The following is a 56,931-nucleotide window of genomic DNA, read 5'->3' on the forward strand; positions in this document are numbered from 1 at the left end:
AGCCGGCTGCCGTCCACGCCACCGCCTCGAACACGACGATCCCTCCGCACACGACGACCTCGGCTGCCACGATCAGCCTCGGCGGCGGTCCGGTCCTCGGCGCGCCGGTAACCGACGGGCTGACGCTTGTCGCCGACGAGGACGCGCCTGCACCAGCGAGCGGCGGCGGCACGAGTGTGTCCAGACGCAACTTAGCGGCTGAGGGTGAGGACACGGTTGCCGCCGATCTCGACGGGTCGATCGCAGACGAAGCGGGCGTCGTGGATCCGGCTGGAACCGCAACAGCAGCGCTGGTCTCCGCGACGCATGCGGGCAAGGTGGTCGGCTCGATGCAGCCGGAGACGAGCGTCACGGCCGGCAAGCTGGTCTCCGCATCGCCGGTGGCAAGCGCGCCCGCCCGAGCCTGCGATCTGATCGAAGCGGCAGATGCGCTCCACGAGGAAGCAGGACAAGCGAGAGGCAAACTGGGTGACAGAACGCCATCGTTCGACGTCTCGGCCACCATGCCGGCGAGTGTGGGCGCGCACCGCTCCGCTTCTTCGTTTCCCTTCGACGCTCCTCCACCTGACATCACCCCAGCAGCGGTCGGCGCCACGCCTCTGTCCGCCGCCGTCGCCCGATCCGGCGTGGCGGCGGAGACGGATGCCGCCGCTCTACGCCACGTCGAGCGGCTGTACGCACCGCATGACGGCCGGTCACCGAGCGGAAACGCCGCTACGTTCGCTCGCCTCGGCACGATCGGGCAGGACACCGGCGTGGCGCTCGCGCGCGGAGTCGCGGACGGGCGTGACCATGTCGCGATCCGCCTAGACCCGCCCGACCTCGGCCGGATCGACGTGCAGTTGAGCTTCGGCCAGGACGGCGGGCTTCGCGCCGTCGTCGCGAGCGACAATCGCGCCGCTCTCGACCTGCTGCGTCATGACCTCGACCAATTGCAGCGCGCGCTCGCCGACGCGGGCGTGCGCGCCGACGCGCAGTCGTTCCATTTTTCCGAGCGGCAATCGGGGGGCAGTCAGCGGTGGGACGCGCCGGTCGCGCGCGACCAACGTTATGCCGCGCTCACCGATCCCGCCGCCGAGCGACCCAGCACCGCTCCCACCCCTCGCCGGCTGCGTTCGAGCGGCCTGATCGACGTCTTCGCCTGAGGAGTTGCCACCATGACCGCCCCGATCAGCACGTCCGACGCGAGCAGCGTCGCCGAGAAAGTCGCCGCTCAGAAAGCCGCCGCACAGAAGGCAGCGGCCGACCGCGCCGCGCTCGACAAGAACGACGACGCGACGGCCGCACCTGAGAGCAAGCCGGTGATCAGCGCCGACTTCAACATGTTTCTGAAGCTGCTGACGTCACAGATCCAGAACCAGAATCCGCTCAGCCCGATGGACACGGCGCAATTCACCAACCAGCTGGTTCAGTTCGCGCAGACCGAGCAGTCGATCCAGCAGAACAGCACGCTGAAGACGATCCTCGCCAAGCTGACCTCGCAGGAGCTGGCGCAGGCGTCTTCCTACATCGGGCGCGAGGCGCGGTTCGACACGCAGGTCGCGGGACTGACAGCGGACAAGCCGGCGAATTGGTCGTACCAATATAGCCAGATGCCGGCGACGCTGCTGGCGGAGATCAAGGACAGCAAAGGCTCGGTCATGAAGACGATCGCGCTGAGCCCCGCCACCAAGGGCAAGATCGTATGGGACGGCACGAGCGCGCTCGGCGGCAAGGCGCCCGAGGGCAATTACACGCTCTCGCTCGTCGCCAAGGACGTCAACGGCGCGACGATCAACGGCGCTGTCACCGCGGCCGGTACGATCACGTCGGCGATGATGCTCGACGGCCGAGCCATCGTCACGGTCAACGGCGCCAATTATCCGCTTGATGCGCTGCTCTCGATCGACACTGCCGGCGCCGCCACCATTACTGCATGAAGAGGATTTCTCTGCGAGACTTTCTCGTCATCCCGGACCGTTCGATACGCTCAGGAGAGCGATGTCAGCGGTCTACTGTGCCGCCGCACCTTCAAGGCGTAGGCTTCGCGGCAAGGTGTGTCCGGACCCAAAAGGCGGCTTTCACCTTCGGCCGTTTGATCTCCCGCCGCTTTTCACGGGTGATACGATGCGATGAGGGAGATTGCTTCTCGTCCCTCGCCGTCATCCCGGCCCCTGCGGCGTCGCTCGGGACAGGCTTGAGCCGAGATCCATCCCGTCGTGAGAGCAAGGCCGGGGACTCTCGGGGCACCATGGATCCGGGGTCGAGCCCGGGCTGACCGAGGTAGGCCGCTCCCGCGACGGTGAGCATCTTGAGTGCGGACTCGTGGATCGCGGAAAATATCCAGGATGGCGAAAGGTGGGAAATGTTTCGTGGGTGTCGCGGGAAGGTCCTGAACGACGAGCACCGTCTCGTTCACGGACGATCGACCATGGTCCGTACACGATCGTGTATCTGCGCCGCGCGCTTGAGAACGGCACAGCCCGGTTCGGCAGCGTAGCGACCTGCCGCGCCGCCGATCTGGATGGGTCAGCCTCGCTCGCTTACGTCCGCCCGCAGGACTCAATGCGCTCATCCGCGACCGCGACCCGCGTTGCCGAGCACGAGGGCGGCAAGCAGCCGGCCGATATAGCGCAGGCACAATTCCTGGTGGATCGCCGCGGCGGCGTCGCTGCTGGCGACGATGGCGCGAACCGCTTCAGCGCGGGCGCGCGCGGCGTGATAATCGGCGTCGTGGTCGTGGTACATGCGCGATCTCCTCGCGCTCTCCTTGGCCTCCCCGCCTCTCGCCGGCATGTCGACGATGTTGCGCCGGCGTCATCATTGTCGCGCGGCTGAGCATTTGTCGCGGCACGCGCGTGACGAAAGGTTGCGCGACGGAACCCATCGCCTCGCGCGTCATTGGAGCGGGCATCCCACAGCACAGGAAGTTGATCCATGCGTAAGATCCTCCTCTCCACCCTGCTCGTCGCCGGCGCGGTGAGCATGTCAGCCTGTTCGACGCTGCGCGGCGCGGCGATCGGCGGCGCGGGCGGCGCCGGTGTCGCGGCGGCGACGGGCAAGAGCGTCGAGAAGGGCGCGGCGGTTGGTGGCGTCGGCGGCGCGGTCGTCGGCACCGTGGTCGACTGAGACCGATCCATACGGTGAGAACGGGGAGATGTCAGCCGCGGGCATCGTGTTGATGTTCGAGCTGAACGTCTCCCCATCTCGCGATGATCAGGCGGACGATCGCGCGGCCAGGTCGCGAAGCAGGTCGGCCCGAACACGATCCTTCGGTCGACCGAACAGGTCGAACATCGATTCCAACTCCGATAGCTGGGGCACGTGAACGCTGCCGACCGACTGCCGCGTGACCGGTCGCACGGCTATCCATTCCCCCGCCGAGCAGACGCGGAGCCCCGCCATCAGCTCGATCGGCAGCGTGGCACCTTCCAGTCGAGCGAACGGGCACGAGCGGAAGCGTTCGCCGGGCGCACCGATCACCACGTTACCGCGCCACGCCGCGATCACGTCATGTGCGTCCCGCGGGCTGAGCAGCACGTCGATGTCGGCCACCGACGTCGCGGCCCTGTGCAACCATGCCGCCGCGCTGCCGATCACCCACCAGGGATCGCGCGCGCCGCGTAGCGTCGTCGCCACCTCGTCCAGCGCGGCGGCGAGCGGCGACATGCGCCTCAGTCGCCGGTCAAGATGCGATCGACCAGCTGCTGCACCGTCGGCACGAAGCCGTTCGAGTAGAAGGGATCACGCTTGAAATTATAAGCGGCGTGGCCGGCGAACATCAGGTTCTGGTCAGTGTCGCCGCCATGCGCGATGTCCTGCAGCGTCTTCTGGATGCAGAAGCTGCGCGGGTCGGCGAGGCGGCCGGTCGAGTTGGTCTCGGTGTCGGCCCAGCTCGAGAACAGGCACTGGCTGAGACAGCCCATGCAATCGGCCTGATCCTTGCGGATATCGGCCTTCTCCCCGGGTGAGACGAAGACGAGCGTGTTATCGGGGGTCTTGAGCGCGTCGGTGTAGCCTTCGCCGAACCACTGCCGCGCACGCAGCAGATCGTTCCGCGTCACCCAGAAGTTCTTGCCCTTCACGCCGACGTCGAGCTGGAAGACGTGGTCGCCCGCCTCCTGCGTCGAGAAGGCGATCTGGCGCTCCGACCGCGCCTCGAGCGAGCGCAGGAAGGGGTTGCGTACGGCCGACGAGTAGAAGCCGGTCGGTGAGAAGCGGTGTAGCAGCACCTCGCCCTCCTCGATCTCCAGCAGCTTGGCCTTCCAAGCCTCGGGGATCGGGCTCTCGCGCGTCAGCAGCGGGCGCGTGCCGTATTGAAAGGCGATCGCGCCGAGCTCGGGATTGTCGATCCAGTCGTTCCAGTCGCGCAGGTACCAGACGCCACCCGCCATGACGATCGGCGTGCTGTCGGGGATGCCGCCCTCGCGCATCGTCTCACGCAACGCCTTCACGCGCGGATACGGATCTTCCGGCTTGAGCGGGTCCTCGGCGTTGGACAGGCCATTGTGGCCACCGGCGAGCCAGGGATCCTCGTAGACCACCGCGGCGAGCCACTCGCTGGCCTTGGAATAGGCGCGCTTCCACAAAGCGCGGAAGGCACGGCCCGAGCTGACGATCGGCAGGTAGCTGACGTTGTAGGACGCGGCGATCTCGCTGAGCTTGTACGGCATGCCCGCGCCGCAGGTGACGCCTGCGACCAGCCCGCGGGTGCGCTCCAGCACCCCGTGGAGCACGCGCGGCGCGCCGCCCATCTCCCACAGCACGTTGATGTTGATCGCGCCCTTACCGCCCGCGATCTCCCAGGCGCGCTGCACCTGCTGCACCGCGCCCTCGATCGCATAGGCGATCAGTTCCTCGTGGCGTTCGCGCCGGGTGAGTGCGCGATAGACCTGCGGGATGATCTTGCCGTCGGGATCGTAGCTGTCAGCGTTGACCGCGGAGACGGTACCGATCCCGCCCGCCGCGGCCCAAGCCCCGGCCGAGGCGTGGTTGGTCGCGGCGACGCCCTTGCCACCTTCCACCAGCGGCCACACCTCGCGGCCTCCATAGACGATCGGCTTCAGCCCCTTGAACACGCTCTTCCCACTTCCATCACTGACGTAGCGCGCGTCCGTATAAAGCAATCGGGCGGGAGCGCGACAAAATTGCGACTCAACCGAGACAAGTGGGTCGCCCCGCGACCTCGGCGTAGAGCGCGGCGTAGCGGGCGATCATGTCGATTTCGTCGAACTCGGCGCGAGCCTTGGCACGGTTCGCGGCGCCGATGCGCTCGCGCAGCGCGGGATCGCCGGCGAGCGTCTGGATCGCGTCGCGCAGGCGCACCTCGCCGGGGTGCTCGGTGACGAAGGGCAGGTTCTCGGGCGCGACCATCTCGGCGACGTCGCCGACTGGCGGGCTCACCACCGGCAGCCCCGCCGCCATCGCCTCGACCACGCTGGTCGGCGACTGCTCGCTCGTCGACGACAAGGCGAGCAGGTCGAACAGCCCCATGTACGGGTACGGTCGCTCGACCGCGCCGGTGAGCACGACCCGATCGTCGATGCCCATCGCCAGCGCCGCGCGCTCGACCGCGGCGCGTTCGGGCCCGTCGCCGACGATGACGAGGCGAAAGCGGGCCGACAGACCGCCCACCGCGCGCACCAGCGCGGGCAGGTCCTTGTGCGGCAGCAGCGCGCCGACCGCGCCGATCGCGAGCTCGCGCTCGTGGCGGACGAAGCCGGGAAGCGCGCGCGGGTCGGGTCGCTCGGCATAGAGCGCAGTGGCGACGCCGTTGCCGATGCGATGGACTCGCGCGCGCGGCTGCTTCCACGTCTCAAGCGCGATGCGCTCCAGCGCGCGGCTCGGCACCACCAGCGCGTGCGCGGCGGACAGCGCGAGGCGGCGGTAGATCGTGCGGTCGCGGCGCAGCCCGCCGGCCTCGGCGCCGACGAAGCCGTCCTCATGGTGGATCACCGGCGGAAGCCCGCGCGCGAACACCCGCCGCGCCATCACCGCGTCGATCGCGGTCCAGTCGTAGGTGAGAACGAGATCGTGGCCGCGCATCAGCTTCGCCAGCGCCTCGTAGCGCCCGAGCGAGGGTTTGCCGGCGAGCGGCAGCACCTCCTGCGCGATCTCGTATCGAACACCTTTGCCGATACGATGCCGCGCCGTCAGCCGCGTGGCGTCAGCGACCATCAGTCGATGCCGCGCTCGATCGCCGAACGCGGTCATCAACCGCGCCACGCGCGCACCACGTGCGTCGAGATCGAAGCTCGGCAGGACATGCAGAAACGAGAGCGGCTGTGGCATGGTGGCCACATAGCGGCGCGAAAGCACGCGCGCATCATCTTGGCGGCGATTTTCACGCGATTCTCGTGCTTAAGGTAAATGGCGAGAGACCTGGCCCGTGCCGTCGCTCGCGGAACCAAGGGAGTTCTTTCTATGCTGAAGTCGATCATCGCCGCCGGCAGCGCGCTCGCGCTCACCGCGACCCCGGCGCTCGCCGCCGCCAACCCCGCCGCCTCGCTGTCGGTCGCCAAGTCGGCCCGCGCGTCGTCCGCTGGCAAGGGCAAGAGCGAGCTCGCCGGCCCCGGTGCGATCGTCGGCCTGGTGCTGGCCGCCGCGGTCGTGGTCGCCGGCGTGATCATCGCGGTCGATGACGGCGACGATTCGGACAGCAACTGAGCCGTCTGCCGGCACCGCCCCGCGCGGTGCCGGCCACGTCGGCGCGGTCAGCCGATCGCCCGCTTCGGCACGTGCGTGATCCGGCACGCCAGGTCCGCTTCCCCGCTCGCCACCACCCAGTGATCGCCGCCGTCGGCGATGCCCGTGGTGAAGACGACATTGTCCAGGTACATCTGCTCTTTCAGTGGCTCGGTCAGCGCCGGCGCCGGCTCCAGCAGCGCGTCATCGCTGGTGGCGAGCGTGCGCGACGGGTCGTCGCGATCCAGCAGCGTCCAATAGGTGCGGTAGATACCGACGACGCCCGAGGGCTCGACGCCGTGCCACAAGGTCAGCCAGCCCTCCTGACCGTTGACCGTCGTCAGCACCGGCGGCGCCCCTCCCCCCATGCGCGCGGTCGCCATCGTCTTGGCGTGCGGCCGGATACCGGGAGCGTCGAGCGGCTTCCAGTGGAGCGTGTCGGGCGACGTGGCGAGGTTGATCGACGGCCCCGCGCGCCACTCGCTGTCGGGCGGATAAGCGAAGTACAAATCGCCGAGTGGCCGCGTCTGCGCCCAGAACGCACCGCGCACCTTTCCCTCGAAGATCAGCATGTCCTTGTTCTGATGGTCGAGCACGATGCCCTCGAGCTTCCAGTCGAGCGCGTCGTCGCTGGTGTAGAGCGTGGTGCAGTGGCGCTCCGGACTGACCGAGCAGCTCGTCATGTAATAGCGCCCGTCGACGCGGCTGATCCGCGCGTCCTCGACGCCGTAGCATTGGTAGGCGGCGCGCGGCGCGATCGCCCGGTCGTAGTGGACCGTCTGCACGCGCGTGCCGTTCGCGTCGAGCTCGACCGGCAGCAGCCAGGAGAGCGAGGTCAGCGCCATCACCTTCCAGCCGCCGCCGCGCATCATGAACTTGCGCGGGTCGGAGGTGTCGACCAGCGACAGCGGCCAGGCGTCGAGCACGTAGCGGTCGCCGTCCCAGCGGATGGCGTGGATCTGCTGGTCGCGCACGGGATGACGCAGCGCCTCGGCGACTCGCACCATCAGCAGCAGATTGCCGTTGGCCAGCCGCGTCATGCCGGGGTTGAAGGCGCCGAGCACATAGGTCTCGGCGTCGAGATGCCCGGCCAGCGGGGAACGCGACAGGTCAACGTCGCCGGGGCCGAACACCAGGGAGTCGTGAGAGAAGTCGGTGGCCATGGCGGTCAGTCTCCATCCTGCACGCGCGGGCTGATCGTCAGCCGCTGGACCACCGCGCGGCGCGGCTGAGTGAGCAGGTAGTGCACGCCCACCGCGATGTCCTCGGCGCGCAGCATCTTCTCCTCGCCGATCATCTCCCGCTGCTTCTCAGGCGGGATGTCGGGCAGCTGCATGTCCGAGCCGGTGAGGCCCGGCTCGACCAGCGCGACGCGCACGCCCCTGGGTCCGAGCTCGCGCCGCAGCGCGATCGAGAAGCCTTGCAGCCCACTCTTGATCCCGGCGTAAACGGTGGAGTGCGGCCCGAGCACATAGGCGCTGGTCGAGCCGATCATCACCACGTCGCCCTCCGTCATGTCGCGCGCGGCGCGCTGGGTCAGCAGCAGATAGTGCGTGAAGTTGAGCGCGATCGCGTGTTGCAGCGCGGCCTCGTCCATCTCGGTCACGCCGCTCGCGGCCTCGGCGGCGTTGGCCACGACCAGGTCATAGCCGCCGAGCGCCAGACTCGCGGCGTCCACGGCGCCGCCGACCTGGTCGGGACGACTGAGATCGAACAGGCCGCCGTCGCCCGCACCGACCTCGCGCACGCGCGCCAGCGCGTCGTCGAGGTGCGCCTGATCGGTGCCGACGAGGTAAACGTGCGCGCCCTCCGCGGCGAGCAGCACGGCAATCGCTCGGCCGATCCCGGTGGTGCCGCCGGTGACGATCGCACGCCGCCCCTTGAGCGTCGTCTGCGCGCAATGCGCGTCACTGATCCCGGTCATGCTGGTCCTCTCGCTCACCCCGACCGAGCGAGACGAACCGCTAGCGCGCGGGTTCCGCGGTCGCGGCGAGCAGTCGATCGATCGCGGGCATGAGCCCCGGCTCGTCGAGCAGCGGGGCGTGTCCCACGCCCGGCACCGTCACCAGCTCGGCGCGCGGCAGCGCCGAGACCATGCGGCGCGCGGTGGCGTCGCTCAGGATGTCGCTGCGCTCCCCGCGCGCGACCACCACGGGTACGTCGCCCAGCGTCGCCCAGGCGCGCCACAGGTCGGGCCCAGCCTCGCCGCCGGGCAGCCGGAACGGCTCGGCGATCTTGAGGTCATAGTCGAGCACGATCCGCCCCGCGCTGTTGAGCCGATAGAGCCGCTTGGCCATTGCCAGCCACTGGTCGATGCGCCAGCCGGGATAGACATCGGCGTTCGCCTCCTGCAGCCCGCGCGCGGCGTGGAGCCAGGTGGGATAAACGCTGGGCCTGCCGACATAGCCGCGGATGCGCGCCAGCCCGCCGGGCTCGATCGCCGGCCCGATGTCGTTGAGCAGCGCGCCGGCGATGCGCCCCGGCAGCATGCCCGCGAGCAGCGTCGTCACGATGCCACCGAGCGACGTTCCCACGGCGACGACGCGCTCCAGCTGCTGGTCGGCGAGCAGCGCCACCACGTCCTGCGCGTAGGTCAGGGGCACATAGGTCATCGGGTCCTTGGCGTAGCCGCTCTCGCCGCGGCCGCGGAACTCGACCGCGAGCACGCGCCGCCGCCCGCCCAGCGCGGCGACCAGCGGCTCGAAGTCGCGGACGTTGCGGGTCAGGCCCGGCAGGCACAGCAGCGGCGGGGCGGCGTCGAACGCCGGGCCGGGATAGTCGCGCGCGTGCAGCCGCAGTCCGTCAGCGGACCACCAGTAGACGTCGCGAAATCCTGCCATGCTTGCTTCCCCGCTTCCGCGCCCCCCATATCCACGCATGCCCTTCGACCCGCAAGCATATCGCCCCGAGCGCCGGATCCTGTCGCTCGGCGAGCCCTTCTACGATCCCGTCCGAGCCGCGAATTTCCCGGAGACTCGGCTGCGCTTCCGCAACGATCGCGCCGCGGCCGAAGTCGGGCTGAACGGCCTCGACGACGATGAGTGGATCGCGCATCTCAGCCGCTTCGCGCCGCTGCCGGACAACCTGGAGCAGCCGCTGGCGCTACGCTACCACGGGCACCAGTTCCGCGCGTACAACCCCGATCTCGGCGACGGTCGCGGCTTCACCTTCGCCCAACTGCGCGACCGCGACGGGCGGCTGCTCGATCTCGGCACCAAGGGATCGGGGCAGACGCCGTGGAGCCGTTTCGGCGACGGCCGGCTGACGCTCAAGGGCGGGGTGCGCGAGGTGCTCGCGAGCGAGATGCTCGAGGCGCTCGGCGTGCCGACGTCGCGCAGCTTCTCGCTGATCGAGACGGGCGAGGCGCTGGAGCGCAACGACGAACCTTCGCCGACGCGCGCGGCGGTGCTGGTGCGGTTGAGCCATGGACATATCCGCATCGGTACCTTCCAGCGGCTCGCCTACCACCACGAGGAGGACGCCATGCGGCGGCTCGTGCGGTACATGCTGACCGAGCTGTACGATGAACCCGGCGATGACCCTGTGCGGCTGCTCGAACTGGTGGTGGCACGCACCGCGGTGCTGGCGGCGCGCTACATGGCGGCGGGGTTCGTCCACGGCGTGCTCAATTCGGACAACATCAACGTCACCGGCGAGAGCTTCGATTATGGCCCGTGGCGCTTCGCGCCGACGTGGGACCCGGGCTTCACCGCGGCCTATTTCGACTATGGCGGTCTATACGCCTTCGGTCGTCAGCCCGAGGCGATCCTGTGGGACGTGATGCAGCTTGCCTCCTCACTGCGGCTGATCGCGGAGAGCGATCCGCTGGTGGCGGCGCTCGACCGGTTCGCGGAGGCGTATCAGCCCGCGGTGGCGGAGGCGCTGCTGTGGCGGATGGGGCGCGCGCCGCTCGGTCCGGCGAGCGACCGCGCGCTGGTGCAGGCGGTCGAGCGCGCGCTGCGCGCGAGCGGCGTCGGGCTCGACCGCTTCTTCTTCGACGTGTTCGCGCAGGAGCTGCCGGAAAGCTACGGCGCCGAGTGGGACGCGGTGCGCGCGGCGCTGGCGGACCACGCGCCACGCACGTCGCGCGACCATGCGTACTGGCGTGGGGAGCCGTGCGCGGTGCTGATCGACGAGGTCGAGGCGATCTGGGCACCGATCGCCGAGCGCGACGACTGGGGCGCGTTCGCGGCCAAGCTGGCGGCGATACGGCAGATGGCCGAGGCGCTGGGGTGAGACTCGGCGTGGGCGTCGCTTAGTGCTCCCGCATGCGCAGAAACATCGGCCGTACAAGCCCGCCCCGTCCTCGAGCGTCGTCCTGAACTCGTCTCGGAATCCACCAAGCCGCGAACACCGCGTCGTCCGTCCCGGCCGCTCGTGGATTCGGAGACGAGCTCGGGATGACGGCGGCAGAGCAGGGCGTGCGCCTTCCCCGCACCCGATTGGCAAGATACGCAAAGTGCGCGAAGAGAGCGGCATGGCAGAACTGATCTCGTACGAGCCCGCCACCGGCGCCGAGCTCTGGCGCGGCCCGACGAGCGACGTCGATCAGGAGGTCGCCGCGGCGCGCGACGGCTTCGTGCCCTGGGCGGCGCGCTCGCTCTCCTTCCGCATCGAGACGCTCCGCCGCTTCGCCAACGTGGTGCGCCAGCGCGCCGACACCTTCACCGAGGTGATCGCGCGCGAGACCGGCAAGCCTTTGTGGGAGGCGCGCACCGAGGTCGACAGCGTCGTCGCCAAGGTCGACATCTCGGTCACCGCCTACGCCGAGCGCACCGCGCAGCGCCGCATGGACGCGCCGATGAACAGCCGCATGGCGCTGCGCCACAAGCCGCACGGCGTGCTCGCGGTGCTGGGCCCGTACAATTTCCCGGCGCACCTGCCGAACGGCCACATCGTCCCGGCACTGATCGCGGGCAATGCGGTCGTGTTCAAACCGTCCGAGAAGACCCCGGCGACGGGCCTGTTCCTGATCGAGTGCCTGCACGCCGCGGGCGTGCCGACGGAGACGATGCGCCTGGTGATCGGCGGGCCGGCCGAGGGGCGCGCACTCGCGGCGCATCCCGACATCGACGGGCTGCTGTTCACCGGCTCGGCGCGCACCGGCATCGCGCTTAACCGCGCCTTCGCCGAGAAGCCCGAGAAGATCCTCGCGCTCGAGATGGGCGGCAACAACCCGATCTTGGTGTGGGACACCCCCGACCTGCACACCGCCGCGGTGTTGGTCGCGCAGTCGGCCTTCACCACCGCGGGACAGCGCTGTACCGCGGCACGGCGGCTGATCGTGCAGGACACTCTGTACGACGGCCTGCTCGCGGAGCTGACCAAACTGACCAACCGACTGATCGTCGGCGCGCCGCACGACGAGCCGCAGCCCTTCATGGGCCCCGTGATCGACAATGACACCGCCGATGGGCTGAGCGAGAGTTTCCTCGCGCTGATGATGAAGGGCGGTCGCCCGGTCCGCCATATGGCACGCCCCGATCCCGAGCGACCGTTCCTCACCCCCGGCATCATCGACGTCACCGACGTGGCCGAGCGGCCCGACATGGAGCTGTTCGGCCCGCTGCTCCAGGTCGTCCGCGTCGACGATTTTGACGCCGCGATCGCCGAGGCCAATGCCACGCGTTACGGCCTGTCCGCCTCGCTGATCAGCCAGACGCCTGCACTGTTCGACCGCTTCTGGGCCGGCGCGCGCGCCGGCATCGTCAACTGGAACAAGCCCACCAACGGCGCCTCCTCCTCGGCGCCGTTCGGCGGCATCGGCTGGTCGGGCAACCATCGACCGAGCGCCTATTACGCAGCGGATTACTGCGCCTATCCGGTGGTCTCGAACGAGGCCGAGGCGGCGCGCGCCTCGATCGGCATCGGCCTCGCCGACGGCTGAGCACCCGCCGGCCCTCGACAGTCCCGGGCGCGCCGGGCATCAGCGCGCGCGAACAGGGAGATAGATGATGCCCAGCGGATTGGTCGCGTTGCTCGACGACGTGGCGGGCCTGACCCGGCTCGCCGCCGCCTCGCTCGATGACGTCGGCGCCGCCGCCGCCAAGGCCGGCACCAAGGCGGCGGGCGTGGTCGTCGACGATACCGCGGTGACGCCGCGTTACGTCACCGGCCTGTCCCCGCAGCGCGAGCTGCCGATCATCGGCAAGATCGCGCTGGGGTCCTTGCGCAACAAGATCGTCTTCCTGCTGCCGATCGCGATCGGGCTGAGCGCCTGGGCGCCCTGGGCAATCACGCCGCTGCTGATGCTGGGCGGCGGCTACCTGTGCTTCGAGGGCGCCGAGAAAGTCATCGAGGCGCTCTCGGGCCAGCACCATGACGACACCGCCGACGCCGCGACGGACCCGGCGGAACTCGAGCGTCAGAAGGTCTCGGGCGCGATCCGCACCGACTTCATCCTCTCCGCCGAGATCATGGCGATCGCACTCGGCGAAGTCTCCGACACGCCCCTGCTGACGCAGGCGATCACGCTGGCGGTGGTGGCGGTGGCAATCACCGCCGGCGTCTACGGCGTGGTGGCGCTGATCGTGAAGGCGGACGACGTAGGGTTGCACCTCGCTAAGAGCGCGTCCTCGCCGCTGCGCGCGATCGGGCGCGGGCTGGTCAAGGGCGTGCCGGTGCTGATGCGCTGGCTCGCGGTGATCGGCACCGCGGCGATGTTGTGGGTCGGCGGCGGCATCCTGCTCCATGGCGCGGAGACGCTCGGGTGGCGCGCGCCGCAGCACCTCGTCCACCTTCTCGCCGAGCGGGTCGAGCACGGCGCGCCGGCGCTGGGGGCGGTGCTCGGCTGGCTGCTCACCGCGACGCTGTCGGGCGTGGTCGGGCTCGCGGTCGGCGGCGCGATCGCGGGACTGCTCCATCTCTTCCATCGCGGCGACCCGGCGGCGCACTGAGCCGCGCGCGCCGACGCCGACGCCGGCGCTTCACCGTTTCGCCCGGTCGCGCTAAGGCGACCGGCATGACCGACCCCAGCACCCTCCCCTATCGGCCCTGCGCGGGCGTGATGCTGCTTAACCGCGACGGCAACGTGTTCGTCGGGCAGCGGCTCGATAACGTGCTGGAGGCCTGGCAGATGCCGCAAGGCGGGATCGATCCGGGCGAGGACGCGCAGGCCGCGGCGACGCGCGAACTGTGGGAGGAGACCGGCGTCACCGCGGACAAGGTGACGCTGATCGCCGAGGCGCCGCAGGAATTCTATTACGACCTGCCGCCGGAGATGATCGGGAAGGTGTGGAAGGGAAAGTATCGCGGCCAGCGCCAGCGCTGGTTCCTGTTCCGCTTCGACGGCACCGACTCCGACATCCGCATCGACACGCCGCATCCCGAGTTCCGCGCCTGGCGCTGGGCCGAGCCGGCGGACCTGCCGTCGCTCATCGTGCCGTTCAAGCAGCAGCTGTACCGCGACGTGCTGCACGCCTTCGCGGCCCACCTCAATCTGCCGGGCTGACGCCCGGCTGGCCTCGCGCCGCCGACCCCGCTAGGCTGCCCGCCATGGGGGAACTCACGAGAGGGGAGAGCGGCGCGGTCGAGCGGCTCGACGCGGCGCGGATGCTGGCACGGGTCGAGCGCTGGTGCGCGATCAACAGCGGCACGCGCAACCTGGCGGGGTGCTCCGCGATGGCCGAGGCGCTCGCCGACGCCTTCGCCGCGCTGCCGGGCGAGGTGACGCTGGTCGAGCCCGGCGCGGCGGAGAGCGTCGGCGCCGACGGCAGCGTCGCTGCGCTGGCGCACGGCCACCACCTGCGCGCGACGGTGCGACCCGAGGCACCGGTGCGGCTGCTCCTCACCGGCCATCTCGACACCGTCTATCCGGTGGATCATCCGTTTCAGACACTGACCTGGCGCGAGCCGGGCGTGCTCAACGGCCCCGGCGTGGCCGACATGAAGGGCGGCCTCGCGCTGATGCTCGAGGCGCTGCTCGCGGTGGAGGCGGAAGGAGCGCGCTTCGGCTATGATGTGGTGATCAACTCTGACGAGGAGACCGGCTCCTTCTCCTCGGCGGCGCTGCTCGCCGAGGCGGCGCGCGGCAAGGTCGCCGCGCTCACCTACGAGCCGGCGCTGCCCGACGGCACGCTGGCGGGCGCGCGCGGCGGCACCGGCAATTTCTCGATCGTGGTGCGCGGTCGCGCGGCGCACGCCGGACGCAACCCGACCGACGGGCGCAACGCCGTGGTGGCGGCGAGTGCGCTGGCGCTGCGGCTCCATGCCGAGCGCTCGCCGCGGCTGGCGGTCAACCCGGCGCGGATCGACGGCGGTGGGCCGAACAACGTCGTGCCCGATCTCGCCGTGCTGCGCGTCAACTTCCGCCCCGCCGACGCGGGCGAGATCGCGCGCGCGCAGGCGCTGGTCGAGCGGGCCGCGGCGGAGGTGGCGGCGGTGCACGAGGTGTCGGTGGAGGTGCACGGCGGCTTCAACCGTCCGCCCAAGCCGATCGACGCGGGTGCGGCCCGGCTGTTCGAGCTGGTGCGCGCGAGCGGCGCCGACCTCGGCCAGGCGATCGCCTGGCGCGATACCGGCGGCGTGTGCGACGGCAACAACATCGCCGCCTGCGGCGTCCCCGTGGTCGACACGATGGGCGCGCGCGGCGGCGCGATCCACTCGGCGGAGGAATATCTGATCGTCGACAGCCTGAGCGAGCGCGCCGCGCTGTCCGCGGTGACGATGCTGCGGATCGCCGAGGGAGCGCTGGCATGACCTTCGTGATCCGCGCCGCGCAGCCGGGCGACCTACCCCACCTGTACGAGATGGCGAAGCTGACCGGCGGCGGCTTCACCAACCTGCCCCCCGACCGCACCGCGCTGGGCGCCAAGCTGACGCGCTGCGCCGAGGCGTTCGGGCGCGACGATGCGACGCTGCGCGACGAACTGTTCGTCCTGATGCTGGAGAACACCGCCACCGGCGACGTGCGCGGGACGTGCCAGCTGATCACGCACGTCGGGCAGAAGCATCCCTTCTACAGCTATCGCATCGGCACGCTGACGCAGCACAGCCGCGAGCTGGAGCGTACCTTCCGCGCCGAGATGCTGACGCTCACCACCGACCTGGAGGGGGCGAGCGAAGTCGGCGGCCTGTTCCTCCATCCCGGCGAGCGCGCCGGCGGGCTCGGGCTGCTGCTCGCGCGCAGCCGCTACCTCTTCATTCGCGCGCACCGGCAGCGCTTCGCCGAGCGGACGTTGGCCGAGCTGCGCGGCGTGATCGACGAGGCGGGCGGATCGCCGTTCTGGGACGGGCTGGCCGGGCGCTTCTTCGGCATGAGCTTCCAGCAGGCCGACGAGTTCAACGCGATCAACGGCCACCAGTTCATCGCCGACCTGATGCCCAAGCACCCGATCTACACCGCGATGCTGACCGACGGCGCGCGTGCCGCCATCGGCCTGCCCCACCCGTCCGGTCGCGCCGCGATGCGGATGCTCGAGCACGAGGGGTTCGCCTTCGAGAATTACGTCGACATCTTCGACGGCGGGCCGACCATGACGGCGCGTACCGACCAGATCCGCACCGTCCGTGATGCGCGCGACGCCGAACTGGTGACGATCGACGGAGCTGGCGACTCGGCCGCGAGCGGGACGGAGGCGCTGGTCGCGACCGGGCGGCTCGGAGCGTTCCGCTGCGCCTACGGCGCGGTCCGGGAGGTCGAGGGCGGGGTCGCGCTCGATCGCGCATGTGCCGCCGCGCTGGCGATCGAGCCGGGCGCGACGGTGAGCTGGATCGGACGGATATGACGGTGCTGCGCGAGATCAACTTCGACGGCATCGTCGGGCCGAGCCACAATTACGCCGGGCTCAGCCCCGGCAACCTCGCCGCCACCGCCAATGCGGGCGCGGTGGCGCACCCGCGCGCCGCGGCGCTGCAGGGCGTGGCGAAGATGCGCGCCAATCTCGCGCTCGGGCTCATACAGGGCGTGCTGCTGCCGCACCCCCGCCCCGATCACGACTGGCTCGCCGCGCTCCACACCGATTACGCCGCGGCGGCGCCGTTCCTGCGCGCGCGCGCGCTGTCCGCCTCGGCGATGTGGGCCGCCAATGCCGCGACCGTCTCGCCGGCGGCCGACACCGGCGACGGTCGCTGCCATCTCACCGTCGCCAACCTGGTGACGATGCCGCATCGCAGCCACGAGTGGCCCGCGACGCTGGCACAGCTGCGGCTCGCCTTCGCGCACCCGGCCTTCGCGGTGCACGCGCCGATCCCGGCGCCCTTCGGGGACGAGGGCGCCGCCAATCACATGCGGCTGTGCGCCCACCATGGGGCGCCCGGCGTCGAGCTGTTCGTCTACGGCGCCACGGGCGGCCCCTTCCCCGCGCGCCAACACCTGGAGGCGAGCCGCGCGGTGGCGCGCGCGCACCGGCTCGACCCCGCGCGCACCCTGTTCGTCGAGCAGGCCGAGGCGGCGATCGCGGCCGGCGCCTTCCACAACGACGTCGTCGCGGTGGCGAACGAGCGCGTGCTACTGGCGCACGAGCAGGCCTTCGCCGATCGCGCCGGTGTGCAGCGGGCGCTCACCGCGCTGCTGCCCGAGGCGGAGATCGTCGAGGTGCCCGCCGCCGAGGTGACGCTGGAGGACGCGATCGGCTCCTACCTGTTCAACGCGCAGCTGGTGACGCCTCCCGACGGCGCGACGACGCTGGTCGTGCCCGAGGAAGCGCGCGCCAACCCGCGCGTCTGGGGCTGGGTGCAGCGCCATCTCGCCGGCAATGGCGCGATCCGCCGCGTCGAGGTGGTCGACGTCCGCGAGTCGATGGCGAACGGCGGCGGGCCGGCGTGCCTGCGGCTGCGCGTCGCGTGCGATCCAGCGACGGTCGACCCGCGCTTCCTCGTCGACTCGGACCGGCTCGACACGGTCGCGGCGGTGATCGAGCGTTGCTGGCCCGAGTCGATCGCGCCCGACTCGATCGGGGACCCGCGGCTGATCGCGCAGGTCGAGACGGCGCGGCGCGCGTTGCTGGAGGTGCTGGGGCTGGAGGAGCTGGAGTGAGGTGGCCGCCACTCGGCATGCTGCTTGCGCCGTGCCCGGCGACGGCCGGGGCCGAGTCGGGTGGCACCCGTGAGCTTCACCGCCGCCTTGCTAGCTGGGCCCCGACCTTCGCCGGCGCACGATCAGCATATAGGCTATGCACCTTGTCGCCTCATCTTTGCGCTTGATTGACCTTCGACCTTTATGAGCCACGCGTGACCCGCCGCACACCGCCACGATCCCGAAGCGCACCCGCCCGCCCCTCCCTGTGGCGCCGCTTCAAGCGCCTGTTCGCGGTCAAGACCAAGTTCGAAGCCTTTCTCGTGATCTACGCGCTCGCCACCGGGGCGGTAGAGCGCGGCTTCGGCTATGTTCATCGCCTGCCTGGCGCGCGCGGCTGGCTGATGTTTGCCGCTTGCACCGGGGTGGTCTTCATCGCCGGCGGCAAGATACTCGATGCGGTGGAACGCGACGAGCACGACCGCGAAGCCGGTCTTGATATGTTGTAACATTGCGCTAGAGGGGTGGTTATAGTCGGAGTCGTTCATGAAGAAGATCCTCCTCGCCGCGGTCGCGCTTTCGCCGCTCGCCTCTCCCGCCGCGCTCAGACCAACCCCTTGCCTGCCGCCCCGAGCGAGGCCGATGCGAGCGGCGGTGCCGGTACCACCCGCCAGCGCGATCCGCACCGCTCCGACGACGTGATCGTCACCGCGCCGATCCGCCAGAGCGAGTCGGACGTGCTGCAAGGCACCTCGGTCTTGACCGGCAGGGAGCTGACCCGCGAGCTTCGCCCGACGATCGGCGAGACACTCGCGCGCCTTCCCGGCGTCTCCGCCACCTCCTTCGGCCCGAGCGCCTCGCGCCCGATCCTTCGCGGCTTCCAGGGTGACCGCATCCGCGTGCTGACCGACGGCATCGGCTCGATCGACGTCTCGAACACTTCGGTCGACCATGCCGTTGTGATCGATCCGCTGCTGGCCGAGCGGGTCGAGGTGCTGCGTGGCCCCTCGGCCTTGCTGTACGGCTCGTCGGCGATCGGCGGCGTAGTCAACGTCGTGGACCGTCGCATCCCGCGCGCCATCCCCGAGAACGGCTATCGCGCCGACGCGATTGGCAGCTACGGCAGCGCCGCCGACGAGCGCTCGGTCGGCGCCGCGGCGGACGCGCAGGTCGCCGGGCCGCTCGTGCTCCACGTCGACGGCTCCTACCTGAAGAGCGACGACCTGCGTACCGGGCGCGGCTATCTGCTGTCGCCCCAGGCGCGCGCCGCTGCGCTGAGCCAGGTCGGTCTGCCGCAGGACAGCGACGAGCCGATCGACTTCGCCGCCTCGGCCGGGCTGCGTGACCGGCTCCCCAACTCGGCCGCGGAGACCTGGACCACAGGGGTCGGCGCCTCGATCATCACCGACACGGGCAACTTGGGCGTGTCCTACAGCCACTATGACAGCCTGTACGGCGTGCCGATCCGCTATGCCACCGAGGTCGGCCAGGAGCAGGAGGCGCCGCGGCTCAGCGTCGTCCAGAACCGGGTCGACCTGCGCGGCGAGGTGCAGACCGGCGGCGGCTTCCTCGATCGCATCCGCGTCCGCGTCGGCCACGCCACCTATCGCCACTTCGAGCTGGAGGAGGACGGCAGCGTCGGCACCGCCTTCTACAACAACGGCCTCGAGGGCCGGCTCGAGCTGGTGCAGGCCAATCGCGGCGGTTTGCAAGGCGCCAGCGGCGTGCAGTTTTTCAACCGCCAGTTCAACGTGGCGGGTGATGAGGCCTTCCTGCCGCGCAACGAGACCAACCAGGTCGGCCTCTTCACGCTGCAGCAGGTGTCGCTCGGCGGCTTCCGCGCCGAGGGCGGCCTGCGTTACGAGGCCACCGACCTTGCCGCGCGCGCGCCCGGCGTGGACACGCGCTTCTTCAACGGCACCCGCTCGTTCGACGCGCTGTCCGGGTCGCTCGGCGCCTCCTACGAGGTCGCGCCCGACGTGCGCATCGGGCTCAACGGCTCGCACACCGAGCGCGCCCCCTCCGCCGAGGAGCTGTTCGCCAACGGGCCGCACGCCGGCACCCAGGCCTATGAGCTCGGCAGTCCCGACTTCAGGCTGGAGAAATCCTGGGGCCTGGAGGCGACGCTGCACGCGCACGGCGACGGCTTCAGCCTCGACGCCTCGGCCTATTACAACTGGTTCAGCAACTATATCTCGGAGAACCAGGTCGACCAGTCGGTCTGTCTGGCCCGCTCGGACGATGTCGACCTGCCCTGCTTCCAATATCAGCAGCAGGACGCGCGCTATTACGGCTTCGAGGCGGATGCCTCGCTGCGGCTGGCGCAGGTGGGCGGCTATACAATCAACGCCGACCTGCTCGGCGACTATGTCCGCGCCAATATCGTCGACCAGGGGCCGGTGCCGCGCATCCCGCCCGCGCGCGTGCTCGGCGGCGTCGAGGCGCAGGGCGAGCGGCTCGGCGGACGGGTCGAGGTGGAGCATGTCTTCCCGCAGAACCGCACCGCCGCGTTCGAGACGCGCACCGACGATTACACGATGACGAACGCGTCGCTGTCCTTCCATCCCTTCGGCAGCGCCAGCGACCGCACCAGCATCCTGCTGTCGGCGAACAACATCTTCGACGTACTCGCGCGGCGCCACTCGAGCTTCCTCAAGGACTTCGCCCCGCTCGCCGGACGCGACGTGCGGGTGACGCTCAAGGTCGGGATCTGAGTCGGCGGGCGCGCCGGCGTGCCCCTGCGAAGCCGGGAGCCCAGCGCCACGAGCAACCCGCTTGTGGCCCTGGGCCCCGGCCCGCGTCGATCAACGGGGAAGATCGTCGCGCGGTCGCTCGTTGAGCGCGACCAGTGTCGCGCCGCCGCGCTCGTCGAGTGCCAGCGTCGTCACCGAGCCCGGATCGCAGCCGAGCTGGAACATTCGCTCGAACCCTAGCCCGAGCCAGTGCGCCACCACGCCGCGAATGATGTCGCAGTGGGTGACGCACAGCGTCGTCCCCTCGCCGACAGCGGCGAGGAAACCGGTCGCGCGCGCCACTGCCTCGCCCATCGTCTCGCCGCCGGGGCAACGCGCGCTGCCGCGCTCCGCGTTCCACTGCTGCCAGTCGGGATCGTCTGCCAGCGAGGCGAAGTCACGGCCGGTGAAAGCACCGAAGTCGATCTCGTCGAGCGCCGGAGCATGGACCACGTCGATCCCGTGAGACTGCGCCACCGCCGCCGCGGTCTCGACCGTACGTCGGCGCGGGCTGGCGCGGATCGCGCTCACGTCGACGCCAGCGAGGTGACGCGCGAGCGCGGCCGCTTCATCATGTCCGCGCGTGCTCAGCGCGATCTCCGATCGGCCGCTGAGCACATGGCCGACCTCGGCATGGCTACCGTGGCGGGCGAGCAGCAGAAGGCGTGTCATGCCGCACGTTTACCACGACTCGCGCAAACCATAGGAAAATTTCGGTTGCGCAATAAGTTAGGGAACCAAGCTAAGTAGAAGATGTTCCTCTCCCTGTAACCAAGCGGCAACGTGGCCGCTTGTCGTTGATCTCGATCAGTCGGTCCGGGGCGGCCCCAATGATCGAGCGAGTGGGAGGGTGGAAATGGAGACGGTTCTCATCACCGGCGGCGCCGGGTTCATCGGTCGCTTCGTCGCCGACGAACTGCTCGCTCGCGGCAACAAGGTGCGCGTGCTCGACAGCCTGATCGAGCAGGTGCACGGCGATGTCGAACGCCCCCCGCTCCTCAACGACGAGGTCGAGCTGATCCGCGGCGACGTGCGCAACGGCGACGTCGTGACCAAGGCGCTCGACGGGGTCGACAGCGTCATCCATCTCGCCGCCGAGGTGGGCGTCGGCCAGTCGATGTACGAGGTCGAGCGCTACACCTCGACCAACGACGTCGGCACCGCGGTGCTGTTCGAGAAGCTGATCGACCGGCCGGTACGCCGCGTCGTCACGGCGTCGTCGATGTCGATCTACGGCGAGGGGCTGTACCGCGACGCCGACGGTGCGCTGGTGCAGGACGCCGAGCGCAAGGGATTGCGCGACGGGCTCAGCAACTGGGAGCCGGTCGACGCGCAGGGGCGCCCGCTCGCCCCCGTCGCGACCCCTGAGTGGAAGCAGCCGAATCTCGCCTCGATTTACGCGCTCAACAAATACGTCCAGGAGCGCACCACGCACATCATGGCAGCGCCCTACGGCATCGAGGGCGTCTGCCTGCGGCTGTTCAACGTCTACGGCCCCGGTCAGGCGCTCTCCAATCCCTATACCGGCGTGCTCGCGATCTTCGCCTCGCGCCTGCTCAACGGTCAGAAGCCGATGATCTTCGAGGACGGCGAGCAGCGCCGCGACTTCGTCCATGTTTCCGACGTGGCGCGCGCCTTCGCCGACGCGCTGGTGCTGCCGCAGGCGGTGGGCGGCACGTTCAACATCGGCTCCGGCCACGACCGCTCGGTCACCGAGGTCGCCACCGAACTGGCACGCGCGATGGGCAAGAACGATCTCACCCCCGAGATCGTCGGCAAGGCGCGCATCGGCGACATTCGACATTGCTTCTGCGACACGTCGCTGGCGCAGGACAAGCTGGGCTTCGCGGCGACGCAGGACTTCACCCAGGGTCTCGCCGAGCTGGCCGAATGGGTCGCGCAACAGACCGCGGTCGACAAGGTCGCGACGATGCGCGCCGAGCTCGAGAAGCGCGGGCTGGTGGCATGACGACGCCGATCCTCGTCACCGGCGGGGCCGGCTTCATCGGCTCCAACCTCGTCGACCGGCTCGCCGACGACGGGCATGACGTCACCGTCTATGACGCACTCGCTCGCGCTGGGGTCGAGCGCAATCTGGCCTGGCTCCAAGAGCGCCACGGCCAGCGCGTCCGCTTCGTCCACGCCGACGTGCGCGACACCGCGCGCCTCGCCGACGAGGTGGCGCGGTCGCGCGCCGTCTTCCATTTCGCGGCGCAGGTGGCGGTGACGACCAGCCTCCACGACCCGGCGGACGATTTCTCGACCAACATTACCGCCACCTTCCAGCTGCTCGAGGCGCTGCGCACGCGAGCGCCGCACGTGCCGCTGATCTTCGCCTCGACCAACAAGGTGTACGGCGATCTCGCCGACCTCGACTTCGCACTCGAGGACCGCGCCTATGTCCCGACCGACGCCGACGTGCGCGCGCACGGCATCGGCGAGGCGCGCGCGCTCGACTTCCACACGCCCTACGGCGTGTCTAAGGGCGCGGCGGACCAATATGTGCTCGATTACGCCCGCAGCTTCGGGCTGAAGACCTGTGTCTTCCGGATGAGCTGCATCTACGGCCAGCGCCAGATGGGCACCGAGGACCAGGGCTGGGTCGCGCACTTCCTGATTCGCGCGCTCAATGGACAATCGATCACGCTCTATGGCGACGGCCATCAGGTGCGCGATATCCTCGACGTGCGCGACGCGGTGAACGCCTATGTCGCGGCGTGGCAGCGGATCGATCAGGTCGCGGGGCGCGCGTTCAACCTCGGCGGTGGGCCCGCCAACGCGGTCAGTCTGCGTCGGCTGCTCGACCATATCGCCGCGCTGATCGGCCGCCCCGTCGACCTGCGCCTGTCCGACTGGCGGGCGGGCGACCAGCGCTATTTCGTCGCCGACGCGCGCGCCGCGATCGGCGCGCTCGATCTGCCGGCACGGCGCGACTGGCGCGACGGCGTGGCGGCGCTGGCCGACTGGCTCCAGGCGCAGCGCGACGAGAGCGGCGCCAGCGCACCGCGGATCGAGGTCGCGGCGTGACACGACGATTGCTGATGACCGCGGACGTGGTCGGCGGCGTGTGGCAATATGCGATCGAGCTGGCGCGCGGGCTGGTGCGCGACGGCTGGGCGGTCAACCTTGCCTCGCTCGGCCCGGCCGCGTCGCGCGCGCAGCGGCTCGAGGCCGATCAGGCGGGCGTCACCCTGCTCGACACCGGCCTGCCGCTCGACTGGCTCGCGACCGACGCGCGCGAGGTGATCGCCGCCGCCGACGCGATGGCGCGGCTGGCGCGCGAGCGCGGCGCGGATCTGGTCCAGCTCAACCAGCCGGCGCTGGGCGTGGCGAGCTTCGCCATGCCGGTCATCGCGGTGGTGCACAGCTGCGTCGCGAGCTGGTGGGAGGCGGCGGGCAACGGGCCGCTGCCGCCGAGCCTCCGCTGGCAGACCGATCTGGTCGCACGCGGGCTGGCACGCGCCGACGCCGTCGTGGCGCCGAGCACCGCGCTCGCCGCGACCGTCTACCGCCTCTATCCCAAGGTGCCGATCCCGCTGGCCATCCACAACGGCCGCTCGCTGCCGCCTGCGAGCGGGCCGATGCACGACTTCGCCTTCACCGCCGGCCGTCTGTGGGACCGCGGCAAGAACGTCGCCACGCTCGATCGCGCCGCGGCGCGGCTGGGCATCCCGTTCAAGGCTGCGGGCGCGACCACCGGACCGCACGGCGAGCACGCCCGCGTCGAGCATCTCCACCTGCTCGGCCATGTCGGCGATGAGGTGATCGCGGGGTGCCTCTCGGCGCGCCCGGTGTTCGCATCGGCCGCGGTGTACGAGCCGTTCGGGCTGGCGGTGCTCGAGGCGGCGCTGGCGGGCTGCCCGCTGGTGCTCTCCGACATCCCGACCTTCCGCGAGCTGTGGGAGGGTGTCGCCACCTTCGTGCCGGCGGACGACGCGCTCGGCTTCGCCGCGGCGATCGAGGAGCTGGCCGGCGACGTGCCGCTGCGGGTCGCGCGCGGGGCGCTGGCGCGCCGCCGCGCGCTGACCTACACGCCCGAGCGCAATCGCCGCGCCATGGCGACGCTGTACGACCGGCTGATCGACGGCGGCTCCAAGGTCGCGGCATGAGAATCGTCTACCTCACGCACAGCCTCGACTCCTGCTGGAACCACGGCAACGCGCACTTCCTGCGCGGGGTGCTCTCCGAGCTGATCGCGCGCGGGCACGACGTCCGCGTTCACGAGCCCGCCGACAGCTGGAGTCGCGCCAACCTGGTCGGCGACCATGGCGAGGAGGCGCTCGCCGCCTATCGCACCGCTTATCCGGAACTCTCGTCGTCGCGCTACGCGGCGGAGGTCGACCCCGCCGCGCTGGTCGACGGCGCCGACGTGGTGATCGTCCACGAGTGGAACGACCATGGCTTGGTCGCGGCGCTCGGCAACCTCCGCAAGGCCGGAGCGAGGTACACGCTGCTGTTCCACGACACGCACCACCGCGCGGTCAGCGCGCCCGAGGAGATGCGCGCCTACGACCTGTCCGGCTACGACGGGGTGCTCGCCTTCGGCGAGGCGCTGTCGCGCGTCTATCGCGACTGGGGCTGGGGCGAGCGCGTCTGGACCTGGCACGAGGCCGCCGACACCCGCCGCTTCTTCCCGGTCGAGGGCGAGCGGTCCGGCCTGGTGTGGATCGGCAACTGGGGCGACGGCGAGCGCACCGCCGAGATCGAGCAGTTCCTGCTCGCTCCGGCGCGCGACGCCGCGCTGCCGCTCGATATCTACGGCGTGCGCTACCCCGACGAGGGCAAGGCGATGCTGGCGCGCTACGGCGCGCGCTATCACGGCTGGGCGCCCAACGCCGCCGCGCCCGCCATCTTCGCGCGCGCGCTGGCAACGGTGCATGTGCCGCGGCGCTATTACACCACGATCCTGCCAGGCATCCCGACGATCCGCGTGTTCGAGGCGCTCGCCTGCGGCATCCCGCTCGTCTCCGCGCCGTGGGACGACGCCGAGCATCTGTTCCGCCCCGGCGAGGACTTCCTGTTCGCCGCCGATGGCGCCGCGATGACACGCATGCTGACCGTCCTGCGCGACGATCCCGACCTGCGGGCCGCGCTGGCGCGTTCGGGGCTCGAGACCATCCTCGCCCGCCACACCTGCGCGCACCGCGTCGACGAGCTGCTCGCCATCCTCGATCGCCTCGATGCCCCCTCCCTTTCCGCTGCCCGGAGCACCGCCGCGTGAAGATCGCTTTCTACGGTTCCAGCCTCGTGTCGTCCTATTGGAACGGCGCCGCGACCTATTATCGCGGCATCCTGCGCGCGCTCGCCGAACGCGGCTATGACATCACCTTCTACGAACCCGACGCGTTCGAGCGCCAGCAGCACCGCGACATCGATCCACCGCCCTACGCCAAGTCGGTCGTCTATCCCGCGACGGTCGAGGCGATGCGCGCGGTGGTCGCCGAGGCGGCGGAGGCGGACATCGTCGTGAAGGCGAATGGCGTCGGCGTGTTCGACCGCGAGCTGCTCGAGGGCGTCACCGCCGCGGCGCGGCCGGGCGCGCTGAAGATCTTCTGGGACGTCGACGCCGCCGCGACGCTCGACGAGATGCGCGCCGACGCCGACCATCCGGTGCGCGCCGCGCTGCCGTCGATCGACATGGTGCTCACCTATGGCGGCGGTGCGCCGGTGGTCGACGCCTATCGCGGCTTCGGCGCGGCCGAGTGCGTGCCGGTCTACAACGCGCTCGATCCCACCACGCACCACCCGGTCCCGCGGGACGAACGCTTCGCCTGCGACCTCGCTTTCCTCGGCAACCGCCTGCCAGATCGCGAGGCGCGCGTGGAAGAATTCTTCCTGCGCCCCGCGGCGGCACTGCCCGATCAAAGCTTCCTGATCGGCGGCAACGGCTGGGACAGCAAGGCAATGCCCGCCAACGTGCGTCACCGCGGCCATGTCTTTACCGCGGAGCACAACGCCTTCAATTGCACGCCGCGGGCGGTGCTTAACGTCGCGCGCGACTCGATGGCGCATGTCGGCTTCTCCCCTGCGACGCGGGTGTTCGAGGCGGCGGGGGCGGCAGCGTGCCTGATCACCGACGCGTGGGAGGGGATCGAGCTGTTCCTCGCACCCGACCGCGAGGTGCTGGTGGCGCGGGACGGGCAGGACGTCGCCGACCATCTCGCCGCGCTCACGCCCGATCGCGCCCGCGCGATCGGCAATGCCGCGCTGGAGCGCGTGCTCGCCGAGCACACCTATGACCTGCGCGGCGCCCAGGTCGACGCGCTCTTCCAGGCGCATGCCGCGCGCGAGCGGGTGGCGGCATGAGGCTCGTCGTCCTCGGCCTGTCGCTCAGCTCCTCCTGGGGCAACGGCCACGCCACCACCTTCCGCGCGCTGCTCCAGGCCTATGCCGCGCGCGGCCACCAGATTTTGTTTCTCGAGCGCGACATGCCCTGGTACGCGTCGCACCGGGACGAGCCCGCGCCCGATTACTGCCGGTTGGAGCTGTACGACTCGCTCGAGGCGCTCGCCGACTGGCGCGACGTCATCGCCGAGGCGGACGCGGTGATGGTCGGTTCTTACGTGCCCGACGGCATCGCGGTCGCGCGGCTGGTGCAGGATTGGGCGACCGGTGTCACCGCCTTCTACGACATCGATACGCCGGTGACGCTCGCCAAGGTCGAGGCTGGCACGTGCGACTATGTCTCGCCCGAAGTGATCCCGGGCTATGACGTCTATTGCTCCTTCACCGGCGGTCCGACGCTGCGGCTGATCGAGCACCGCTACGGCAGCCCGGCGGCGCGCGCGCTCTACTGCTCGGTCGACGCCGAGCGCTACCGCCCGACCGGCGCGGCGACGCGGTGGGACCTCTCCTATCTCGGCACCTACAGCATCGATCGCCAGCCGACGCTCGACCGGCTGCTGCTGGAGCCGGCGCGGCGCCACCCGGACATGCGCTTCGTCGTCGCGGGGCCGCAATATCCCGACGACATCGACTGGCCCGCCAACGTCGAGCGGATCGAGCATCTGCCCCCCGCCGACCACCCCGACTTCTACTCGGCGAGCCGCGCCACGCTCAACGTGACCCGCGCCGACATGATCGCGGCGGGCTGGTCGCCCTCGGTGCGGCTGTTCGAGGCGACCGCCTGCGGCACGCCGATCGTCTCGGACCGATGGAAGGGGATCGAGGAGCTGCTGACGCCCGGGCGCGAGATCGTGCTGGCGGACACGCCCGAGGACGTCGAGGCGATGCTGGCACGCGACGATCTCGCCGCAATGGGCGCCGCCGGGCGCGAGCGCGTGCTTGCGGAGCATACCGCGGTCCACCGCGCGGCCGAGCTGGAGGCGCATCTGGAAGAGGCGATGGCGGCGAAGCGGGAGGCGGTCGCGGCGTGATCCCGTGCACTCCTGCGGACGCAGGAGCACGGCCGCGCTCAAGGACGAGGGAGAACCAGCGTCATCCGGCTCGAGGCGACCTTCGGAATGTCGCGGATCGTTCCTCCCCCTCTACCGTCATCCCGAGCTTGTTCCGAGATCCACCGTCCCGCGAACTCATCGGCCGTCATGTGCGCGGAAAACTGGATCCCGGAACAAGTCCGGAATGACGGGCGGTCGGAAAGGTCCCGCTCAGGGCGGGAATGACCGAGAAATCCGCTCCTACGCCACCCACTCCGCCTTTGGCACGCCCTGCGCCCAGAGCAGCGCGGCGAGGTCGCCATGCTCCACCCGCGCCGCCGCGGCCGCGGCGACGATCGGCTTGGCGCGATAGGCGACGCCCAGCCCCGCCACCTCGATCATCGCGAGATCGTTGGCGCCGTCGCCCACCGCCAGCGTCGCGCTATCCGCCAGCCCCAGTGCGGCGCGAGTCTCCAGCAGCGTCGTCCGCTTGGTCGCCGCGCCCACGATCGGGCGGGCCACCGTCCCGGTCAGCACGCCATCCTCCAGCTCGAGCACGTTGGCGATCGCGCGGTGGAAGCCGATCGCGTTCGCCACCGGCTCGGCGAAGCGCGTGAACCCGCCCGACACCAGGACCGCCGTCGCCCCCCACGCGCGCATCGTCCGCACCAGCGTGGTCGCGCCGGGCATCAGCCGCACGCGCTCGTCGAGGCATTCCTGGATCACGCTGCCGCGCAGTCCCTTGAGCAGCCCGACGCGCGCGTCGAGCGCCGCCTCGAAGTCCAGCTCGCCGCGCATCGCGCGCTCGGTGATCGCGGCGATCTGCGGTTTGAGCCCGGCATAATCGGCGAGCTCGTCGATGCACTCGACCGTGATCATGGTCGAGTCCATGTCCGCGACGAGCAGCATCTTGCGCCGGGTCTCGCGCGGCTGGACCACCACGTCGACCGCCTCGAAAAGCCCCTCCAGCCCCGCGCGCGCGTCGGCGGGGGCGAGCTCGAAGTGAAGGTCCGCGGCGTCGCCCTCGTCGATCCAGCCGAGCGTCGTCGGCGCGCAGCCCGCCGCGGCGAGCCGCTCCTGCGCCGCGGCGACGATATTGGGCGTCAGCCGCCCGGCTGCTATCAGCGTCGCCGTGAACATGGGTTCTTCCCCTGAGATTTGTCGGAAACCGCGGGTCGCGCTCATCGCAGGGCCGACCGCGAGCGGCAAGAGCGCGCTGGCGATCGAGCTCGCGGAGCGCGTCGGCGGCGTGGTGATCAACGCCGACGCCAGCCAGGTCTATCGCGACCTGCGGCTGCTCTCCGCCCGGCCGTCCGAGGCGGACGAGGCGCGCGTGCCGCATCGGCTGTTCGGCTATGTCGACGGGGCGGAGGCCTGCTCGGCCGCGCGCTGGGCGGAAGACGCCCGAGCCGCGATCGCCGCTGCGCACGCGGAAGGCCGGCTCCCGGTGCTGGTCGGTGGTACCGGCCTCTACCTGCGCACGCTGCTCGACGGGATCGCACCGGTGCCCGAGATCGACCCGGTCGTTCGCGGCGCGGTTCGCTCGCTGCCGGTGACCGAGGCCCACGCCGCGCTCGGGCGAGAGGACGCGCCCGCCGCTGCTCGGCTCGCGCCGGGCGATGCCGCACGGGTGGCGCGCGCGCTCGAGGTGGTGCGCTCGACCGGCCGCCCGCTCGCCGACTGGCAGCGCGAGCGGACCGGCGGTATCGCCGCCACGATCGATCTCAGCGCGCTGGTGCTGCTGCCGGAGCGCGAGCGACTGGTCGCGCGCTGCGACGCCCGTCTGGAGACGATGTTCGCCGCGGGCGCGATCGACGAGGTGGCCGCGCTGCTTGGGCGCGCCGACGTGCCCGAGGACGCGCCCGTACGGCGCGCGATCGGCGCGCCGGAGATCGCGGCTTACCTGGCCGGGGCAATCACCCGCGATGAGGCGCTCGCCCGTGCGCAGCTCGCAACCAGGCGCTACGCCAAGCGTCAATACACCTGGTTCCGCCATCAGCCACCCGCCCACTGGAACCGAAGCGGAAGCGCTACTTTGGAATTTTATTTCTCGAAAGCGTGTTGACGGGCAACTTTCGATGCCGTAGCGCGCCCCGACTTCAACTGAGGAGACGTGACGTGACCACCGAGAAGAGCGGAGCCGATATCCTCGTCGAGGCGCTGTGCGATCTCGGCGTGGAGGTCGTGTTCGGCTATCCGGGCGGCGCCGTCCTGCCGATCTACGACGCCTTGTTCCGCTCGCAGCGGATCAAGCACATCCTCGTCCGGCACGAGCAGGCCGCGACGCACGCCGCCGAGGGCTATGCGCGCTCGACCGGCAAGCCCGGCGTGGTCCTCGTCACCTCAGGCCCGGGCGCCACCAACGCGGTGACCGGCATCACCGACGCGCTGCTCGACTCGATCCCGATGGTGGTGATCACCGGTCAGGTGCCGACCAACCTGATCGGCAGCGACGCCTTCCAGGAGGCCGACACGGTCGGCATCACGCGCCACTGCACCAAGCACAATTATCTGGTGAAGGACCCGGCGCGGCTCGGCCCGGTGATCCACGAGGCGTTCCACATCGCCACCTCGGGCCGCCCCGGCCCGGTCGTGGTCGACATTCCCAAGAACGTCCAGGTCGCCACCGCCGCCTACGGCGCGCCCGGCCCGATTCAGCACAAGACCTACCGCCCCGCGCTCGCCGCTGACCCGGCGCTGATCGAGCAGGTGGTCGACATGCTCGCCGCCGCCGAGCGCCCGGTGTTCTACACTGGCGGCGGCGTCATCAACGCCGGCCCGCGCGCGTCCGAGCTGCTGGTCGAGCTGGCGCATCTCACCGGCGCGCCGGTGACCTCGACGCTGATGGGCCTGGGCGCCTATCCCGCGACCGGACCGCAGTGGCTCGGCATGCTCGGCATGCACGGCACCTACGAGGCCAATATGGCGATGAACCAGGCCGACCTGGTAGTGAACGTCGGCGCGCGCTTCGACGATCGCGTCACCGGGCGGCTCGACGCCTTCTCGCCCAACAGCCGCAAGGTCCACATCGACATCGACCGGTCGAGCATCAACAAGACCGTGCGGATCGACCTGGCGATCGTCGCCGACGCCGGCCACGCGCTCGCCGACATGGTGCGCGTGTGGCGCGAGCGGCAGCACCCGCGCCCCGATCTCGCCGACTGGTGGCAGCGGGTCGAGTCGTGGCGCGCCAAGAAGTCGCTCAGCTTTCCCGAGAGCCGCAGCGAGATCATGCCGCAGCGCGCGGTCCGCGCTCTGTGGGAGGCGACGCACGCGCGTGCCCCGATCATCACCACCGAGGTCGGCCAGCACCAGATGTGGGCGGCGCAGCATTTCGGCTTCGAGGCACCCAACAAGTGGCTCACCTCGGGCGGGCTCGGCACGATGGGCTATGGCCTGCCCGCGGCGATCGGCGCGCAGCTCGGCAACCCTGACGCTTTGGTGATCGACATCGCCGGCGAGGCGTCGATCCAGATGAACATCCAGGAGCTCGCCACCGCTACGCAATACCGGCTGCCGGTGAAGGTCTTCATCCTCAACAACGAATATATGGGGATGGTGCGCCAATGGCAGGAGCTCACCTATGAGAGCCGCTACTCGGAAAGTTATTCCGACTCGCTGCCCGATTTCGTCAAGCTGGCCGAGGCCTATGGCTGGAAGGGGATCCGTATCGAGCATCCCGACCAGCTCGAGCAGGGCATCGCCGACATGCTCGCGCACGACGGGCCGGTGATGGTCGACTGCATGGTCGCCAAGCTGGCCAACTGCTTCCCGATGATCCCATCGGGCGCGGCGCACACCGACATGATCCTCCAGGCCAACGAGGTCTCGGGGACGATGGACGACGAGGCCAAGGCGCTGGTGTAAACCCTTTCACTCCTCCCCGGAACGGGGAGGGGGACCATGCGGAGCATGGTGGAGGGGGTGCCACGCGAACGCAGCGCTTGTGGAGGCCCCCCTCCACCAGCCTGCGGCTGGTCCCCCTCCCCGTTCCGGGGAGGACTGATGCAGATACGAGAAGAGAAGGCCGAGCGGCACACGCTGGCGGTGATCGTCGACAACGAACCCGGCATCCTCGCACGGATCGCCGGCCTGTTTACCGCCCGCGGCTACAATATCGAGAGCCTCACCGTCAGCGAGATCACGCTCGACAAGGCGGTGAGCCGGATCACCATCGTCACCTCCGCCAGCCCGGCGACGCTCGAGCAGATCGTCGCGCAGCTCGAGCGGCTGGTGCCGGTCCACCAAGTCACCGACCTCACCGCGCGCGGCGCGCACGTCGAGCGTGAGCTGGCGCTGGTGAAGGTGGCAGGCAGCGGCGACCACCGGATCGAGGCGCTGCGCCTCGCCGAGGTGTATCGCGCGCGCGTCGTCGACGCGACGATCGCCTCCTTCGTGTTCGAGGTCACCGGCACGATCGAGAAGATCGACAAGTTCGTCGAGCTGATGGGCGAGGTCGGTCTGGTCGAGGTGGCGCGCACCGGCATCGTCGCGATCGCGCGCGGCGCCGAGGCGGCGTAAGCTATTTTGAACCGTCGCCCCGGCGTAGGCCGGGGCCCAGGTCCACACGCGCCGCCGTCCGCGGTCCTGGATTCCGGCCTGCGCCGGGATGACGACGAGCAGAGGGAAGAAAAGAAATGAAGGTCTACTACGATCGCGACGCCGATCTGAACCTGATCACCGGCAAGAAGATCGCGATCCTCGGCTATGGCTCGCAGGGCCACGCGCACGCGCAGAACCTGCGCGATTCGGGCGTGACGGATATCGCGATCGCGCTCCGCCCGGGCAGCGCGTCGGCGAAGAAGGCGGAGGACGCCGGCTTCAAGGTGCTTGCCAACAAGGAGGCCGCGGCCTGGGCCGACGTGCTGATGATCCTCGCCCCCGACGAGCACCAGGCCGCGATCTGGGAGAGCGACCTCAAGGGCAACATGAAGCCCGGCAGCGCGCTCGCCTTCGCGCACGGGCTCAACGTGCATTTCGGCCTGATCGAGCCGCCCGCTGACATCGACGTCATCATGATCGCGCCCAAGGGCCCGGGCCACACCGTCCGCTCCGAATATGTCCGCGGCGGCGGCGTCCCCTGCCTTATCGCAATCCACCAGGACGCTAGCGGCAACGCGCATGACGTCGCTTTGGCCTATGCCTCGGGCGTGGGCGGCGGCCGCTCGGGCATCATCGAGACCAACTTTCGCGAGGAGTGCGAGACCGATCTGTTCGGCGAGCAGGCGGTGCTCTGCGGCGGCGCGACCGCGCTGGTCCAGGCCGGGTTCGAGACGCTGGTCGAGGCCGGCTACGCCCCCGAGATGGCCTATTTCGAGTGCCTGCACGAGCTCAAGCTGATCGTCGACCTGATGTACGAGGGCGGCATCGCCAACATGCGCTACTCGATCTCGAACACCGCCGAGTACGGCGACATCAAGACCGGCCCGCGCATCATCACCGACGAGACCAAGAAGGAGATGAAGCGAGTGCTGGCCGACATCCAGTCGGGCCGCTTCGTGCGCGACTTCGTGCTCGACAATCGCGCCGGCCAGCCCGAGCTGAAGGCCAGCCGCATCGCCGCCAAGCGCCATCAGATCGAGCAGGTCGGCAGCGAGCTGCGCGCGATGATGCCGTGGATCGGCGCCAACAAGCTGGTCGACAAGGAGCGCAACTGACGCTCGGAGCGCGCGCGGCGGATTGAAGCCGCGCGCGCGCTCCTGTAGGCGCGCGCGATGCGGACGGCGACGTACCGAGACTCGTCGTATCGCACGCGCGCCGACACCGGCAGCCGCGCCATCTCCTGGGCGCTCGCGCTCGGCATCGCCGCGCTGCTGCTCTACGCGCTGCTGCGCATGGGCGGCGTGGTGCGCGGCGACTTCGGCGACCATCGCCCCCTCAGCACCTTCGACGTGAGCGCGCAGGGCCAGCGCGCCGAGACCGCCGCGACCAAGCGGACCGAGCGCGCGCGCCAGTCGGGCCGTCAGCGCACCGCCCCGGCCGCGCGCGAGCGCCCGGTCGAGCGCGCTGCCGAGGCGCCGCCCCCGCCGCTGGCCGAGCTGAAGCTACCCGGCGTGATGATCCTCAGCCGCAGCGACTATGCCGCCTCCGACATCGGCAAGATCAAGGGTACCGCGCCCGCCCCCGGCTCGGGCGCGGAGGGGCAGCAGAGCGCCAGCGCGGGGGCGGGCGACGACACCCCCTCGGTCGGCGCCGGCCCCGGCGGCGAGCCGTTGTATGCCGCGGAATGGTACCGCAGGCCGACGCGCGCGGAGACGAGCCCGTACATGCCGCGCGGTCGCGCCGGCTGGGGCATGATCGCCTGCCGCACCGCGCCGCGCTTCCACGTCGAGGATTGTCGCGAGCTCGGCGAGTCGCCCGGCTCCGGGATCGCGCGTGGGCTGCGCCAGGCGGGATGGCAGTTCCTGGTGCGGCCGCCGCGTCGCGGTGGCCAGCCGCTGATCGGCGCCTGGGTCCGCATCCGCTTCGACATCACCGTCGAGCACGCGCCGGGCGAAACGTCGCCCGACTCGTCCGGCGGCGAATGAGCGCGCCGAAAACCTCTGTTTCGCCGCGGCCCCTAGCCGCCCGCGCGATACTATGGTGCAAGAGGCGCCTCACAGGAGGAAGCAACATGCGTCATCTTCTCGTCGCCGGCCTGGTCGCCGCGCTCGCCGTTCCCGCCGCCGCGCAGCTCGCCACCGCACCGGGCCAGCCCGGCCAGCCGAGCGCCGCGCGCGTCGCAGCGGGCACCTATCAGGTCGATCCCGCGCACACGCAGGTGACCTGGGAGGTGAACCACCTCGGTTTCTCGATGCTGCAGGGCCAGTTCGGCGCCGCGGGCGGCTCGATCACGATCGATCCCAAGAAGCCCGCCGCTACCAAGGTGGAGGTCACCTTCGCGGTCGATCAGCTCTCGGTCACCTCGCCGCAGTTCGCCAATCACCTCAAGTCGAAGGACTTCTTCGACGCGGCCAACAATCCGACGGCGCGCTTCGTCTCGACGTCGGTGACGCCGCGCGGCGCGAACAAGGCGGTGGTCGCCGGCGAGCTGACGATCAAGGGCATCACCAAGCCGGTCACGCTCGACGTCACCTTCGTCGGCGCGGGCGACAATCCGATGAGCAAGAAGGCGAACTTCGGCTTCGTCGGCACGGGCACGATCAAGCGCAGCGACTTCGGCCTCGGCTATGCCGCGCCGGCAGTGTCGGACACGGTGAAGCTCAACGTCAACGCCGCCTTCACCGCGTAGACGGGGTCCTCTCTCCAACCCTGGCGTCATCCTGAGCTCGTCTCAGGATCCACTGTGCCGCTCATGCTGTTGTTGCGGCACCTGCGGGACGGTGGATCCTGAAACAAGTTCAGGATGACGCCGGAAGTGGGCCGAAAGTGGCTATCACGCCGCGCGCTGCAGCCGCGCGAAGCTGTCGAAGGTCGCGCGCACCGCGGGCGACGCGTTGGCGACGAGGGCAGCGACGCGGCGCGTGAACGCCTCGCCGTCCGAGCCGGGGACGCGCTCGGCCATCGCCCAGTCGCCGAACTCGCGCTGGGCCACCTCCCGCCGCGACAGCACGACCAACGCGCGGTGGCGCGGGTCGGCGCCGATGCGCGCGAAGGCGCGCTCCACCATCGCCGGCTCGCCCTCCAGCGCCTGGAGGAAGCGCCTTCCGTCGCTGAACAGCAGGCCCGAGATCCGATCACGCGTGTTGTTGGCGCGCGATTCCGCTAGGATCGACGCGGTGGCGACGTGACCGACGGCGGTGCTGATATAGACCAGCTGCAACATGATGAACTCCCTCGTACGGCTCCTCTCTCGCCCACAAAGGTTTCTTTTCACTCAAGATATCCCGCGCAGATCGCCGCGCTGGACAAGCCCCGGCGGCGCGCGCTACTCAGGCCAGCGATGACCATGGCCCGCGGCTTCGCCCTGCTGCTTCGACTTACGCGCCCTTAGGCGCGTCACCGCTCGCGCGCCCGTCGCGCCGCGCCTAAGGGCTGGACCGTCTCCCCTTCCGCTCCTGTCGAGAGAGCCACCGTCATGCTGCGCGACCCCGCGACCAAATACCGCCCCTTCCCTCCCGTCGACCTGCCCGACCGGCGCTGGCCATCCGCGACGATCACGCGCGCGCCGCGCTGGCTCTCCACCGACCTGCGCGACGGCAACCAGGCGCTGATCAACCCGATGGACGCCGAGAAGAAGACGCGCTTCTTCGACCTGCTGGTGAAGGTGGGACTGAAGGAGATCGAGGTCGGCTTTCCCTCCGCCGGCGCGACCGAGTTCGACTTTATCTCGGGCCTGATCCGCGACGATCGCGTGCCCGAGGACGTGCAGATCCAGGTGCTCACCCAGTCGCGCCGCGACCTGATCGAGCGCAGCTTCGCCAGCCTGGAGGGCGCGCACAGCGCGATCGTCCACCTCTACAACGCGGTCAGCCCGGCGTGGCGCAAGATCGTCTTCGGCATGTCGCGCGACGAGGTGAAAAGGATCGCGGTCGACGGCGCCAAGGTGCTGCGCGACGAGGCCGCCAAGCGCCCGAACACGCGCTGGCAGTTCGAATATTCGCCCGAGACCTTCTCCACCGCCGAGCTCGATTTCTCGCTCGAGGTCTGCGAGGCGGTCGCCGAGGTGCTGGCGCCGACACCCGAGGCGCCGATCATCTTCAACCTGCCCGCCACGGTGGAGTGCGCGACGCCCAACGTCTATGCCGACCAGATCGAATGGTTCGCGCGCCACCTGCGTCAGCGCGACGCCGCGGTGATCTCGCTCCACACCCACAATGACCGCGGCACCGGCGTCGCCGCGGCGGAGCTCGGCATCATGGCCGGCGCCGACCGGGTCGAGGGCTGCCTGCTCGGCAACGGCGAGCGCACCGGCAACTGCGACCTCGTGACGGTCGCGCTCAACATGTACACACAGGGCGTCGACCCGCGGCTCGACCTCTCCGACATCGACGCGATCGTGAAGACGGTGGAATATGCCACCAACATCCCGGTCCACCCGCGCACGCCCTATGCCGGCGATCTCGTCTTCACCGCTTTCTCGGGCTCGCACCAGGACGCGATCAAGAAGGGCTTCGCCGCACAGGGCGCGCGCAACGACGGGCTGTGGGAAGTCCCCTATCTGCCGATCGACCCGGCCGACCTCGGGCGCAGCTACGAGGCGGTGATCCGCGTCAACTCGCAGTCGGGCAAGGGCGGTGTCGCTTGGGTGATCGAGCAGGACAAAGGGCTGCGTTTGCCCAAGCGGCTCCAGGCCGACTTCAGCCGCCACGTCCAAGCGCTGGCGGACGAGACCAGCCGCGAGCTCAACGCCGCCGATATCTGGGGCGCGTTCGAGCGCGCCTATCTGCCCGGCGAGAGCGACCGCTTCGTACTGCGCGACTATGACGAGAGCGGCGCCGCGGGCGAGCGCGTCTTCGTCGGCCGCATCGCTATCGACGGCGAGGAGCGCTCGCTGTCGGGCCGCGGCAACGGTCTGATCTCGGGCGTGATCGCCGCGCTGGCCGACAGCACCGGGCCGACGCTCGACGTGGTCGACTATGCCGAGCACGCGATCGGCCACGGCGCGGGCGCGCAGGCGGCGGCCTATCTCGAGTGTCGCACCTCCGACGGACGCACCGTCTGGGGCGTCGGCATCGATAGCGACATCGCCACCGCGAGCGTCCGCGCCGTGCTCTCCGCGGCGAACCGCGCGTGACGCGCCGCTACGCCGCCTTCCTGTTCGACATGGACGGGACGCTGATCAACTCGATCCCCTCGGCGGTGCGCGCTTGGACCGCTTGGGCCGAGCGCCACCGCGTCGACGTCCACGAGCTGATGCGCGTGATGCACGGCGTGAAGGCGATCGAGACGATCCGCCGCTTCGCCCCGCCCGGGGTCGACCCGCAGCGCGAGTTCGAGCTGCTGCTCCAGGCAGAGATCGACGATGTCGCCGACGTGGTCGAGATCGCCGGCGCTGCAGCCTTCACCGCGGCGCTGCCGCCCGAGCGCTGGGCGATCGTCACCTCCGCGCCGCGCTCGCTCGCCGAGGTCCGGCTACGGGCCGCCGGCGTGACCGCGCCGGCGGTGATGGTCACGGCCGACGACGTGGAGCGCGGCAAACCGGCGCCGGACTGCTTCCTGCTCGCCGCCGAGCGGCTCGGAGTCGACGCGCGCGAGTGCCTCGTCTGGGAGGACGCACCCGCGGGTATCGCCGCGGCCGAGGCGGCGGGTGCCGACGTGATGGTGATCTCGGCGACCCACCACGAACCGCTCGACACACGCTGGCGCCAGGTCGGCGGCTATGACGCGCTCACCGCCGCGCTGGAACAGGATCGGCTGGTGCTCGACGGGTTCTGAGGGCGTCCACGCTCAGCGCCCGGGCGTAGCATAAGAAGGCGGGTCGCTCGCTGGAAAGGACTCGTCCGATCCCTCGTCGACCCTGTCCCAGCCGGGCGGCCCGGCATCGGCCATGCTCCCCGGCCCGGCGTCGCGCACCGGCCGCGGCGCGAGTCGGGTTGGCGATGCCACGCCTCGTGGTCGCGTCGCACGGCGGCCCAACAGGAAGCCGAGTGTGCCAGCGAGCAGGAGCGTGCCCCAACCCGGTCCCGCGCTCCGCACCGGCTCCGCCGCGCTCGCGCGTTCGCCCGCGCGGCCGCTCGCCTCGACGAAGCTGACACCCGACTGCTCGTCCAGCGTGAGCACGCGGCCGTCGCTCGACGTCATCTCATGGGTGAGCGATTCATCGCTGCCCTCGGGGATCGCGTTTCCTTCGCCGCGCATCCCGCCTGCCGGCGGCGTCTGGTTGTTCTCGGGATCGGCGGTGCCGTAGAGCCGGAAGCCGTCGCCACCCATCACCCTCGCTCCCGACAGTCGCGGACCACCGCGACGGCGCAACCGATCGCACCGCCGACCAGCGCGAACACCAGCACGTTGTCCGGCCCGCTCGCCGGCGCGACCCGCCATTTGACCGCATAGACGAGGAGCGCGACCAGAACGCCGATGGCGAAGAGCATGGCGGCCCCGCGTGGCTTACCTTCGATCGACTCGATCGGCATGACCTGACCTCCTTCGACACGCACCGTGGAGCACGTGAGCGGGTCAACGTCGCGGCTCGATAAGCGTTCAAAAACAAACGGCTGAAATGGATCACCCCGACGACTGATCTGGCTCATGTGACCGCGCGATGACAGGGTCTCGCCGCGCTGGTAGACAGGGCCGCGACGGTATCAACCGGGCTTGGGGGCAAACGACAGATGGGGTGAGCCCTCGGATCATGGACCGGCTGCCGTATGGCAGCGGGAGAGGGCTCGTCGGCTTGGTGGGCGCGGTGACGCTCTCGCTGGCCGCAGCCGGACTGCGCCTCGCACTCGACGATCTTTTCCCACCCGGCTTTCCCTATCTGACCTTCTTCCCAGCGGTAATCCTCTCGTCGTTCCTCTTCGGCGCGCGCGCGGGGGCGATCGCCGGGCTGCTGTGCGGGCTGCTGGCCTGGTATTATTTCATCCCACCGTATCGCAGCTTCGCCCTCCAGGGCGGGACGTGGGTCGCGCTGTTATTCTATGCCGCCGTGGTTGGGCTGGACGTGCTGCTGATCCTCTGGCTTCAGCGTGCCAATCGTCGCCTGCGCGCCGAGCGCGAGCGCAACGAGGCGCTGGCGGACCGCAGCGAGCTTCTCTTCCGCGAGTTGCAGCATCGCGTCGCCAACAACCTGCAGATGGTCGGCGCCGTGCTCCACCATCACGCGCGGGATGTGAGCGATGCGCTCGCCCGCGCCCCCTTGAGTGAGGCGGCCCACAAGCTCGAGCTGATCGGGCGGATACAGCGCCAGCTCTATGGCAGCGATGGCAGCCCGGTCGCGCTCGATAGCTTCCTCGCCCAGCTGGTGGACGACGTCATGGCCGCGGGCGGCAAGCCGGGGGTTCGCCACCTGTTGCGCGTCGCCCCCGGGATCGTCCTCGCGCCCGACGTGGCCATACCGCTCGCGCTGATCCTCGCCGAGGGGATCGCCAACGCGGTCGAGCACGGCTTCGACGGTCGGACGAGCGGATGCATCGCGGTGACGGTGACCCGCGAGGCGGGTGCGATTGCCCTCGTCATCGCCGACGACGGAGAAGGCCTACCGCCCGATTTCGCGCTCGATGCCGCCTCCAGCCTCGGCCTGCGCGTATCACGCACCTTGGCGCGACAGATCGGTGGCACGCTCAGCCTCTGTGAGCGACCGGGCGGTGCCGCGCTGCGATTGGTGATCCCCGATCGCGTGGGACAGGGGCTCAGTTGACCTGATCGGGGGGCGCCACGGGAAAGAGCAGCGGTGCGATCGGAACTCCCTCCTCCACCAGCTCGCTGACCTCGGCCGCACTCGCCTGACCGTGGATCGCGCGTTCGGGCCGCTCGCCCTCGTGCATCGCGCGCGCCTCGGCGGCGAAGTCGCCGCCGACCCAACGCGACCGGCGCAGCAGCTCGGCCTGAAGCGCCACCAGCTTGCGGAGCGCCTCGGCCTGCGACGCCGGCGGCGCCTCGGCGCGACCGCGATTGCTCTTGGCGCCGACGTTGGGCGCCGTCACGGCTTTCTCTACCCCGGTCTCACCGCAGGTCGGACAGGCGACGAGGCGACGCGCGCGCTGCTCTTCATAGGCCGAGGTAGAGGCGAACCACGCCTCGAACACATGCGCCCGCGCGCAGCGAAGGTCGAAGACGATCACGTGCCGCTCAGGCGGCGAGCATCGCGTCGAGCTTGCCCGCGCGCTCCAGCGCGGCGAGATCGTCGGAGCCGCCGACATGGACGCCGTCGATGAAGATCTGCGGCACCGTCGAGCGACCTGACGCGCGCCCGATCATCTCGGCGCGCTTGTCGCGTTGTACCCCAATGTCGGTCTCCTCGACCGACACGCCCTTGCGCGCGAGCAGGTTCATCGCGCGCGAACAATAAGGGCAGAACGCCTTGGTGTAGATCTCGACCCGTGCCATGCCACCTAATTGTGGTCGCGCCCCCGCGCTGTCAATCGGTTCGCGGCAGCACGCGGGCCCAGACCAGCACCGTCACCCGTGCCGCACCGGCGGCGAGCAGCGTCGCGGTACAGGCGTCGGCGGTGGCGCCACTGGTGTAGACGTCGTCGACCAGCACGACATGCGCGCCAGCGACCCGCGCGCGGCGACGCTCGGGCACGCGGAAGGCACCCGCTACGGCGCGATGCCGCTCGCCCGCGCCACGCTCGCGCAGCATCGGCGTGGCGCGGTGGCGCTCGAGCAGTCGCGGATGCCACGCCACGCCGCTAACCCGCGAGACGGCGGCGGCGATCAGCGCGGCCTGGTTGTAGCCGCGTGACCACATCCGCCAGCGATGCAGCGGCACCGGCACCAGCACCGTGGCGTCCGCCGGCACCCAGCGCGCCATCAGCCGCGCCGCGGTGACGGCGTAAGCGGCGCGGCCGCCGTGCTTCAGCCGCAGCGCGAGCGTGCGCGCCACCTCACCATAAGCGACGGCTGCGCGGACCCCGGCATGGTGCGGCGGTGCGGCGCGGCAGTCGTCGCAGCGCGCGCCGGCCCCCGCCGCGGCGGCGAGCGGCAGGTGACACGTCACGCACCAGGGCGGCCCGAGGAAGTGGAGCGTCGCCCAGCACTCGGCGCAGAAGCGCCCCTGCGCCGAGACGATAGCGCCGCAGCCGGGGCAGCGCGGCGGCAGCACCTGATCGATCAGCCGCGTGAGCACGTCGCGCTTGTGGGCGCCGCCGCGAGCGGGCACAAGCCGTCGGGCGACCCATGCAGCCTCCCGAGATCTTCGACCGCGCCGCGCGCCGCCGGCACCGCGACCGTGCCGCCGCCGACTTCGGCGCGCACGATTTCCTCCGTGCCGCGATGCTCGACGGCATCGCCGACCGGCTCGACGCGGTGAAGCGCGACTTCGCCGACGTGCTCGATCTCGGCTGCTTCCGCGGCGATTATACGCCGCCGCCAGGCGCCCGCGTGGCGCGGGTCGATCCCGGCTTCGCCTTCGCGCGCGACGCGGGCGGCGTGCAGGGCGACGAGGACCGCCTGCCCTTCGCCGACGAGTCGTTCGACCTCGTCGTCGCTGCCGGCACGCTCGACGGCGTCAGCGACCTGCCCGGCGCGCTCGCGCTGGCGCGTCGCTCGCTCCGCCCTGACGGGCTGTTCCTCGGCGCCTTCGTCGGCGGGGGCAGCCTGGCGCAGCTACGGGCGGCCTTTCGCGGCGCGGAGGAGCCAGCGGTGGCGCGGCTCCATCCGCTCGTCGACGTGCGTTCGGCAGGCGACCTGCTGATGCGGGCGGGGTTCGCGCTGCCGGTCGCCGACGTCGAGACACTGAGCGTCGGCTATGGCGGGCTCGGCCGGCTGCTCGAGGATCTGCGCGGTATGGCGTCGAGCAACGCGCTGGTCGATCGCCACCCGCTGCGCCGCGACACGCTGGCCCGCGCCGCCGGTGCCTTCGCGGCGCGCGCCGACGTCGACGGCCGCGTGCGCGAGCGTTTCGACCTGGTCTTTCTCACCGGCTGGGCGCCATCACCCGACCAGCCCAAGCCGGCGCGGCGCGGCAGCGCGAGCGCGTCATTGGCTGCGGCGCTGCGCGGTGGTGGCGAACGCGCGCCGGGGGCGTGAGCCGTTCCACTGCTCTCAGGAGCTTCACGAGGATCGCCCAGCTCCTGCCCTAGGCAAGTGGCCGTCGCAGTCGCAGGCGTGTCGCGACGACCGCCTCAGATCAGCTCGTCGTCATCGTCCTCGGCGAGCAGCCGACCCATCGAATCGAACAGGGCGTCCATCGCGACCGGCTTGAAGATCACGTCGTCCGCGCCCGCCTCCAGGCAGCGCTGACGCAGGTCGACGGCGGTGTCCGCGGTGACGACGATGATCGGCAGCCGCGCCTTTATATCATGACGCGCGCGGATGTGGCGGATCGCGGTGATGCCGTCCATGCCCGGCATGCGCAGATCGACCAGGATCACGTCGAAATCGTCGCGGTCGATCAGCTCGAGCCCGAGTTCCGCGCTCTCCGCCTCGACCATGGCGACGCCCGCGACGTCGAGCATGTCGCGCACGACGCGGCGGTTCATCCGGTCGTCCTCGATGAACAAAGCCGTCAGTGCGGTCACTTCCGGATCCCCCTCCCCCTTTGGCAACGCGACCCGGCTTCTCTCACTTGTTGATCCCTATCACATCATGCGGCGTCGCGCACCGTCGCGCGAGGCATCGCCAGCACTGCCGCGACCAGGCTTTTCTTGGCTACCGGTTTCTCGATAACTTGGGTGATTGACGCGGCCCATTCCCCGCGCCGCGCGGCGATCTCGGCGGTGGCGAGCAGCGCTATCGGCGCCCCGTCCGCGGCGGCGGCGATCGCGGCCAGCTGCTCGCCCAGATGGTCGGACGCGAGTGAGGCGGCGTCCACCAGCACGCGTTCCGGGCGCGCCTGCGCCACTGCCGCGGCGGCCGCGTCAGCGTGGCCCTCGGCGAACAGGATAGCACCGCGCCCCTCGAACAGGCTCTTGTACATGGCGCGCGTGATCGGGTTGCGCTCGACGATCACCAGCGCGATCGCCTCGACCGGCTCCTCGACCCCCGCGGCGGCGACACAGGGCAGATCGAGCACGAAGGTCGCCCCGGCACCCAGCGCGCTCGTCACCGTGACGTCGCCGCCCATGGCGCGGGCCAGGTTGCGACAGATCGCGAGCCCGAGGCCGGTGCCCCCGAACTGACGCGTCGTCCCAGCGTCGGCCTGGCGGAACGACTCGAAGATCAGCTCCTGTGCCCCGGCGGCGATGCCGATGCCGCTGTCCGCCACCGTCACGCGCAGCCGCCCGCCCTCGACCGCGACGCGCAGTGCCACATGCCCCGCCGGGGTGAACTTCACCGCGTTGGAGAGCAGGTTGAAGATGATCTGCCGCAGGCGCGCGGGATCTCCCATGATCCAATGCGGCGCGGCGTCGGCGTCGACGTCGAACGCGAGCCCCTTGGCGCGCGCCGGGTCGCGCCACAACCGAGTCGATTCGGCGAGCGCCGCGCGCAGGTCGAGCGGCACGGTCTCGATCGTCATCCGACCCGTCTCGATCTTGGCGACGTCGAGGATATCGTCGACCAGCGCGCGCATCGTCACGCCGGCGCCATGCACGATGCCGAGCCGGTCGCGTGTTAGTGGGTCGAGCGTCGCGTCGGCGATCATGACCTGGGTCATGCCGAGGATGCCGTTGAGCGGGGTACGGATCTCGTGGCTGGTGGTGGCAAGGAACTCGGTCTTGGCCCGCAGCGCCTTGGCGAGCTCGCTGTTGCTCGCGGCAAGGTCGGCGTTGGCGGCGCGCACCTCGTTGCGGCTGCGCCGGATCGTGAACAGGCCGATCGCGAGCAGCGCGATGATCAGCAGCGTACCCGCGACGGTGCCGTAGAGCAGCAGCCGCTGGGTGTGCGCGGTCTGGCGCTCGAACGCCACCGACCTGGCGAGATCGGCCGCCTTGAGCCGCGCGATCCGCAGCTCCTGGTTGGCATAATCGAAGCGCGCGGCGGCGAGCGCGGCGCTGTTCGAGCGGGCGATCTCGGTCGCCTGGTCGTCGAGCCGCTTGACCGCGCGCAGCTGCGTCAGCGCGGCGGCGGGATCACCGCTCGCGACGTAGATGCGATAGGCGATGTCGTGCACGTCGCGATCGGCGATCAACGTGCTCTCGGGATCGACGCCGGCGAAGCGCTCCATGATCAGATCGCGCGCACGTGGGAGGTCGCGGGCCTCCAATGCGGCCTCGGCGGCGAGCGCGACGAACTGCGGCCGCTGCACCTCGGCACCGTCCTGCCGGGTCAGCGCGAGCCCGCGCTCGATCGTCTGACGCGCTCGCTCGATCCGCCCCTGCCGCAGCTCGGCCTCGGCGACACCACTGAGCGCCTGCGCGAGCGCGAGCGGACTGCGGAGCGCCGTCGCCGCCCCGACCGTTCGCCGAAACGCCGCCTCCGCCTCCGCATACCGCCCGAGCGCCGTCAGCGATTGGCCGCGGCCATTCTCGACCGCGACGGTCAGCCCCGGATCGTCGGAATAGCGCTCAGACGCTTCGGAGAAGTAGCGCAGCGCCGTGGCATGGTCGTTGGCGCTGCGGTAGAGAAGCGCGATATAGGTCAAAGCCTTGGCCTGGCTTCGCTGATCGTGCAGTTCGACGTAGCGATCGTGCGCGTGTTGCAGCGCCCCGAGTGCCTCGGTGATTTGCCCCGAATCGGTCAGCGCCCCACCCTGCGAGAGCAGGATATCCGCGGCGAGATGCGCGCCGTGATCGGCCTTCTCGACTTGGCGCTGTGCCACCGCGAGCAGCTGCAACGCGCGGCGCGGCTGATCGATTCGCGTATACGCCTCGGCCTCAAGCCAGTTGAGCGTCGCCGAGCGCGTGTAGTCGGCGCGGGTCGCCGCCGACCCGAGCGGTTGCCGCGCCTGCTCCACCAACGCGATCGCACCGCGCGGGTCGACCAGCATCTGCTGCTGGACACGCGCGACGAGCGGGTCCTGGCCGGACGCCGCCGCCGCCCCCGTGACGAGGGCGAACGCCACCGTGACCGCGGCGACGAGCCGCCTCAGGCGCGCTTCCACGTCGCGCTCAGTCGCGTGAACGAGGCGCGCGTGTCGGCCGAGGCGCGGTGATGACGCTCCTCCGCGAGGAAACCCGCGAGCGTCTCCAGCTCGACGGGACGGCTGAGCACATAGCCCTGCACCATGTCACACCCCATCACCGAGAGCAGCGCCAGCGCCGCGTGCGTCTCGACCCCCTCGGCGACCACTTCCATGTCGAGCGCGTGCGCGAGGTCGATAGTGGAGCGGACGATCAGCGGGTCGCGATGCGAGCTGGTGATGCCCGTGATGAACAATTTGTCGATCTTCAGCTCTCGCGCGGGCAGCTGCTTCAGATAGGCCAGGCTCGACAGGCCGGCGCCGTAATCGTCGATCGACACGGTGATGCCGATCGCGGCGAAGCGCTGGAGATTTGTGATCGCGCCCTCTGGGTCGCGGATCACCGCGGTCTCGGTGATCTCGAAGCCCAACCGCGCGTCCGGCGCCGCGGCGAGATAGTGGCACACCGCCTCGGCGAAGGCCGAGTCGGCCAGCACCTGCCCCGATATGTTAATGAAGATGCGCACGTCGTGGCCGAGCCGCCGCAGCCGGCGCTGGTCCTGGATCGCGCGGCGCACCGTCCATAACGTGAGCGGGCCGACGCGGCGGCGCTCTTCCGCCAAGGGGATGAAATCGGCGGGCGGGATCAGCCCGCGTGTCGGGTGACGCCAGCGGATCAGTGCCTCTGCGCTCTTGATCACCTGCTGGCGTACGTGGAGCTTGGGCTGGTAGAACAGCTCCATCTCGTCCTCGGCGAGCGCGCGATCGAGCTCGCTGGCCAGATCCTGGCCGGCGACCAGCGCCGCGCCGGCAGACTCGCTCTCGAGGGACGCCAGCGCCTGCACCAAAGCCGCCTCGCTGGTCTCGGCGAGCGTCACGTCGTCGACTTCGGGCGCGGCGATCGCGCTGCCCACCGCCCAGCCGAGACGCGCGGCATCGTCGCACCGCTCGTCCGCCGGATCGAAGAAGGCCCGCACTGCCGCTGAAACATGCTCCACCTCGTCGAGCGCGCCACCGCACCTCACACGTATCACATCTTGCCCTACTGCGAGGACTTGCGCCAGCGGCAGCGTGGCGGCCAGCCGCGCCGCCGCGTCGGACACCAACTCGCCCGCCGCACCCGCCCCGAGCGACCGCCGGACGACGGCGAAGTCACGCAGTCGCGCCAGCAGTTCCCCACGGAGGCGAGCGGTCACCGGCTGACTCCCGGGCGCGGCGCCGTCCGGTACCGACGGCTCAGAGAGGCAAGGCATATCCATTTCGGAGCCACCCTAGGCCTGCCAGCTTAATGAATAGCTTAAGTACGTCCCACTTTGGGTTAACCGCTGGTTAATGCCGTTGAGACGTGGTGAAAAAAGCGTTACCTGCGCGTTACCCTTCGGGGGGGTTGAGCAATAAATAGGGAGAAGACCCATGTTCGCATTCGTTCTCGCGCTGATCGGTTTCGTCGGCACCACCATTCGCCCCTGGTAATCGGGAGTAGATCGATGCTCGCTTTCGTTCTCGCGCTGGTCGGCTTCGTCGGCACCACCATCCGTCCCTGGTAATCGGAGACTCGTGATGTTCGCTTTCATTCTCGCGCTGGTCGGCCTTGTCGGCACCACCATCCGCCCCTGGTAACCGGAGAAGTACGATGCTCGCTTTCGTTCTCGCGCTGGTCGGCTTCGTCGGTACGACGATCCGTCCCTGGTAAGCAGATCATAGGCCCGGCGCGCGCCGCGACTTGCTCGCCGCCACCGGGCCTAAGTATTCGATGACGTGATATCTATGCCCGGGCGCCAGTATCGGCCGCGGCTAACTCGATTTCCTCGGCAACCGAGCCGAAGCGTAGCGCCAGCACGTCAAGCGCATAATTCTGGTTGAGCCGCCATGGCCTACGGTGCCCCTGGCGCGGCAGCGACGACAGCGCGCGCTGGATATAAGCCGAGCTCAGATCCGCGAACGGCACTTCGGTGACGCTGCCGACCCGCACCCGCGGCGTCGCACTCGCCGCCCCGCGCCGCTGCATCGCGCGGAGCAGCCGGCAGAGATAAGCGGCGACGAGGTCCGCCTTCAGCGTCCACGAGGCGTTGGTATAGCCGAAGGCAAAGCTGAAGTTCGGCACGTCGGACAGCATCATCCCCTTGTACTGAAGCGACCCGGCCGGATCGATGATCGTCCCGTCTCGGGACAAAACGAGCCCGCCGAGTAGCAAAATCTCGAGGCCGGTAGCGGTCACGATGATCTCAGCCGCGATACGGGTGCCGTCGACCAGCAGCAGACCGTCGGGGGTGAGACGCTCGATGGTTCCGGTGGCGACGCTGGCGCGCCCCTCGCGCAGCGCGACGAAGAGATCACCGTCGGGTACGAGGCAGAGCCGCTGATCCCAGGGATCATAGCGCGGGGTGAAATGGGTCGCGACGTCATAGTCCGCGCCGAGTTCCTGACGCACCATCGCGATGAGCCGCCGCGCGACTCCACGCGGCCGCCTTCTCGCCAGCCGATAGAAGAACTGGCCGAGCAGCACGTTCTTCCAGCGCGTCACGGCATAAGCGGCGCGTTCCGGGAGCAGCTTCCGCAGACGGTCGGCGACGCGGTCGCGCGCCGGCCTCGACACGACGTAGCTGGGTGAACGCTGTACCATCGTGACATGCGCCGCCGTCCGCGCCAGCGCGGGCACGAGCGTCACCGCGGTCGCGCCGCTGCCGATCACCGCGACGCGGCGGCCGGCATAGTCGAGCCGCTCGGGCCAGAATTGCGGGTGGACGATCGTGCCCGCGAACTCATCCTCTCCGGCGAATGCGGGTCGATGCGCACGGTCGTAGGCGTAATAGCCGGTGCAGGCGTGGAGCCAGTCGCAGGCTAGCGCGAGCGTCAGCGGCGGTGCGCCCTCCCGCTCGACCGTGAGCGTCCAGCGCGACTCGGCGCTCGACCAATCCGCCGCGGTGACGCGATGACCGAAGCGGATGTGCTCGGCGACGCCCTCCTCGCGCGCGGTGTCCTCGATATAGGTACGGATTGCGGGACCGTCCGCGATCGCCTCGGCGGCGCGCCAGGGGCGAAATGCATAGCCGAGCGTGTGCATGTCCGAATCCGAGCGGATGCCGGGATAGCGGAACAGGTCCCAGGTGCCGCCGATCGCGTGTCGCGCCTCGAGGATCAGGAAACGCCGGTCGGGCAGCCGCCGCCGCAACTGGCAGGCCGCGCCGATCCCCGAGAGGCCGGCGCCGATGATGATGACGTCGTACCGCTCCACCGCGCCTCTCCCGCCCTCTGGCGTCATCCTGAACTCGTTTCAGGATCCCCCGTCTCGCAGGTGTCGCCGCTCCTGCGTGTGCGGCACGGTGGATCCCGAACCAAGTTCGGCGTGGCGGCGGTGAGGGGAGCGGGCGCCCTTTCGAGCCACGCCGCCCGGCCCCACTCGCGCGCGCTAGAAATCGCGCGAGTAGCGCAGCTGCACATTCGACCCGCCGAACGATCCCGCCTGCGACAGCACGCTGATCGCCCGCGTCAGCGCGATGGTCAGCTGCGTCGCGGTGAAGCCGCGCGCGTCGGTGACGATCTCGACGTAAATGTCGTCGGTCAGATACTTGCCCGCGGCCAGCGCCGAGCCGCGCCCACTCGCCTCGTCCGCGCCGAGGATGCGCAGACGGTCGAAGCCGGTGGCCGAGCGCAGCTTGCCGAGCGGGTTGAGCCCGCCGCCCGAGCCGCGCAGCGAGTTGAGCGCGCTGGCCAGCTGGATCGCCTCGGTCGCCGACAGATTCTCCGGGTTGGTCCCGAACAGCAGGCGGCTCAGCACCTCGTCCTGCGGCAGCGAGGGCGTCGAGGTAAAGGCGATCTGCGGGCGCTGGCCGGTGCCGGTGATGGCGATGTTGAAGGTGACATTGTCGTTGGTGGTGGTCGCCAGGATGTTGATGTCCGGGTCGGTCAGCGCGCCGCCGCGGAAGCGCACCTGCCCACGCTCCACCTCGAAGCGCTTGCCCGCGAAGGAGTAGGTACCGCGCACCAGGTCGAGCCCGCCGTTGATCACCGGCGCCGCCGAGGTGCCGCCGACGCGCATGTCCATCTGCCACTCGCTCTCCAGCCCCATCCCCGAGACGTAGAGCTGGTTATCGGCGCGGAGGCGCAGGTCGAGCTTGAACAGGCCCGGCGGTGAGGCGGGAGCGGGCGGCTGGCCAGCCGCCTTCGCCGCGGCCGCGGCGGCCTGCTGGGCGAGGACCTCGCTCTTCTTGCGCACGCCGGTGAGCTCTGGCACTTCTGCGGCGCCCTGACGGATGATCTCGTAACGCGCGTTGGGCACGTTGATCTGGCCGCTGATCAGCCCGCCACTCGCGCTGTTCTGGATGCGAATGTCGCCGCTGGCGGTGGCGCCGAGCGCGTCGGAGCGCGCCAGCTGGGCGTCGCGCATCGCTACACGCACGTCGAGCGGGAACCCCTGCGCCGCGGCGAGCCCGACGTTGCCCGACGCCTGCACCGTTCCTTGCCCCGCGCGCGCCTGCATCTGCTGCAGTTCGAGCCGGTCGTTGTTGAAGCGCGCCGCGATCTTCATATTGGTCAGGCGCGTGCCATAGGCCTCGTTGTCGTAGGTGAGGTTGTCGGCGCGGATCAGCCCGACCACGCGCGGCGCCGACACGGTGCCGCCGAAGTCCGCCGCGATCGCCATCGGCCCGGTCAGCTGTTGCTGCGCCAGGCCCGCGAAGCTGAACAGCACCCCCGCGGGCCCGTTGTAGCGGATGCCGCCGCCGAGCGGCCCCTGCATCAGCCGGGTCGTCCAGCTGCCGCCGCCGGTGGGGGTGAGCGTCGCCACCAGCCGCCCGACCGGGGTGCCGGCCCGCTTGATCAACGCGCGCCCCTCGCCCGCCGCGCTCGACAGCCGTCCCTGGAAGACGACGTCGACCGGCTCGGACACCGCGACCAGGCTCGATCGGGTGAAGTTGGTGACGTTGAGCCGTGCGTCCGCGCGCGGGAACGCCTCACCCTTGTCCTGGACATAGTCGAGGCTACCGGTCGCCTGACCGTTGACGCCGAGATTGGGCACGAGCGCGCTGATCAGCGACAGGTCGAGCCGGTCGAGCCGCATCTGCGCCTGCGTGGCGCCGCCGCCGAACCGACCGGCGAGCCGCACCGAGCCCTTGTCGAAGTCGAGCCGCGCCGGCTCGAGCCGGTAGCCGCCGCCCGCGGGCACGATCCGTGCCGGCTGCGCGGTGCGGAACGCGACGTTGTTCGCTGCGCCGCTCAGCGCGACGAGATAGAGGCTGGGGGACAGGCGCGAGTTAACCGCGAGGCGGAAGGGCACGCCGTTGGAGCCGGTGAACAGCGCCTGCGCGGTGCCCGCGCCGTCGCGATAGTTCACCTTGAAGCGTCCGGTCTGGAGCAGCGTCGCGCCGTAGCGAAGGTTGGCGACCTGCGCGTCGGCGACAATCTGCGGCTTGTCGTAGAGCACCGCGTCGGCGGTGACGATCGCGCGGCCGATGCTGAAGCCGGCCATGCCCGGGATCGTCGCGCCAGCGGCGCGCGCGTCGACGCTGGCGCGCTGATACTTGCCCTGCGCGCCGAGCGCGACATTGCCGTTGAGCCCGTTGCCGGCGAAGCGCACCTGCCCCGCGAATGGCCCGGCGGCGGTCTGGACGACGCGGCCGGCGAAGTCGATGCCGGCGAACAGCACGCGGCGGATGTCGACCGCGAGCTGGTTGCCCGGCGTCACCAGCACGTCGGCGGTGAAGGCGCCGTAGTTGGTGCCGCCGCTGGCGTTGACCTGATAGGCGCCGCCGCGCCCGACCACGCGCGCATCGAGGTTGGCAAGGCCGATCCCCACGCCCGGCCGCGGCGCACGCAGCCGCACGACCGGCGCGGTCGAGGAGCCGGTCACGCGCGCGTAGAGCGGGCCGTACTGGGTCGAGTAGGCGTCGGCGTCGACCAGCAGCGCGCCGTTGGCGGGATCGAAGCGTCCCTGCCCGCGGGTGACGCGGAACTGCGGCGCGTTGAGCGACAGGCTCTGGAACGTCACCACGCCCGTCGGCGAGTAACCGAAGCGCGTGCTCATCACCGCGTTGCCGCCGAGGAAGTTGCGGACGCCGGCGTTGAACAGCTGCTTGGTCTGGAGCGCGACCTTGCCGGTGATGCCGAACCCGCCGTTCGGTCCGGGCACGAGCTTGGCGTCGGTCTGGACGTTGATCACGCCGACGCTGTCGACGCGGAAGTTGTTGACCCGCCCCTGCAAGCCGCCGGTGTAGCGGCCGGTGGCGGTGTTGGCGGCGATGATCGCGGTGGCGTCGATCGTATCCGAACGGATGCGCAGGTTGTCGGACAGGATGTTGGGCATGGCGATCGCGAGGTCGCCGTCGATCCGCGCGTTGGTGGTCAGCCCGCCGAGCGCGGCGTTGAGCCCCGCGATGCGGCGCGCGCGCGCGTGGACGGGCACCAGGATGCGATCGCTGTTCACGCGCGCCAGCCCCTCGGCGTACAGGTCCTGCACCGAGGTCTGCTGGAAGCCGAGCGCGGCGGCGCGGATCTTATAGTCGACCGTCGGGGTCGCGAAGGCGCCGTTGAGCACAACGCGCGCGAGCACATCGCGCCCGCTCACGCCCGGCATGATCGCGCCCGGGGTCAAAAGCTTGGCGTCGACTGCGAAATTGCCGAAGCGGCTGTTGGCGAGATCGAGCAGCCCGCCCGCATCGACCGCGAGCGCCTGAGAGGTGAGCTTGATCCGCGTGTCCGCGCGACGCTCGGCGAGCGTGACGTCGGCGGCGACGGTGAGCGCCGGCGCGGTCAGCCGCTCCACCGGTCCCTCGATATAGAGGCCCGGCCGGGTCGGGCCGCGCACCTCGATATGGCCGTCGCGCGCGGAGATCGCGAGGTTGGCGAGCTCGCCGCCGCCCAGGTTGGCGAGCAGGCGCCCCTGCCACGCTTTCCAGCTGCCTTTGCCGCCGAGCGTGGCGGTGAGCGGCGCCTTCAGGCCGGCGAGCTGCGCCACCGCGCCGTTGGCGGGCGCGGTGAGCCGCACGTCGAGGTCGAGCTTGTCGTCGTCGGGCACCGCGTCGAGCCGCACCCGCGCGACGTCGCCGCCCGCGACGCCGGGGGCGCGCAGCGTCGCGGCGTCGACGACGAGCTGCGCGCGGCGGTCGGCGATGTGCGCCTGCCCATCGAAGCGCGCGACGTGGCGCGCGCCGGCGACCGGCGGCTCCATCACGAAACGGCCGACGTGGAGCCGGTCGATGTCGATGTCGAGATCGGGCAGCAGCGGCGCGTTCTCGTCCTCGGGCGTGGTCGGCGTCGGCTTGAGTTCGGGGTTGCGCCGTAGCGTGATCAGGTCGGCGGAGACGCTGCGCACGTCGACGTGGTTGCGCGCGAAGGCGAACGGCCGCCAGTCGAGGTCGAGCCGCGGCGAAGTCAGGAACACGCCCTTGGGATCGCTGACCCGCACGTCGCTGAGCCGGAGCTGGCCGTACAGCGAGCCGTCGATCCGCCCGACCTTGATGTTGAGGCCCGAGGCGGTGGTGTAGCCGCCGATCTTGTCGGCGACGAAGCGACGGCCGGGATCGGTGTTGATCCCCAGCACGATCGCGACCACGAGCAGCACCAGCGCGGCGAGCGCGATGCCGACCCACTTCAGCACGCGCTGCCAGAGAGGGCGGTGGACGACGACGGTCTCGCCGGCGGTCGGGAGCGTGTCCTCGGCCATCAGAATGCCTGCCCGATCGAGATATAGAGCGCGATCTTGCCGTCCCCTTCGCGCGGGTTGAGCGGGGTCGCGACATCGACGCGCAGCGGCCCGAAATTGGTGTAGAAGCGGCCGCCGATGCCGGCGCCGATGCGCAGGTCGCTGCCCTTGGGCAGGCTGCTCTCATAGGCGTTGCCCGCGTCGACGAAGGGCACGATCCCGAAATTGCCGAAGCGGTAGCGCGCCTCGAGCGCGAACTCGTTGATGCTGCGGCCGCCGAGCGGGCGCAGGTCGGCGCGATCGACGTTGCCGCTCGAGTCCGGGGTGAGCGAGGCGACCGGCTCGAGCGGCCCGAGCCGCTGGAAGCCATAGCCGCGCACCGAGCCGCCGCCACCGCCATAATAGCGCCGCGACGGGGCTATGTCGTCACGCGCGATGCCGAAGATGCTGCCCGCGCGCGCGCGGGCTGCGATCACCAGGCTGTCGCTCACGGGATAATAGGCCGTGCCCTCGATCAGCGTGCGCGCATAGGGCTTGGTCTGCCCCGAGACCGACACTTCGGGGCTGACGTTGAGCTTCAGGCGATAGCCGCGGGTGGGATTGAGCAGATCGTCCGAGGTGTCGAACAGCACCTGCCCGGGCAGCGCGAAGACCCCGTAGGTGCGCCGGTCGCGGTCGAACTTGTCGAAGTCGAACACGCTCTCGTTGGTGCCGACCAGCTCGAAGCCATAGGCATAGGTGAATTTCTTCTGCCAGATCGGCGTCGAGTCGTAGCTCACCCGGCCCGACAGCGTGCCGGTGAAGGCGTCGAACGCGTCGTAGCTGGAGTGGTTGGCGCTCGCGAGCAGGCTGACGGTGCGGTCGCGCTTGCCTGCGTTCTGGCGGCGCAGCCCGACCGACAGGCCCTGCTGCTGCGTGCCCGCGATCACGCCGAGGATCAGCGCGCCCTCGGGCGGGAAGCGGTTGCGATTGGTGAAATTGGCCTCCGCCTTGACGCCCTCGCCGGTGTTGTAGCCGACCGAGCCCGAAAGGCTCTTCGCCGGCCCGCGCGTCTGCCGCACCAGCAGGTCGACCTGCTCGGTGCCGTCCGCCGCGGTGACGCCGGTGCGCACCGGCTCGACCCCGACGCCGTTGAACAGCCCGGTCGCGACCAGCGCCTCGCGCAGATCGTCGGTAAGGCGCGCGTCGTAGAGCTGCCCCTGGTCGAAGCGCGGGAAGACGTTGAGGTGCTTGAGATCGAACACCGGGTCGCCCTCGGTGCGCAGTACGCCGAAGGAGGAGCGCGGGCCGGTGTCGACCGGCAGCGTGTAGTCGCCCTTGCCGGTCTGCTCGTTGAGCAGCACGTCGCGCTCGCCGACCTTGACGAAGGGATAGCCCTGCTGCGGCAGGCGCAGGCTGACATTGGCCTCGGCACCTTGGATTCGCGCCGCCTCGATCGGGTCGCCGACCTTGAGCGGCAGCTCGCGGCGAACGAGCTCGGGCGGCTGGGTGGCGTCGGCCTTCACCGTGACGCTGCCGAGCTTGTACTGCTGGCCCGGCGAGGCGGTGACCAGCGCGCGCAGTCTCGCCGGCGTGCCCGCGACGGTCTCCACCGTCGCCACCGCGGTGCCGTCATAATAGCCGAGCGACTTCATCAGCCGCAGCGCGAGCTGCTCGTCCTCGCGCGCGCGCGCCGAGACCTGGGTGGCATTGTCCGCCTTGCCGCCGCCTTTCTTGAGCGCGGAGAGCGAGTCGAACTCGTCGGTCAACCCGAGCGGGTCGAGCCCCTGCACCTCGCTGGCGTAGCGGACGTCGGGCTGATCGCCGCTCGCCGGGTCGGCGACGGCCTGCAGCGGCGCGGTGTTGAAGGTGGAGAGCGGCTCGAGCGGCTGGGCGAGCTGCGGGTCCTGCGGTGGCGCGGGAGGCAACGTGCCGGGCGTGATCGGCTGCTGCGCCGCCGCCTGAGCGGGAGCCTGGGCGGGGTCGGTCGTGGTCGGCGCCGGCGGGGCAGCGGTGTCGGCGGGCATGGGTTCGAGCGGGGCGTTCAGGTCGCCAGACACCGGCGGCAGCGCGGCGTCGAACTCCGCTTCGGGGACGATCGGTGTGCTGTCGGGAGCCGGCGCGGTGTCGGCCGGCTTGGGCGAGTCGGGACCCTGCGCGGGCGCCGTGCCGGGCTTCTGCATCTGTGCCGGCGCGGCGGCACAGCCCAGCGCCATACCCGCGGTGGCGAGCAGGAGGCGTGAGCGACGAACGGAAAAAGACAAGTACTACGCCCCTTTAGCCGAGGCATGCGGCGTTCCGCTGAGCCCCCGTCACCCTGCAACGAGCCAGCGCGGGATCGGTTTCATAACGCTGCCGCCTCGACCGCTCTCTGATCACCAAAGCCGGTCGGCGGCGTGAAAATTCTGGCACCCTTGCGAAACATTTGCGACAAATTGCGGTTAGGCGCCGGGGCAGCCCGAAGTCTCTCGCGGGGATAAGACTGAGAATGCGTATCGAGGTTCGGCCGGGCCGCCAGGTCATCGGTGGCGCGGCGGCGTCTGCGCTGCTCGCGCTCGCCGCCTGCGGCGGTGGCGGGGGTGACGCGGCCAAGGCCAAGGAGAAGGGCGGCGCGCCGGGCCAGTCGGGCCCGGTCACGGTCGGCTATGTCGTCGTCCAGCCGACGTCGGTGCCGACCACCAGCGAGCTTCCCGGCCGTACCGTCGCCTATCAGAGCTCGGAGGTACGTCCCCAGGTCTCTGGCGTGATCCAGCGCCGCTTCTTCACCGAGGGCGCGATCGTCAAGCGCGGCCAGCCGCTCTACCAGATCGATCCCTCGCTCTATCGCGCCAGCGCCAACCAGGCGAGCGCCAACGTCGCCAACGCCCAGGCGACCTACGAGGCCGCCAAGATCCGCGCCGACCGCTACAAGCCGCTCGCGCAGATGGAGGCGATCAGCGCGCAGGATTATACCGACGCGGTGGCGACGCAGCGCCAGGCGGCGGCGACGATCGCGGTCAACCGCGCGCAGCTCGACACAGCGCGGGTGAACCTGCGCTTCACCACCGTGCCCGCGCCGATCACCGGCCGCATCGGCCGCTCGCTCTTCACCGTCGGCGCGCTGGTCAGCTCGACCCAGACTGACCCGCTCGCGACGATCCAGCAGCTCGACCCGATGTTCGTCGACATTCAGCAGTCGAGCGCCAACCTGCTCGCCCTCCGCCGCAGCCTCGCCTCGGGCGGCGCGGTGCCCGCCCGCGCCGAGGTGACGCTGAAGCTCGAGGACGGAAGCGACTATGGCATCAAGGGCGCGGTCGAGTTCGCCGAGGTGGTGGTCGATCCCAGCACCGGCACGGTGACGCTGCGCGCGCGCTTCCCCAACCCCAACGGTCTGCTGCTGCCGGGCATGTTCGTCCGCGCAGTCTTCTCGCAGTCGATCCAGCAGAACGCCTTCCTCGTACCGCAGACGGCGATCACCCGCGATCCCAAGGGCAACGCGACCCTCTACGTCGTCGGCGCGAACAACCGCGCCGAGCAGCGCACCATCACCGCCGAGCGGACGCAGGGCGCCTATTGGGTCGTGATCGACGGCCTCAAGGCCGGCGACAAGGTCATCACCCAGGGCCTCGCCAACGTGAAGCCCAAGACGCCGCTCCAGCCGGTGCCGGCCGACACGCCGCAGAAGGTACAGGCGCCCTCCCCCGAGCAGATGGACAAGATGTCGTCGGCCAAAGGCAAGGCCGGCTAACCGCTCATGTCCCGCATTTTCATCGATCGGCCGATCTTCGCCTGGGTGCTCGCCATCATCGTGATGCTGGCGGGCGTCGGCGCGATCCTGTCGCTGCCGATCGCGCAATATCCAGACGTGGCGCCGCCGCAGGTATCGATCCGCGCGACCTTCCCCGGCGCCAACGCGCAGACGCTGCAGAACAGCGTCACCCAGGTGATCGAGCAGCAGCTCACCGGGATCGACGGGCTGCTCTACTTCCAGTCGAGCTCGTCGAGCCGCGGCTCGGTGACGATCACCGCGACGTTCAACAAGGGCACCGACCCGGACATCGCGCAGG

52 protein-coding genes (2 of these 52 cut by a window edge) are annotated in these 56,931 nt (G+C 70.3%); 31 read left to right on the forward strand and 21 right to left on the reverse strand.

Going from position 1 to position 56,931, the window contains the following annotated elements:
• A protein-coding gene (locus tag FHY03_RS21350; RefSeq protein WP_183931464.1) for a flagellar hook-length control protein FliK crosses the window boundary here: on the forward strand, positions 1–1,145 show its 3' portion. 382 nt of this gene lie to the left of the window's left edge; 1,145 of the gene's 1,527 nt are visible here — the last part of the coding sequence; its start codon lies beyond the left edge, outside the window; it ends in the stop codon at positions 1,143–1,145.
• A 12-nt stretch (positions 1,146–1,157) separates the two neighbouring features.
• Positions 1,158–1,919: a flagellar hook assembly protein FlgD gene (locus FHY03_RS14215; protein WP_183919681.1), complete on the forward strand. Its 762-nt coding sequence runs from the start codon at positions 1,158–1,160 to the stop codon at positions 1,917–1,919.
• 631 nt (positions 1,920–2,550) lie between these two features.
• On the opposite strand, the gene FHY03_RS14220 is transcribed toward FHY03_RS14215, so the two are convergent.
• Positions 2,551–2,727, reverse strand: coding sequence for a hypothetical protein (locus tag FHY03_RS14220; protein WP_183931465.1), 177 nt, complete (start codon positions 2,725–2,727; stop codon positions 2,551–2,553).
• Positions 2,728–2,916: 189 nt separating this feature from the next.
• On the opposite strand from FHY03_RS14220, the gene FHY03_RS14225 reads away from it, so the two are divergent.
• Entirely contained in the window at positions 2,917–3,108 is a 192-nt protein-coding gene (locus FHY03_RS14225) for a hypothetical protein (RefSeq protein WP_183931466.1), read from the forward strand.
• Positions 3,109–3,195: 87 nt separating this feature from the next.
• Here FHY03_RS14225 and FHY03_RS14230 read toward each other — a convergent pair whose 3' ends face one another.
• From FHY03_RS14230 to FHY03_RS14240, 3 genes are all read right to left on the reverse strand, one after another.
• Complete coding sequence (locus FHY03_RS14230) at positions 3,196–3,648, reverse strand: hypothetical protein (protein ID WP_183931467.1); 453 nt, start codon at positions 3,646–3,648, stop codon at positions 3,196–3,198.
• 5 nt (positions 3,649–3,653) lie between these two features.
• Positions 3,654–5,057, reverse strand: a complete 1,404-nt coding sequence (locus FHY03_RS14235; RefSeq protein ID WP_183919675.1) for a nitronate monooxygenase — start codon at positions 5,055–5,057, stop codon at positions 3,654–3,656.
• A gap of 76 nt (positions 5,058–5,133) precedes the next feature.
• Positions 5,134–6,270: a glycosyltransferase gene (locus FHY03_RS14240; RefSeq protein ID WP_183931468.1), complete on the reverse strand. Its 1,137-nt coding sequence runs from the start codon at positions 6,268–6,270 to the stop codon at positions 5,134–5,136.
• Positions 6,271–6,402: 132 nt separating this feature from the next.
• Here FHY03_RS14240 and FHY03_RS14245 point away from each other — a divergent pair, with 132 nt between their 5' ends.
• Positions 6,403–6,645 carry a hypothetical protein gene (locus tag FHY03_RS14245; RefSeq protein WP_183919671.1) on the forward strand — a complete coding sequence of 81 codons (243 nt, stop codon included), beginning with the start codon at positions 6,403–6,405 and terminating at the stop codon, positions 6,643–6,645.
• A 47-nt stretch (positions 6,646–6,692) separates the two neighbouring features.
• Here the strand turns inward: FHY03_RS14245 and FHY03_RS14250 are convergent, their stop codons facing one another.
• From FHY03_RS14250 to FHY03_RS14260, 3 genes are read right to left on the reverse strand one after another with little or no spacing between them, the layout of a single operon-like run.
• Positions 6,693–7,826, reverse strand: coding sequence for a glycosidase (locus FHY03_RS14250; protein WP_183931469.1), 1,134 nt, complete (start codon positions 7,824–7,826; stop codon positions 6,693–6,695).
• Between the two features lie 5 nt (positions 7,827–7,831).
• Positions 7,832–8,587, reverse strand: coding sequence for an SDR family oxidoreductase (locus FHY03_RS14255; protein WP_183919666.1), 756 nt, complete (start codon positions 8,585–8,587; stop codon positions 7,832–7,834).
• Between the two features lie 40 nt (positions 8,588–8,627).
• On the reverse strand, positions 8,628–9,503 hold the full coding sequence (locus FHY03_RS14260; protein WP_183931470.1) for an alpha/beta fold hydrolase: 876 nt from the start codon (positions 9,501–9,503) through the stop codon (positions 8,628–8,630).
• 37 nt (positions 9,504–9,540) lie between these two features.
• On the opposite strand from FHY03_RS14260, the gene FHY03_RS14265 reads away from it, so the two are divergent.
• The 9 genes from FHY03_RS14265 (at position 9,541) to FHY03_RS14305 (ending at position 20,331) form a co-directional block, all read left to right on the forward strand.
• Entirely contained in the window at positions 9,541–10,899 is a 1,359-nt protein-coding gene (locus FHY03_RS14265) for a protein adenylyltransferase SelO family protein (protein WP_183931471.1), read from the forward strand.
• A 241-nt stretch (positions 10,900–11,140) separates the two neighbouring features.
• Entirely contained in the window at positions 11,141–12,550 is a 1,410-nt protein-coding gene (gene astD / locus FHY03_RS14270; protein ID WP_183931472.1) for a succinylglutamate-semialdehyde dehydrogenase, read from the forward strand.
• Positions 12,551–12,617: 67 nt separating this feature from the next.
• The gene (locus FHY03_RS14275; RefSeq protein WP_183919659.1) at positions 12,618–13,559 is read left to right on the forward strand and encodes a DUF808 domain-containing protein; all 942 of its coding nucleotides are present in this window, start codon (positions 12,618–12,620) and stop codon (positions 13,557–13,559) included.
• A gap of 65 nt (positions 13,560–13,624) precedes the next feature.
• Complete coding sequence (locus FHY03_RS14280; RefSeq protein ID WP_183919657.1) at positions 13,625–14,113, forward strand: RNA pyrophosphohydrolase; 489 nt, start codon at positions 13,625–13,627, stop codon at positions 14,111–14,113.
• 44 nt (positions 14,114–14,157) lie between these two features.
• Positions 14,158–15,360, forward strand: a complete 1,203-nt coding sequence (locus FHY03_RS14285) for a hydrolase (RefSeq protein ID WP_183931473.1) — start codon at positions 14,158–14,160, stop codon at positions 15,358–15,360.
• On the forward strand, positions 15,357–16,388 hold the full coding sequence (locus FHY03_RS14290; protein ID WP_183919653.1) for an arginine N-succinyltransferase: 1,032 nt from the start codon (positions 15,357–15,359) through the stop codon (positions 16,386–16,388). The genes FHY03_RS14285 and FHY03_RS14290 overlap by 4 nt, the downstream gene beginning before the upstream one ends.
• Positions 16,385–17,638, forward strand: a complete 1,254-nt coding sequence (locus FHY03_RS14295; RefSeq protein ID WP_183919651.1) for an N-succinylarginine dihydrolase — start codon at positions 16,385–16,387, stop codon at positions 17,636–17,638. The genes FHY03_RS14290 and FHY03_RS14295 overlap by 4 nt, the downstream gene beginning before the upstream one ends.
• A 245-nt stretch (positions 17,639–17,883) precedes the next feature.
• Positions 17,884–18,126, forward strand: coding sequence for a hypothetical protein (locus tag FHY03_RS14300; protein ID WP_183921363.1), 243 nt, complete (start codon positions 17,884–17,886; stop codon positions 18,124–18,126).
• A gap of 108 nt (positions 18,127–18,234) precedes the next feature.
• Positions 18,235–20,331, forward strand: coding sequence for a TonB-dependent receptor domain-containing protein (locus FHY03_RS14305; protein WP_183931474.1), 2,097 nt, complete (start codon positions 18,235–18,237; stop codon positions 20,329–20,331).
• 90 nt (positions 20,332–20,421) lie between these two features.
• On the opposite strand, the gene FHY03_RS14310 is transcribed toward FHY03_RS14305, so the two are convergent.
• Positions 20,422–21,021 (reverse strand): histidine phosphatase family protein, encoded by a 600-nt coding sequence (locus FHY03_RS14310; protein ID WP_183931475.1) that lies wholly within the window; start codon positions 21,019–21,021, stop codon positions 20,422–20,424.
• Positions 21,022–21,205: 184 nt separating this feature from the next.
• Here FHY03_RS14310 and FHY03_RS14315 point away from each other — a divergent pair, with 184 nt between their 5' ends.
• The 6 genes from FHY03_RS14315 to FHY03_RS14340 are packed head-to-tail and all read left to right on the forward strand — an operon-like array spanning position 21,206 to position 27,725.
• Positions 21,206–22,318, forward strand: a complete 1,113-nt coding sequence (locus tag FHY03_RS14315) for an NAD-dependent epimerase/dehydratase family protein (RefSeq protein WP_183919646.1) — start codon at positions 21,206–21,208, stop codon at positions 22,316–22,318.
• Positions 22,315–23,376 (forward strand): SDR family NAD(P)-dependent oxidoreductase, encoded by a 1,062-nt coding sequence (locus FHY03_RS14320; protein WP_183931476.1) that lies wholly within the window; start codon positions 22,315–22,317, stop codon positions 23,374–23,376. Before FHY03_RS14315 ends, FHY03_RS14320 begins: the two co-directional genes overlap by 4 nt.
• Before the next feature lie 14 nt (positions 23,377–23,390).
• A complete protein-coding gene (locus tag FHY03_RS14325) occupies positions 23,391–24,458 on the forward strand; it encodes a glycosyltransferase family 4 protein (protein ID WP_183931477.1) in 1,068 nt (355 codons plus the stop codon).
• Complete coding sequence (locus tag FHY03_RS14330) at positions 24,455–25,570, forward strand: glycosyltransferase (protein ID WP_183919641.1); 1,116 nt, start codon at positions 24,455–24,457, stop codon at positions 25,568–25,570. Before FHY03_RS14325 ends, FHY03_RS14330 begins: the two co-directional genes overlap by 4 nt.
• The gene (locus FHY03_RS21355) at positions 25,567–26,655 is read left to right on the forward strand and encodes a glycosyltransferase (protein WP_183919639.1); all 1,089 of its coding nucleotides are present in this window, start codon (positions 25,567–25,569) and stop codon (positions 26,653–26,655) included. The genes FHY03_RS14330 and FHY03_RS21355 overlap by 4 nt, the downstream gene beginning before the upstream one ends.
• The gene (locus FHY03_RS14340) at positions 26,652–27,725 is read left to right on the forward strand and encodes a glycosyltransferase (RefSeq protein ID WP_183931478.1); all 1,074 of its coding nucleotides are present in this window, start codon (positions 26,652–26,654) and stop codon (positions 27,723–27,725) included. The genes FHY03_RS21355 and FHY03_RS14340 overlap by 4 nt, the downstream gene beginning before the upstream one ends.
• 261 nt (positions 27,726–27,986) lie before the next feature.
• On the opposite strand, the gene serB is transcribed toward FHY03_RS14340, so the two are convergent.
• Positions 27,987–28,865, reverse strand: coding sequence for a phosphoserine phosphatase SerB (gene serB, locus FHY03_RS14345; protein ID WP_183919635.1), 879 nt, complete (start codon positions 28,863–28,865; stop codon positions 27,987–27,989).
• On the opposite strand from serB, the gene miaA reads away from it, so the two are divergent.
• The 6 genes from miaA to FHY03_RS14375 all read left to right on the forward strand — a co-directional run bounded on the left by miaA (position 28,864) and on the right by FHY03_RS14375 (position 34,956).
• Positions 28,864–29,790 carry a tRNA (adenosine(37)-N6)-dimethylallyltransferase MiaA gene (gene miaA / locus FHY03_RS14350; RefSeq protein WP_183931479.1) on the forward strand — a complete coding sequence of 309 codons (927 nt, stop codon included), beginning with the start codon at positions 28,864–28,866 and terminating at the stop codon, positions 29,788–29,790. The two genes, serB and miaA, sit on opposite strands and share 2 nt — an antisense overlap.
• Before the next feature lie 53 nt (positions 29,791–29,843).
• Positions 29,844–31,592, forward strand: coding sequence for an acetolactate synthase 3 large subunit (locus tag FHY03_RS14355; RefSeq protein ID WP_183919630.1), 1,749 nt, complete (start codon positions 29,844–29,846; stop codon positions 31,590–31,592).
• A 138-nt stretch (positions 31,593–31,730) separates the two neighbouring features.
• Positions 31,731–32,246 (forward strand): acetolactate synthase small subunit, encoded by a 516-nt coding sequence (gene ilvN / locus FHY03_RS14360; RefSeq protein ID WP_183919628.1) that lies wholly within the window; start codon positions 31,731–31,733, stop codon positions 32,244–32,246.
• Positions 32,247–32,362: 116 nt separating this feature from the next.
• Positions 32,363–33,382: a ketol-acid reductoisomerase gene (gene ilvC, locus FHY03_RS14365; RefSeq protein ID WP_183919626.1), complete on the forward strand. Its 1,020-nt coding sequence runs from the start codon at positions 32,363–32,365 to the stop codon at positions 33,380–33,382.
• 57 nt (positions 33,383–33,439) lie between these two features.
• Positions 33,440–34,252: a hypothetical protein gene (locus tag FHY03_RS14370; protein ID WP_183931480.1), complete on the forward strand. Its 813-nt coding sequence runs from the start codon at positions 33,440–33,442 to the stop codon at positions 34,250–34,252.
• Between the two features lie 86 nt (positions 34,253–34,338).
• Positions 34,339–34,956, forward strand: coding sequence for a YceI family protein (locus FHY03_RS14375; RefSeq protein WP_183931481.1), 618 nt, complete (start codon positions 34,339–34,341; stop codon positions 34,954–34,956).
• 144 nt (positions 34,957–35,100) lie between these two features.
• On the opposite strand, the gene FHY03_RS14380 is transcribed toward FHY03_RS14375, so the two are convergent.
• A complete protein-coding gene (locus tag FHY03_RS14380; protein ID WP_183931482.1) occupies positions 35,101–35,490 on the reverse strand; it encodes a BLUF domain-containing protein in 390 nt (129 codons plus the stop codon).
• 252 nt (positions 35,491–35,742) lie between these two features.
• On the opposite strand from FHY03_RS14380, the gene leuA reads away from it, so the two are divergent.
• A complete protein-coding gene (gene leuA / locus FHY03_RS14385; RefSeq protein WP_183931483.1) occupies positions 35,743–37,401 on the forward strand; it encodes a 2-isopropylmalate synthase in 1,659 nt (552 codons plus the stop codon).
• The gene (locus FHY03_RS14390) at positions 37,398–38,042 is read left to right on the forward strand and encodes an HAD-IA family hydrolase (RefSeq protein ID WP_311721762.1); all 645 of its coding nucleotides are present in this window, start codon (positions 37,398–37,400) and stop codon (positions 38,040–38,042) included. Before leuA ends, FHY03_RS14390 begins: the two co-directional genes overlap by 4 nt.
• A gap of 12 nt (positions 38,043–38,054) precedes the next feature.
• On the opposite strand, the gene FHY03_RS21125 is transcribed toward FHY03_RS14390, so the two are convergent.
• Entirely contained in the window at positions 38,055–38,537 is a 483-nt protein-coding gene (locus FHY03_RS21125) for a hypothetical protein (RefSeq protein ID WP_260159060.1), read from the reverse strand.
• Positions 38,537–38,857, reverse strand: coding sequence for a hypothetical protein (locus FHY03_RS14400; protein ID WP_183919616.1), 321 nt, complete (start codon positions 38,855–38,857; stop codon positions 38,537–38,539). Before FHY03_RS14400 ends, FHY03_RS21125 begins: the two co-directional genes overlap by 1 nt.
• A 101-nt stretch (positions 38,858–38,958) precedes the next feature.
• On the opposite strand from FHY03_RS14400, the gene FHY03_RS14405 reads away from it, so the two are divergent.
• The gene (locus tag FHY03_RS14405; RefSeq protein WP_260159061.1) at positions 38,959–39,963 is read left to right on the forward strand and encodes a sensor histidine kinase; all 1,005 of its coding nucleotides are present in this window, start codon (positions 38,959–38,961) and stop codon (positions 39,961–39,963) included.
• Here FHY03_RS14405 and FHY03_RS14410 read toward each other — a convergent pair.
• The 3 genes from FHY03_RS14410 to FHY03_RS14420 are packed head-to-tail and all read right to left on the reverse strand — an operon-like array spanning position 39,956 to position 41,394.
• Entirely contained in the window at positions 39,956–40,387 is a 432-nt protein-coding gene (locus FHY03_RS14410; protein WP_183931484.1) for a DUF1178 family protein, read from the reverse strand. The genes FHY03_RS14405 and FHY03_RS14410 overlap by 8 nt on opposite strands.
• 7 nt (positions 40,388–40,394) lie before the next feature.
• Complete coding sequence (grxC, locus tag FHY03_RS14415) at positions 40,395–40,652, reverse strand: glutaredoxin 3 (RefSeq protein WP_183919612.1); 258 nt, start codon at positions 40,650–40,652, stop codon at positions 40,395–40,397.
• 31 nt (positions 40,653–40,683) lie between these two features.
• A complete protein-coding gene (locus FHY03_RS14420; protein WP_183931485.1) occupies positions 40,684–41,394 on the reverse strand; it encodes a ComF family protein in 711 nt (236 codons plus the stop codon).
• A gap of 50 nt (positions 41,395–41,444) precedes the next feature.
• Here FHY03_RS14420 and FHY03_RS14425 point away from each other — a divergent pair, with 50 nt between their 5' ends.
• Complete coding sequence (locus tag FHY03_RS14425) at positions 41,445–42,296, forward strand: class I SAM-dependent methyltransferase (protein WP_183919607.1); 852 nt, start codon at positions 41,445–41,447, stop codon at positions 42,294–42,296.
• A 95-nt stretch (positions 42,297–42,391) separates the two neighbouring features.
• Here FHY03_RS14425 and FHY03_RS14430 read toward each other — a convergent pair whose 3' ends face one another.
• The 6 genes from FHY03_RS14430 to FHY03_RS14455 all read right to left on the reverse strand — a co-directional run bounded on the left by FHY03_RS14430 (position 42,392) and on the right by FHY03_RS14455 (position 55,068).
• Complete coding sequence (locus tag FHY03_RS14430; protein ID WP_183921357.1) at positions 42,392–42,778, reverse strand: response regulator; 387 nt, start codon at positions 42,776–42,778, stop codon at positions 42,392–42,394.
• Positions 42,779–42,852: 74 nt separating this feature from the next.
• The gene (locus tag FHY03_RS21360) at positions 42,853–45,249 is read right to left on the reverse strand and encodes an ATP-binding protein (RefSeq protein WP_183931486.1); all 2,397 of its coding nucleotides are present in this window, start codon (positions 45,247–45,249) and stop codon (positions 42,853–42,855) included.
• The gene (locus tag FHY03_RS14440; RefSeq protein WP_311721768.1) at positions 45,234–46,463 is read right to left on the reverse strand and encodes an EAL domain-containing protein; all 1,230 of its coding nucleotides are present in this window, start codon (positions 46,461–46,463) and stop codon (positions 45,234–45,236) included. The genes FHY03_RS21360 and FHY03_RS14440 overlap by 16 nt, the downstream gene beginning before the upstream one ends.
• Before the next feature lie 569 nt (positions 46,464–47,032).
• Entirely contained in the window at positions 47,033–48,529 is a 1,497-nt protein-coding gene (locus FHY03_RS14445; RefSeq protein ID WP_183931487.1) for an NAD(P)/FAD-dependent oxidoreductase, read from the reverse strand.
• A gap of 147 nt (positions 48,530–48,676) precedes the next feature.
• On the reverse strand, positions 48,677–52,927 hold the full coding sequence (locus FHY03_RS14450) for a translocation/assembly module TamB domain-containing protein (RefSeq protein WP_183931488.1): 4,251 nt from the start codon (positions 52,925–52,927) through the stop codon (positions 48,677–48,679).
• Positions 52,927–55,068 carry a BamA/TamA family outer membrane protein gene (locus tag FHY03_RS14455; RefSeq protein WP_183931595.1) on the reverse strand — a complete coding sequence of 714 codons (2,142 nt, stop codon included), beginning with the start codon at positions 55,066–55,068 and terminating at the stop codon, positions 52,927–52,929. The genes FHY03_RS14450 and FHY03_RS14455 overlap by 1 nt, the downstream gene beginning before the upstream one ends.
• Before the next feature lie 305 nt (positions 55,069–55,373).
• On the opposite strand from FHY03_RS14455, the gene FHY03_RS14460 reads away from it, so the two are divergent.
• The gene (locus FHY03_RS14460; RefSeq protein ID WP_183919600.1) at positions 55,374–56,612 is read left to right on the forward strand and encodes an efflux RND transporter periplasmic adaptor subunit; all 1,239 of its coding nucleotides are present in this window, start codon (positions 55,374–55,376) and stop codon (positions 56,610–56,612) included.
• 6 nt (positions 56,613–56,618) lie between these two features.
• Positions 56,619–56,931, forward strand: partial view of an efflux RND transporter permease subunit gene (locus FHY03_RS14465; RefSeq protein WP_183919598.1) — the start only. 3,005 nt of this gene lie beyond the right edge of the window; the window shows 313 of its 3,318 coding nt (coding positions 1–313); its start codon is at positions 56,619–56,621; its stop codon lies beyond the right edge, outside the window.

Source organism: Sphingomonas sp. BK345 (assembly GCF_014193845.1).
Taxonomy (GTDB): Bacteria; Pseudomonadota; Alphaproteobacteria; order Sphingomonadales; family Sphingomonadaceae; genus Sphingomonas.

Coding starts and splice junctions, on each gene's coding strand:
- FHY03_RS14215 (WP_183919681.1), top strand. CDS start 1,158: ATGACCGCCCCGATCAGCACGTCCGACGCGAGCAGCGTCGCCGAGAAA.
- FHY03_RS14220 (WP_183931465.1), bottom strand. CDS start 2,727: ATGTACCACGACCACGACGCCGATTATCACGCCGCGCGCGCCCGCGCT.
- FHY03_RS14225 (WP_183931466.1), top strand. CDS start 2,917: ATGCGTAAGATCCTCCTCTCCACCCTGCTCGTCGCCGGCGCGGTGAGC.
- FHY03_RS14230 (WP_183931467.1), bottom strand. CDS start 3,648: ATGTCGCCGCTCGCCGCCGCGCTGGACGAGGTGGCGACGACGCTACGC.
- FHY03_RS14240 (WP_183931468.1), bottom strand. CDS start 6,270: ATGCCACAGCCGCTCTCGTTTCTGCATGTCCTGCCGAGCTTCGATCTC.
- FHY03_RS14245 (WP_183919671.1), top strand. CDS start 6,403: ATGCTGAAGTCGATCATCGCCGCCGGCAGCGCGCTCGCGCTCACCGCG.
- FHY03_RS14250 (WP_183931469.1), bottom strand. CDS start 7,826: ATGGCCACCGACTTCTCTCACGACTCCCTGGTGTTCGGCCCCGGCGAC.
- FHY03_RS14255 (WP_183919666.1), bottom strand. CDS start 8,587: ATGACCGGGATCAGTGACGCGCATTGCGCGCAGACGACGCTCAAGGGG.
- FHY03_RS14260 (WP_183931470.1), bottom strand. CDS start 9,503: ATGGCAGGATTTCGCGACGTCTACTGGTGGTCCGCTGACGGACTGCGG.
- FHY03_RS14265 (WP_183931471.1), top strand. CDS start 9,541: ATGCCCTTCGACCCGCAAGCATATCGCCCCGAGCGCCGGATCCTGTCG.
- astD (WP_183931472.1), top strand. CDS start 11,141: ATGGCAGAACTGATCTCGTACGAGCCCGCCACCGGCGCCGAGCTCTGG.
- FHY03_RS14275 (WP_183919659.1), top strand. CDS start 12,618: ATGCCCAGCGGATTGGTCGCGTTGCTCGACGACGTGGCGGGCCTGACC.
- FHY03_RS14280 (WP_183919657.1), top strand. CDS start 13,625: ATGACCGACCCCAGCACCCTCCCCTATCGGCCCTGCGCGGGCGTGATG.
- FHY03_RS14285 (WP_183931473.1), top strand. CDS start 14,158: ATGGGGGAACTCACGAGAGGGGAGAGCGGCGCGGTCGAGCGGCTCGAC.
- FHY03_RS14290 (WP_183919653.1), top strand. CDS start 15,357: ATGACCTTCGTGATCCGCGCCGCGCAGCCGGGCGACCTACCCCACCTG.
- FHY03_RS14295 (WP_183919651.1), top strand. CDS start 16,385: ATGACGGTGCTGCGCGAGATCAACTTCGACGGCATCGTCGGGCCGAGC.
- FHY03_RS14310 (WP_183931475.1), bottom strand. CDS start 21,021: ATGACACGCCTTCTGCTGCTCGCCCGCCACGGTAGCCATGCCGAGGTC.
- FHY03_RS14315 (WP_183919646.1), top strand. CDS start 21,206: ATGGAGACGGTTCTCATCACCGGCGGCGCCGGGTTCATCGGTCGCTTC.
- FHY03_RS14320 (WP_183931476.1), top strand. CDS start 22,315: ATGACGACGCCGATCCTCGTCACCGGCGGGGCCGGCTTCATCGGCTCC.
- FHY03_RS14325 (WP_183931477.1), top strand. CDS start 23,391: ATGACCGCGGACGTGGTCGGCGGCGTGTGGCAATATGCGATCGAGCTG.
- FHY03_RS14330 (WP_183919641.1), top strand. CDS start 24,455: ATGAGAATCGTCTACCTCACGCACAGCCTCGACTCCTGCTGGAACCAC.
- FHY03_RS14340 (WP_183931478.1), top strand. CDS start 26,652: ATGAGGCTCGTCGTCCTCGGCCTGTCGCTCAGCTCCTCCTGGGGCAAC.
- miaA (WP_183931479.1), top strand. CDS start 28,864: ATGGGTTCTTCCCCTGAGATTTGTCGGAAACCGCGGGTCGCGCTCATC.
- serB (WP_183919635.1), bottom strand. CDS start 28,865: ATGTTCACGGCGACGCTGATAGCAGCCGGGCGGCTGACGCCCAATATC.
- ilvN (WP_183919628.1), top strand. CDS start 31,731: ATGCAGATACGAGAAGAGAAGGCCGAGCGGCACACGCTGGCGGTGATC.
- ilvC (WP_183919626.1), top strand. CDS start 32,363: ATGAAGGTCTACTACGATCGCGACGCCGATCTGAACCTGATCACCGGC.
- FHY03_RS14370 (WP_183931480.1), top strand. CDS start 33,440: ATGCGGACGGCGACGTACCGAGACTCGTCGTATCGCACGCGCGCCGAC.
- FHY03_RS14375 (WP_183931481.1), top strand. CDS start 34,339: ATGCGTCATCTTCTCGTCGCCGGCCTGGTCGCCGCGCTCGCCGTTCCC.
- FHY03_RS14380 (WP_183931482.1), bottom strand. CDS start 35,490: ATGTTGCAGCTGGTCTATATCAGCACCGCCGTCGGTCACGTCGCCACC.
- leuA (WP_183931483.1), top strand. CDS start 35,743: ATGCTGCGCGACCCCGCGACCAAATACCGCCCCTTCCCTCCCGTCGAC.
- FHY03_RS21125 (WP_260159060.1), bottom strand. CDS start 38,537: ATGGGTGGCGACGGCTTCCGGCTCTACGGCACCGCCGATCCCGAGAAC.
- FHY03_RS14400 (WP_183919616.1), bottom strand. CDS start 38,857: ATGAGCCAGATCAGTCGTCGGGGTGATCCATTTCAGCCGTTTGTTTTT.
- FHY03_RS14405 (WP_260159061.1), top strand. CDS start 38,959: ATGGACCGGCTGCCGTATGGCAGCGGGAGAGGGCTCGTCGGCTTGGTG.
- grxC (WP_183919612.1), bottom strand. CDS start 40,652: ATGGCACGGGTCGAGATCTACACCAAGGCGTTCTGCCCTTATTGTTCG.
- FHY03_RS14425 (WP_183919607.1), top strand. CDS start 41,445: ATGCAGCCTCCCGAGATCTTCGACCGCGCCGCGCGCCGCCGGCACCGC.
- FHY03_RS14445 (WP_183931487.1), bottom strand. CDS start 48,529: ATGACGCCAGAGGGCGGGAGAGGCGCGGTGGAGCGGTACGACGTCATC.
- FHY03_RS14450 (WP_183931488.1), bottom strand. CDS start 52,927: ATGGCCGAGGACACGCTCCCGACCGCCGGCGAGACCGTCGTCGTCCAC.
- FHY03_RS14455 (WP_183931595.1), bottom strand. CDS start 55,068: ATGCAGAAGCCCGGCACGGCGCCCGCGCAGGGTCCCGACTCGCCCAAG.
- FHY03_RS14460 (WP_183919600.1), top strand. CDS start 55,374: ATGCGTATCGAGGTTCGGCCGGGCCGCCAGGTCATCGGTGGCGCGGCG.